Annotated in this window: 50 protein-coding genes and 7 pseudogenes (1 of these 57 only partly in view); 27 read left to right on the top strand and 30 right to left on the bottom strand. The window is 66.7% G+C overall.

Annotated elements, in window-relative coordinates:
* Window positions 1-128 carry the 3' portion of a hypothetical protein gene (locus tag C7T91_RS25605; protein ID WP_108262448.1) on the top strand. It extends 409 nt beyond the left edge of the window, so 128 of the gene's 537 nt are visible here — the last part of the coding sequence; its start codon lies off the left edge, out of view; it ends in the stop codon at window positions 126-128.
* A gap of 4 nt (window positions 129-132) precedes the next feature.
* On the opposite strand, the pseudogene C7T91_RS25600 reads toward C7T91_RS25605, so the two are convergent.
* Window positions 133-312: pseudogene (locus C7T91_RS25600) on the bottom strand (arsenate reductase family protein); the annotation flags it as partial.
* Window positions 313-380: 68 nt separating this feature from the next.
* Between C7T91_RS25600 and C7T91_RS37030 the strand changes: the two are divergent.
* Both C7T91_RS37030 and C7T91_RS37025 read left to right on the top strand, forming a co-directional pair.
* Window positions 381-716 carry a TRAP transporter large permease subunit gene (locus C7T91_RS37030; RefSeq protein ID WP_456237867.1) on the top strand — a complete coding sequence of 112 codons (336 nt, stop codon included), beginning with the start codon at window positions 381-383 and terminating at the stop codon, window positions 714-716.
* Window positions 713-1,450 (top strand): TRAP transporter large permease subunit, encoded by a 738-nt coding sequence (locus C7T91_RS37025; RefSeq protein ID WP_456237862.1) that lies wholly within the window; start codon window positions 713-715, stop codon window positions 1,448-1,450. The genes C7T91_RS37030 and C7T91_RS37025 overlap by 4 nt, the downstream gene beginning before the upstream one ends.
* A gap of 1,163 nt (window positions 1,451-2,613) precedes the next feature.
* Here the strand turns inward: C7T91_RS37025 and C7T91_RS25590 are convergent.
* Genes C7T91_RS25590 through C7T91_RS25580 form a run of 3 tightly spaced genes read right to left on the bottom strand, consistent with a single transcriptional unit; the run spans window position 2,614 to window position 5,456 of the window.
* Entirely contained in the window at window positions 2,614-3,891 is a 1,278-nt protein-coding gene (locus C7T91_RS25590; RefSeq protein ID WP_108262444.1) for a TRAP transporter large permease subunit, read from the bottom strand.
* A gap of 7 nt (window positions 3,892-3,898) precedes the next feature.
* Entirely contained in the window at window positions 3,899-4,408 is a 510-nt protein-coding gene (locus C7T91_RS25585; protein WP_108262442.1) for a TRAP transporter small permease, read from the bottom strand.
* A 52-nt stretch (window positions 4,409-4,460) separates the two neighbouring features.
* Complete coding sequence (locus C7T91_RS25580) at window positions 4,461-5,456, bottom strand: DctP family TRAP transporter solute-binding subunit (protein WP_108262440.1); 996 nt, start codon at window positions 5,454-5,456, stop codon at window positions 4,461-4,463.
* A gap of 394 nt (window positions 5,457-5,850) precedes the next feature.
* Between C7T91_RS25580 and C7T91_RS25575 the strand changes: the two are divergent.
* A pseudogene (locus C7T91_RS25575) lies at window positions 5,851-6,108 on the top strand (hypothetical protein); the annotation flags it as partial.
* A 120-nt stretch (window positions 6,109-6,228) separates the two neighbouring features.
* Here the strand turns inward: C7T91_RS25575 and C7T91_RS25570 are convergent.
* The 4 genes and pseudogenes from C7T91_RS25570 to C7T91_RS25555 all read right to left on the bottom strand — a co-directional run.
* A pseudogene (locus C7T91_RS25570) lies at window positions 6,229-6,804 on the bottom strand (LacI family DNA-binding transcriptional regulator); the annotation flags it as partial.
* Window positions 6,805-6,943: 139 nt separating this feature from the next.
* Entirely contained in the window at window positions 6,944-8,428 is a 1,485-nt protein-coding gene (locus C7T91_RS25565) for a tripartite tricarboxylate transporter permease (protein ID WP_108262438.1), read from the bottom strand.
* A 15-nt stretch (window positions 8,429-8,443) separates the two neighbouring features.
* Entirely contained in the window at window positions 8,444-8,863 is a 420-nt protein-coding gene (locus C7T91_RS25560) for a tripartite tricarboxylate transporter TctB family protein (protein ID WP_108262436.1), read from the bottom strand.
* A 108-nt stretch (window positions 8,864-8,971) separates the two neighbouring features.
* Window positions 8,972-10,015, bottom strand: coding sequence for a type 2 periplasmic-binding domain-containing protein (locus C7T91_RS25555; RefSeq protein WP_108262434.1), 1,044 nt, complete (start codon window positions 10,013-10,015; stop codon window positions 8,972-8,974).
* Window positions 10,016-10,258: 243 nt separating this feature from the next.
* On the opposite strand from C7T91_RS25555, the gene araD reads away from it, so the two are divergent.
* From araD to C7T91_RS25540, 3 genes are read left to right on the top strand one after another with little or no spacing between them, the layout of a single operon-like run.
* Window positions 10,259-12,001 carry an L-arabinonate dehydratase gene (araD, locus tag C7T91_RS25550; RefSeq protein ID WP_108262432.1) on the top strand — a complete coding sequence of 581 codons (1,743 nt, stop codon included), beginning with the start codon at window positions 10,259-10,261 and terminating at the stop codon, window positions 11,999-12,001.
* Between the two features lie 10 nt (window positions 12,002-12,011).
* Window positions 12,012-12,911, top strand: coding sequence for a dihydrodipicolinate synthase family protein (locus C7T91_RS25545; RefSeq protein WP_108262430.1), 900 nt, complete (start codon window positions 12,012-12,014; stop codon window positions 12,909-12,911).
* A 23-nt stretch (window positions 12,912-12,934) separates the two neighbouring features.
* The gene (locus C7T91_RS25540) at window positions 12,935-13,810 is read left to right on the top strand and encodes a sulfotransferase domain-containing protein (protein WP_108262428.1); all 876 of its coding nucleotides are present in this window, start codon (window positions 12,935-12,937) and stop codon (window positions 13,808-13,810) included.
* A gap of 8 nt (window positions 13,811-13,818) precedes the next feature.
* Here C7T91_RS25540 and C7T91_RS25535 read toward each other — a convergent pair whose 3' ends face one another.
* Complete coding sequence (locus tag C7T91_RS25535) at window positions 13,819-14,115, bottom strand: NAD(P)-binding domain-containing protein (RefSeq protein ID WP_108262426.1); 297 nt, start codon at window positions 14,113-14,115, stop codon at window positions 13,819-13,821.
* Between the two features lie 173 nt (window positions 14,116-14,288).
* Here C7T91_RS25535 and C7T91_RS25530 point away from each other — a divergent pair, with 173 nt between their 5' ends.
* The 12 genes from C7T91_RS25530 to C7T91_RS25475 all read left to right on the top strand — a co-directional run bounded on the left by C7T91_RS25530 (window position 14,289) and on the right by C7T91_RS25475 (window position 27,334).
* A complete protein-coding gene (locus tag C7T91_RS25530; RefSeq protein ID WP_108262424.1) occupies window positions 14,289-15,317 on the top strand; it encodes a TRAP transporter substrate-binding protein in 1,029 nt (342 codons plus the stop codon).
* A gap of 71 nt (window positions 15,318-15,388) precedes the next feature.
* A complete protein-coding gene (locus tag C7T91_RS25525; protein WP_108262422.1) occupies window positions 15,389-15,991 on the top strand; it encodes a TRAP transporter small permease in 603 nt (200 codons plus the stop codon).
* Window positions 15,991-17,274, top strand: coding sequence for a TRAP transporter large permease (locus C7T91_RS25520; protein WP_108262420.1), 1,284 nt, complete (start codon window positions 15,991-15,993; stop codon window positions 17,272-17,274). The genes C7T91_RS25525 and C7T91_RS25520 overlap by 1 nt, the downstream gene beginning before the upstream one ends.
* A gap of 169 nt (window positions 17,275-17,443) precedes the next feature.
* The gene (locus tag C7T91_RS25515) at window positions 17,444-18,223 is read left to right on the top strand and encodes an enoyl-CoA hydratase-related protein (protein WP_108262418.1); all 780 of its coding nucleotides are present in this window, start codon (window positions 17,444-17,446) and stop codon (window positions 18,221-18,223) included.
* A gap of 22 nt (window positions 18,224-18,245) precedes the next feature.
* Window positions 18,246-19,862 (top strand): class I adenylate-forming enzyme family protein, encoded by a 1,617-nt coding sequence (locus tag C7T91_RS25510; protein WP_108262416.1) that lies wholly within the window; start codon window positions 18,246-18,248, stop codon window positions 19,860-19,862.
* A 3-nt stretch (window positions 19,863-19,865) separates the two neighbouring features.
* A complete protein-coding gene (locus tag C7T91_RS25505) occupies window positions 19,866-20,636 on the top strand; it encodes an enoyl-CoA hydratase/isomerase family protein (RefSeq protein ID WP_108262414.1) in 771 nt (256 codons plus the stop codon).
* Window positions 20,629-21,333, top strand: coding sequence for an SDR family NAD(P)-dependent oxidoreductase (locus tag C7T91_RS25500; RefSeq protein WP_108262412.1), 705 nt, complete (start codon window positions 20,629-20,631; stop codon window positions 21,331-21,333). The genes C7T91_RS25505 and C7T91_RS25500 overlap by 8 nt, the downstream gene beginning before the upstream one ends.
* Complete coding sequence (locus C7T91_RS25495; protein ID WP_108262410.1) at window positions 21,333-22,499, top strand: acyl-CoA dehydrogenase family protein; 1,167 nt, start codon at window positions 21,333-21,335, stop codon at window positions 22,497-22,499. The genes C7T91_RS25500 and C7T91_RS25495 overlap by 1 nt, the downstream gene beginning before the upstream one ends.
* A complete protein-coding gene (locus tag C7T91_RS25490; protein ID WP_108262408.1) occupies window positions 22,496-23,998 on the top strand; it encodes a 3-hydroxyacyl-CoA dehydrogenase NAD-binding domain-containing protein in 1,503 nt (500 codons plus the stop codon). The genes C7T91_RS25495 and C7T91_RS25490 overlap by 4 nt, the downstream gene beginning before the upstream one ends.
* 3 nt (window positions 23,999-24,001) lie before the next feature.
* The gene (locus C7T91_RS25485; RefSeq protein WP_108262406.1) at window positions 24,002-25,147 is read left to right on the top strand and encodes a CaiB/BaiF CoA transferase family protein; all 1,146 of its coding nucleotides are present in this window, start codon (window positions 24,002-24,004) and stop codon (window positions 25,145-25,147) included.
* 1 nt (window position 25,148) lies between these two features.
* The gene (locus tag C7T91_RS25480; protein WP_161556107.1) at window positions 25,149-25,781 is read left to right on the top strand and encodes an alcohol dehydrogenase catalytic domain-containing protein; all 633 of its coding nucleotides are present in this window, start codon (window positions 25,149-25,151) and stop codon (window positions 25,779-25,781) included.
* 341 nt (window positions 25,782-26,122) lie between these two features.
* Window positions 26,123-27,334 carry a flagellin gene (locus C7T91_RS25475; RefSeq protein WP_108262402.1) on the top strand — a complete coding sequence of 404 codons (1,212 nt, stop codon included), beginning with the start codon at window positions 26,123-26,125 and terminating at the stop codon, window positions 27,332-27,334.
* Window positions 27,335-27,625: 291 nt separating this feature from the next.
* Here the strand turns inward: C7T91_RS25475 and C7T91_RS25470 are convergent, their stop codons facing one another.
* The 5 genes from C7T91_RS25470 to C7T91_RS25450 are packed head-to-tail and all read right to left on the bottom strand — an operon-like array spanning window position 27,626 to window position 31,777.
* A complete protein-coding gene (locus tag C7T91_RS25470; RefSeq protein ID WP_108262400.1) occupies window positions 27,626-27,985 on the bottom strand; it encodes a DUF1028 domain-containing protein in 360 nt (119 codons plus the stop codon).
* A gap of 16 nt (window positions 27,986-28,001) precedes the next feature.
* On the bottom strand, window positions 28,002-28,799 hold the full coding sequence (locus C7T91_RS25465; RefSeq protein WP_108262398.1) for an ABC transporter permease: 798 nt from the start codon (window positions 28,797-28,799) through the stop codon (window positions 28,002-28,004).
* On the bottom strand, window positions 28,796-29,653 hold the full coding sequence (locus C7T91_RS25460; protein WP_108262396.1) for an ABC transporter permease: 858 nt from the start codon (window positions 29,651-29,653) through the stop codon (window positions 28,796-28,798). Before C7T91_RS25460 ends, C7T91_RS25465 begins: the two co-directional genes overlap by 4 nt.
* On the bottom strand, window positions 29,650-30,741 hold the full coding sequence (locus C7T91_RS25455) for an ABC transporter ATP-binding protein (RefSeq protein WP_108262394.1): 1,092 nt from the start codon (window positions 30,739-30,741) through the stop codon (window positions 29,650-29,652). The genes C7T91_RS25460 and C7T91_RS25455 overlap by 4 nt, the downstream gene beginning before the upstream one ends.
* Before the next feature lie 19 nt (window positions 30,742-30,760).
* Window positions 30,761-31,777 carry an extracellular solute-binding protein gene (locus C7T91_RS25450; RefSeq protein ID WP_108262392.1) on the bottom strand — a complete coding sequence of 339 codons (1,017 nt, stop codon included), beginning with the start codon at window positions 31,775-31,777 and terminating at the stop codon, window positions 30,761-30,763.
* 374 nt (window positions 31,778-32,151) lie between these two features.
* Between C7T91_RS25450 and C7T91_RS25445 the strand changes: the two are divergent.
* Both C7T91_RS25445 and C7T91_RS25440 read left to right on the top strand, forming a co-directional pair.
* Window positions 32,152-32,994, top strand: a pseudogene (locus C7T91_RS25445) (transposase); the annotation flags it as partial.
* Window positions 32,995-33,061: 67 nt separating this feature from the next.
* A pseudogene (locus C7T91_RS25440) lies at window positions 33,062-33,190 on the top strand (IS5/IS1182 family transposase); the annotation flags it as partial.
* A gap of 93 nt (window positions 33,191-33,283) precedes the next feature.
* Here C7T91_RS25440 and C7T91_RS25435 read toward each other — a convergent pair.
* The 7 genes and pseudogenes from C7T91_RS25435 to C7T91_RS37010 all read right to left on the bottom strand — a co-directional run.
* Entirely contained in the window at window positions 33,284-33,520 is a 237-nt protein-coding gene (locus tag C7T91_RS25435) for an MOFRL family protein (protein ID WP_330848895.1), read from the bottom strand.
* A gap of 37 nt (window positions 33,521-33,557) precedes the next feature.
* Window positions 33,558-33,719, bottom strand: a complete 162-nt coding sequence (locus tag C7T91_RS38730) for an SURF1 family cytochrome oxidase biogenesis protein (protein ID WP_330848892.1) — start codon at window positions 33,717-33,719, stop codon at window positions 33,558-33,560.
* A gap of 478 nt (window positions 33,720-34,197) precedes the next feature.
* Window positions 34,198-34,260 (bottom strand): annotated as a pseudogene (locus tag C7T91_RS37020) (cytochrome o ubiquinol oxidase subunit IV); the annotation flags it as partial.
* A gap of 154 nt (window positions 34,261-34,414) precedes the next feature.
* Window positions 34,415-34,954, bottom strand: a complete 540-nt coding sequence (gene cyoC / locus C7T91_RS25420) for a cytochrome o ubiquinol oxidase subunit III (protein WP_108262388.1) — start codon at window positions 34,952-34,954, stop codon at window positions 34,415-34,417.
* Window positions 34,955-35,117: 163 nt separating this feature from the next.
* Window positions 35,118-36,806 (bottom strand): cbb3-type cytochrome c oxidase subunit I, encoded by a 1,689-nt coding sequence (locus C7T91_RS25415; RefSeq protein ID WP_456237865.1) that lies wholly within the window; start codon window positions 36,804-36,806, stop codon window positions 35,118-35,120.
* Between the two features lie 255 nt (window positions 36,807-37,061).
* Complete coding sequence (locus tag C7T91_RS37015) at window positions 37,062-37,277, bottom strand: hypothetical protein (RefSeq protein ID WP_236638513.1); 216 nt, start codon at window positions 37,275-37,277, stop codon at window positions 37,062-37,064.
* A gap of 85 nt (window positions 37,278-37,362) precedes the next feature.
* Window positions 37,363-37,638 (bottom strand): annotated as a pseudogene (locus C7T91_RS37010) (COX aromatic rich motif-containing protein); the annotation flags it as partial.
* Here C7T91_RS37010 and C7T91_RS37005 point away from each other — a divergent pair.
* The gene (locus C7T91_RS37005) at window positions 37,522-38,031 is read left to right on the top strand and encodes an SURF1 family cytochrome oxidase biogenesis protein (protein ID WP_236638507.1); all 510 of its coding nucleotides are present in this window, start codon (window positions 37,522-37,524) and stop codon (window positions 38,029-38,031) included. The pseudogene C7T91_RS37010 and the gene C7T91_RS37005 overlap by 117 nt on opposite strands.
* A gap of 83 nt (window positions 38,032-38,114) precedes the next feature.
* Here C7T91_RS37005 and C7T91_RS25405 read toward each other — a convergent pair whose 3' ends face one another.
* Window positions 38,115-38,891, bottom strand: coding sequence for a Rossmann-fold NAD(P)-binding domain-containing protein (locus C7T91_RS25405; RefSeq protein ID WP_145963022.1), 777 nt, complete (start codon window positions 38,889-38,891; stop codon window positions 38,115-38,117).
* Here C7T91_RS25405 and C7T91_RS31880 point away from each other — a divergent pair.
* Together C7T91_RS31880 and C7T91_RS25400 are read left to right on the top strand one after the other, a co-directional pair.
* Entirely contained in the window at window positions 38,854-39,174 is a 321-nt protein-coding gene (locus C7T91_RS31880; RefSeq protein WP_145963021.1) for a helix-turn-helix transcriptional regulator, read from the top strand. The genes C7T91_RS25405 and C7T91_RS31880 overlap by 38 nt on opposite strands.
* A gap of 189 nt (window positions 39,175-39,363) precedes the next feature.
* Window positions 39,364-42,420 carry a PKD domain-containing protein gene (locus tag C7T91_RS25400; RefSeq protein WP_108262384.1) on the top strand — a complete coding sequence of 1,019 codons (3,057 nt, stop codon included), beginning with the start codon at window positions 39,364-39,366 and terminating at the stop codon, window positions 42,418-42,420.
* A gap of 82 nt (window positions 42,421-42,502) precedes the next feature.
* Here the strand turns inward: C7T91_RS25400 and C7T91_RS25395 are convergent, their stop codons facing one another.
* Window positions 42,503-44,368 carry a NosD domain-containing protein gene (locus C7T91_RS25395; protein WP_161556105.1) on the bottom strand — a complete coding sequence of 622 codons (1,866 nt, stop codon included), beginning with the start codon at window positions 44,366-44,368 and terminating at the stop codon, window positions 42,503-42,505.
* Window positions 44,369-44,969: 601 nt separating this feature from the next.
* Between C7T91_RS25395 and C7T91_RS25390 the strand changes: the two genes are divergently transcribed.
* Window positions 44,970-45,680 (top strand): SGNH/GDSL hydrolase family protein, encoded by a 711-nt coding sequence (locus tag C7T91_RS25390; protein ID WP_108262380.1) that lies wholly within the window; start codon window positions 44,970-44,972, stop codon window positions 45,678-45,680.
* Between the two features lie 6 nt (window positions 45,681-45,686).
* Here the strand turns inward: C7T91_RS25390 and C7T91_RS25385 are convergent, their stop codons facing one another.
* The 4 genes from C7T91_RS25385 to C7T91_RS37000 form a co-directional block, all read right to left on the bottom strand.
* Window positions 45,687-47,771, bottom strand: coding sequence for a hypothetical protein (locus C7T91_RS25385; protein ID WP_108262378.1), 2,085 nt, complete (start codon window positions 47,769-47,771; stop codon window positions 45,687-45,689).
* Entirely contained in the window at window positions 47,702-49,000 is a 1,299-nt protein-coding gene (locus tag C7T91_RS25380; RefSeq protein ID WP_108262376.1) for a putative DNA modification/repair radical SAM protein, read from the bottom strand. The genes C7T91_RS25385 and C7T91_RS25380 overlap by 70 nt, the downstream gene beginning before the upstream one ends.
* A 64-nt stretch (window positions 49,001-49,064) precedes the next feature.
* A complete protein-coding gene (locus C7T91_RS25375) occupies window positions 49,065-50,297 on the bottom strand; it encodes an acetamidase/formamidase family protein (protein ID WP_236638512.1) in 1,233 nt (410 codons plus the stop codon).
* Window positions 50,228-51,148, bottom strand: coding sequence for an amino acid--tRNA ligase-related protein (locus C7T91_RS37000; protein ID WP_236638506.1), 921 nt, complete (start codon window positions 51,146-51,148; stop codon window positions 50,228-50,230). Before C7T91_RS37000 ends, C7T91_RS25375 begins: the two co-directional genes overlap by 70 nt.
* Window positions 51,149-51,246: 98 nt before the next feature.
* Here C7T91_RS37000 and efp point away from each other — a divergent pair, with 98 nt between their 5' ends.
* A complete protein-coding gene (gene efp / locus C7T91_RS25365; protein ID WP_108262372.1) occupies window positions 51,247-51,813 on the top strand; it encodes an elongation factor P in 567 nt (188 codons plus the stop codon).
* A gap of 1,043 nt (window positions 51,814-52,856) precedes the next feature.
* On the opposite strand, the gene C7T91_RS25360 is transcribed toward efp, so the two are convergent.
* Both C7T91_RS25360 and C7T91_RS25355 read right to left on the bottom strand, forming a co-directional pair.
* On the bottom strand, window positions 52,857-53,636 hold the full coding sequence (locus C7T91_RS25360) for an SDR family oxidoreductase (RefSeq protein ID WP_108262370.1): 780 nt from the start codon (window positions 53,634-53,636) through the stop codon (window positions 52,857-52,859).
* Window positions 53,633-53,962 carry a nuclear transport factor 2 family protein gene (locus C7T91_RS25355; RefSeq protein ID WP_108262368.1) on the bottom strand — a complete coding sequence of 110 codons (330 nt, stop codon included), beginning with the start codon at window positions 53,960-53,962 and terminating at the stop codon, window positions 53,633-53,635. The genes C7T91_RS25360 and C7T91_RS25355 overlap by 4 nt, the downstream gene beginning before the upstream one ends.
* Window positions 53,963-54,080: 118 nt before the next feature.
* Between C7T91_RS25355 and C7T91_RS25350 the strand changes: the two genes are divergently transcribed.
* Entirely contained in the window at window positions 54,081-55,061 is a 981-nt protein-coding gene (locus C7T91_RS25350) for a LysR family transcriptional regulator (RefSeq protein WP_201742259.1), read from the top strand.
* On the opposite strand, the gene C7T91_RS25345 is transcribed toward C7T91_RS25350, so the two are convergent.
* Window positions 55,021-55,446 (bottom strand): organic hydroperoxide resistance protein, encoded by a 426-nt coding sequence (locus tag C7T91_RS25345; protein WP_108262363.1) that lies wholly within the window; start codon window positions 55,444-55,446, stop codon window positions 55,021-55,023. The two genes, C7T91_RS25350 and C7T91_RS25345, sit on opposite strands and share 41 nt — an antisense overlap.
* Between the last annotated feature and the right edge of the window lie 252 nt (window positions 55,447-55,698).

The following is a 55,698-nucleotide window of genomic DNA, read 5'->3' as shown; positions in this document are numbered from 1 at the left end:
ATTTCGCGGTCTGCACGCTCGATGCCACGCTGGACGTCGCCTGCCTGGCGGCGCCCGAGGTCACGGCCGAGATGATCGCGCCGGACGATCCCGGGCCGAAGCCCGGGCTGGGCAAGCCCGGACGCTGAGCGCTCAGAGCAGCGCGGCCTGGACGGCCTTGTCCCAGCCCAGATGGAGCGCCTCGCCATCCTCGATGACCGGGCGCTTGATCAGGGCGGGATGCGCGAGCATCAGCTCGACCGGCTCGCCCGCGCGCTCTGCCTCGGAGAGGCCGCGCCAGGTGGTCGAGCGGGTGTTCATCAGCGCCGGGCCGAGCCGCCGTGCCGCCGAAGCCGCCGAGGATCACCGACACCGGATCGTCGCTGGCCACGGCCGCGACCATGTCGAAGGTCGCGATGCCGTCGCTGCGCCGCTTCGGCTATGCCGACAGCCTCAGCTCGGGCGCGATCGCCGCGGGCGGCACGCTCGGCATCCTGATCCCGCCTTCGGTGATCCTGATCCTCTACGGCATCCTGACCGAGAGCGACATCGGCATGCTCTTCCTCGCGGGCATCATTCCCGGGCTGATCGGGCTCTTGTTCTACGTGCTGGCGGTCGGCGCGGCGGTGAAGATCAACCCCGCCCTCGCCCCGGAGATGCCCGAGGCCGACGATGCCCCGATCGACGGGCTCTACGGCGTGATCNCTGTCGGCGGCGCTCNTTCGCCTTCATCATGATCGGCATCTATGGCGGCTTCTTCACCCCGATCGAGGCGGCAGGCATGGGCGCGGGCGCGGCGCTGGTGATGGTCACCGCCACCGGCCATGCCGGCTGGTCCNGAGATCTGGCAGTCGCTGCTGGAGACCGCCGAGGCGACCGCGATGATCTTCATCATCGTCATCGGCGCCGAGGTGTTCTCGAACTACATCAACCTCGCCGGGCTGNCCCGATGCGCTNGTCCGAGCTGATCTACGACATGGAGCTGAACGCCTGGGCGGTGCTGGCGGTGATCATCGTGATCTACCTGATCCTCGGCTGCGTGCTGGAAAGCCTGTCGATGATCCTGCTGACGGTGCCGATCTTCTACCCGCTGGTCCGGGGGGCTGGCGTGCCGCCGAACGGATCGCTTCGATGTCCCGGGTTCGGCGCAGATCCTGCCAGCTGGTGGGGTCGAGGCGGTCCGGATCAAGAGCGGCGGCACCCCTCTGAGCAGGGCGTTGCGGACGGCCCGGGACAGGCTGGTCCGCAGGCGCGCCAGATCGGAAGCAAGCAGCCGCGCCTTGCCGGAGTTTTCCGGCATCACGTCCGGTCCGCGTGTCGGCGGCGTCAAGCGCCGCTCGGAAGACAGTCTCTCGGAGGAACCGGCATCTCGCCGGACCCTGTTCCCGCCTTCGACGCCCTCACGCATCCGCGGCGGGATTGTCGGCCTTGGCCGCCGGGTCCGGGCCGCAGGAGACGGTCCGGTTGCTGACGGCTGCCCCTGGCGTTGTCTGGATCTCGGCCATGGCAGCGGTCCCGGCGCGCGGAGACTCCCTCACCGGCAAGGGCTTGTCCGCAGCGGCGACTGCGATCCACGGTTGGTGCCCGTGCGGGCCTGTTCGCACGGAGCGGGGCAAGGCGATTGCGCATGGACCCGGGCCGCGCAAGGCAAAGGTTGTCCAGGCTTTGAAGCTGGCAGCCGCGCTTAGCGCAATTTGGCGGCCCGGCTCGCCCTTCCGGTAAGTGCCTCTGCGGCAGGAGCATCGCTCCGGAAAGCGCCGCCTCCCTGCGCCCCCGGATTGGCTCCGTCGGCATGCGCGGCGCGGGCCGGATCGCTCTCCGGACTGCGGCACGATCCGCGCACAGTGCGATGATCTGAGCGGTCCCGAAGGCAAACATGCGGCGACCGCGGAGAGACCTCGGCGGCCCGGCACGCAGTATGACGGCAGTGGCAGCGGTCGTTGGCGGGGGTGTTGGGAGACCTCCCGGAGCGCGGGTCCCCGGATGGACAGACAGCCCCGCCATCCGTTCGCTGTCGAGGCCAAGAACCGGCCGTCGCCCGCCTGCCGGGGCGCGGGAAGCCATCCAGACCGGCGTTGCGAGAGACCTTGGCGTGATGCCGTTGCAGCTGAAGGGCTGGCGGCTTGCGCTCGCGACGCGGGTTCGGCCGAAGCGATCCGGCGCCGCCGAACTGGCGGAACTGCGCCCGGAGACACGGCGCTTCGCGGGAAACGGCGAGGCCATGCGGAAAGCGTCCCTGCCGACCGGGTCAGCCGGGTGGCCCATTTCGGTGCCATCGGTCCGGGACCGGTGGGCGACGGAACAAGGAGCGCGAGGCCGGAGGGCATCTCCGCCCACGCGTCCGCAGAGGCCATCCGCATGCGGTCCGCTGGCCTGGCGGGATCGGGCGCGAAGCTGCCCCGTGCCCCGTGCCCCGTGCTTCCGGGCTGCGCCGGTTGGTTCCGTTCCTGGCGCGCCGGGCGGTCAGCCTGGCCGCGGGCCGTGATCACGCCGCGGGATTGCGGCCGGACGGGCCGGATGGCGCGGTTTGCCGAGGCGGTGGAGCGGGCGCGCGGCTGGCGCAAGTAACCAGCCGGAAAAGGAAAAGGCCGCCGCCTGGACAAGCGGCGGCCTTCTTGCTGCGCAGCGGGGCGCTCAGCGCAGCAGGCCGAGCGGCACGGTCACGATGCCGGGGACGAGCACCAGCAGCACCAGCACGGCAATCTCGGCGAAGAGGAAGGGCAGCACGCCGGTCATGATCCGGTCGAGCCGCACCTGTCCGACGCCCGCCACCACGTTCAGCACGTTGCCCACCGGCGGGGTCAGCATTCCGAGCGCCCCCGCGATGGTGAAGACCACGCCGAAATAGGTCAGGTCGATCCCCGCCGCCTTGGCCAGCGGAATGACGATCGGCATCAGGATCAGGCTGAGCGGGGTGAAGTCGAGAACCATGCCCAGAAGCAGCGTCAGCAGCACCACCATGCCGACGAGCAGCCGCGGGTTGTCGAGGAAGGGCGACAGGAAGGCGATCACCTGGTCGGGCAGGTTGGCGATGGTGATCAGCCAGGCCGAGACCATCGAAGTGCCGATCAGGAACATCACCACGGCCGACGTCTTGCCGGCTTCGACCAGCGCCTCGTAGAAGGCTTTCGCCGTCAGCTCGCGATAGACGAAGGCGCCGACCGCGGCGGCATAGACGGCGGCGATCACCGCGGCCTCGGTCGGGGTGAAGACCCCGGCCCGCAGCCCGCCGATCACCACGACCGGCAGGACCAGCGCCGGGATCGCCAGCCAAAGCGCGCGCAGGGTCTCGGCGCGGCTCTTCTTCTCCAGCGTGGCGAAGCCGCCGCCGCGCGAGACGAAGCGCCAGGCGACGACCAGCGACAGCGCCATCAGCGCGCCGGGGACGATCGCGGCCATGAAGAGTCCGCTGATCGAGATATTGGCAATGGCGCCGAAGACCACGAGCGCGATCGAGGGCGGGATCACCGGGGCGATCACGCCGCCTGCGGCCAGCAGCCCGCCCGAGGGGCCCTCGGGATAGTTGCCGAGCTTCATCATCGGGATCAGGATCGCAGCCAGCGCGGCGCTGTCGGCGATGGCCGAGCCGGAAAGCGAGGCCATGACCAGCGAGGCGGCGATGGCGACATAGCCGAGACCGCCATTGACATGGCCGAAGGCCGACATCGCGACCTCGATGATCCGGCGGGACAGCCCGCCGCGGTTCATCAGCTCGCCTGCCAGTATGAAGAAGGGGATCGCCAGAAGGATGAAGTTGTCGGTCCCCAGGATCATGTTCTGGGCGACGATCTGGGCGTTGAAATAGTCGAGATGCAGCATCAGCGCGATGCCGCAGCCGATCAGCGCCCAGGCGATCGGCAGGCCCGCGACGATGCCGAGGATCAGGACGGAAAGGAAGATGACGAAGGTCACGGGGCGGTCACTCCGCGATGTCGGCGGAAGCCGCCTGGAAGAAACGGGCCGACGGCATGCGGCCGGTGAGGATCAGCGCCATGCGCACCGCCACCACGGCGGCCAGCGCGGCGCCGGCCAACGTCGCGACGACATAGATCGTCGCCGAGGGCAGGCCCGAGATCGGATAGGAGGCGGAGAAATTCAGCTTGGCCTGCATCCAGGCGCCCTTGGCCAGGAGCCAGTTGCCGTAGAGCATGACCGCGCCGGTCAGGAGCACCAGCGCCTTGCGCAGGGTCTCGGGCAGGCGGTCGACGACCAGCGTCATGGCGATGTGGCGCTGCTGGATCAGCGCGAGGACGGCGCCGGAAAAGATCAGGATGCTCAGCGCGATGCGCGACAGCTCCTCGGTCACGACGATGCCGGAATTGAGGAAGAAGCGCAGGCAGACATTGGTGAAGACCATCGCCACCAGCACGAAGAGCAGGAGGGCGACGAGCGCTTCGAGGCATTTCTCGGCGAGGCGCAGCATGGACATGGGGGTCTCCCGGAAAGCCGGGACCGGCGTGCGGCCGGTCCCGTTGGTCGGATCACTCGGCGAGGACGGCCTGTATCTTTTCGTAGAGCGGGCGGGTCTTGTCGGTCAGCAGTTCCTCGGTGACCGGGGCGACGGCGGCGCGGATTTCCTCGAGCGCCTCGGGCGAGAATTCCGAGACGGTCAGCCCGGCCTCGTCGGCGAGGAAGGCCTTGGCTTCGGCCACGGCGGCGCGCATCACCTTGCGGTTTTCCACGGCGGTGCGGCCGGCAGCCTCCTGCAGGATGCCCTTGTCCTCGTCGGAGAGGCTGTTCCACCAGGGCTGGCTGACCAGCATGACCAGCGTCGAATAGGCGTGCTTCGAGGTGGTCAGGTAGTCCTGCACCTCGTAGAAGTTCATGTCGCGGACGGTCAGCAGCGGGTTGTCCTGGCCGTCGACGGTGCCGGTTTCCAGCGCGGTATAGACCTCGGGGAAGGGCATCGGCACCGGGTTCGCGCCGAGCGCGGAGAAGGTGTCGATGAAGACCGGCGCGCCGATGACGCGGAAGGTCAGGCCGTCGAAATCCGCGAGGCTCTCGACCGCGTGCTTCGAATTCGACAGGTCGCGGAAGCCGTTGTCCATGTACATCAGCCCCAGCATGCCCGAGCCCTCGAGACCGGCCAGCATCTCCTTGCCGAGGTCGCCGAGCAGCACCTTGTCGGTGGCGGCGTCATCGGCGAAGGCAAAGGGCAGGTCGATGACCTGGAACAGCTCGTTGTACTTGATCAGGTTGGTCGAGGAGGTGATCAGCATCTCCTGCAGCCCGCCCTGCAGCGCGCCGATCTGCTGCGCCTCGTTGCCGAGCTGGCCCGAGGGAAAGTTCTTGACGGTCATGCGGCCGCCGGAGAGCTCGTCCACCTGCGAGATGAAATACTCGACACCTTGATCGAAGGGCGTGCCGGGGGTGCCGAAATGGCCGATCTTGATGTCGCGCGCGGCGGCGGGCAGGGCCAGCATGGCGCCGAGGGCGGCGCCGGCGGCGAGCTTGGCAAGTTTGGCTGCAAGGGCCATCTGATGTCTCCTCTTGGGCCCGGACAGGTCCGGGACGTCTGGTGGCTGCCGTGCCGGGCCTGCAATCCTGTGCAGTTTTGACCGAACGTGCAATTGAAATGACTGATCGGTCATTTTGACCCTGCCTGTCCATTGCAAAGCGGAAACGGTCCGAAGATTCGCTTGGTCGGGCTGATGGGGTGACGAAAAATTGTGCAAACGGTCATCTGTGTTGCCCGAAAATGCATATCCGGAAGGCGTGTTCGCAAGGCTTCCGGGATATCGGGGGCAGTTTCGGCGGGAATTGCGGCGCAGTGCCGGTTGAAAGCCGGGAGCAACGGGTTTCCGGCAGATTTCGCCGTGACCTCCGCGGGACATGCCGCTAGCTTGACCGAAACCACATTTTCATGTGGCAATGCATGGCCGGAGTTCCGCTCCTGTCCGAGAGGGGCGGGAGGCGGGCCGGTCCCGCCGGAAGAAGAAGACGATCCAGATGAGCTCCGCCCCCCTCCCGCTGCCCTTCACCTGCCGCAAGCTGCCTGCCTCCGCGTCGCGCGGCGTCGTCGTGACCAACCATCCGCTCGGCTCCGCAGCCGGGCAGGAGATGCTGGCGCTCGGCGGCAACGCGGTCGATGCCGCCGTCGCCTCTCTCCTGGCGCTGACCGTGGTGGAGCCGATGATGGTCGGCATCGCGGGCGGCGGCGTGGCGCATCTGCGCCTGCCCGACGGGGGCCTCGCCGGTGACGCCGGGAATGTTGCTGCCGCCCGTCAGTTCGGCAAAGCGGTTGCGGAACCCGTCGCGGCGGCGCAGCGCGCGCTCGTCCCCGGCCGAGACAGTGGCAGCCCGGCGGTAGCCCCAGCCATGCGCCAGCTCGGCGGTGCGCCGCCCGGTTCCGGTATGCGAGAAGCCGACGCAGCAATCGACCGGGCTCTGGGTGATGTCCCAGAACTCGACCACCGGGATGCCGGCGCCCAGGAGCATCTTGCGGGCCGCGGCGCTGTGATGGATTCCGGTCAGCAGGATCCCGTCCGGGCGCCGCGACAGATGGGTGAAGATCAGCGCTTCCTCGGTTTCGGTCAGGAAACCGGTTTCGGAGACCATCAGCTGGTAGCCCTCGGCGCGCATGATCTCGGAGAACCCGTGCAGCAGGCTCGAATAGACCACATTGGTGATCGAAGGCACCAGCGCGGTGATCAGGCTGCTCTTGCGCGAGGCCAGCGCGCCCGCCAGCGCATTCGGCACGAAACCGGTGACGCGGATTGCCTCCTGGATGCGCTTCATCGTTTCTGCCGAGACCTTCTCAGGGTTCGACAGCGCGCGGGAGACGGTGACCTGGCTGACCCCGGCCATGCGGCCGACGGTTGCCATGGTGACGGCGCCGCCCTCGGGCGGGACCCGGCCGCGCCGGGCCTTCTTGCTGGATGCAGGCTCTTTCATGGCGCCATATTCCAGTTGCGGTGCAGGGGCCGCAAGGGCAGCCGCGCCGGCTTCCCCCGCGACGTTCGTGTCATTTCGCCTTCTTGGTCTGCAGATAGGCCGATCCGCCGACCGAGAGCGCGATGAGCACCCACAGGAAGACCGCGATCCAGCTTTTCGTGAAGAAGATCGTCAGGTCGCCGAAGCTTTCCAGCGTCTTGACGAAATAGACCTCTGCCGACGGCCCCAGGATGAAGCCGATGATGAAGGGCGCGACCTCCAGCCGGATCTTGGCCATCAGCCAGCCGAACACGCCGAAGATCAGGAGCGTCCAGACATCGAACATGATGCCGTAATTGATGGTGTAGGCGCCGATCACGCACATCATCAGGATGACCGGGAAGAGGATGCATTTCGGAACGGTCACCACCATCGCGAAATAGCGGATCGCGTAGTACATCAGCACGAACATGGCGATGTTGGCGATCAGCATGGCCAGGATCATCGCGTCCCAGGTGACCGGGTTGTTGCCGATGAAGAGCGGTCCGACCTGAACCCCCTGCAGCGTGAAGGCGCCGATCAGCAGCGCCGTGGTCGAGTCGCCCGGGATGCCGAGGCTCAGCAGCGGCACCAGCGCGCCCCCGGTCAGCCCGTTGTTCCCGGCTTCCGACGCCATGATGCCTGCGGGCTCGCCCTTGCCGAATTTCTCCGGATTCTTGGAGAAGGTCTTGGCGTTCGAATAGCTCAGGATCGAGGCGGCCGAGCCGCCGACGCCGGGAAGGATGCCGACGAAGGTGCCGATGCAGCTCGAGCGGATCAGGTTGACCCACTGGCCCTTGAAGATCGTCAGCGAGAATTTTTCGTGCTGGCCGATCCGGACATCCTTGCGGCTCATCCCGGCCTTCATGCCGGTCTCCGCCTCGTCGAGGATGGCGGCCAGCCCGAAGAGCCCGATCAGCACCGGCAGCAGCGAGAAGCCGGACTCCAGCCAGTATTCGGTGCCCGGCGGGATCAGCCGCCATTCGCCGTTGCCGCCCTTGGTCACGTCATAGGTGCCGATCAGCGAGATGAAGATGCCCAGGAAGCCGGAGAAGATGCCGAGCAGCAAGTCGGAGCTGAGCGCCGCCATCACCGACAGCGCGAAGAGGATGATCAGGAATTTCTCGACATAGGAGAACTTGATCGCGAAATCCGCCAGCGTCGGCGCGAAGAGGTCGAGGATCAGCAGCGAGACCAGCCCGCCGACCAGCGAGGCGCAGATGCCGATCCGCAGCGCCTTCTCGCCATGCCCGGATTTCGCCATCGGATGGCCGTCGAGCGTCGTGGTGATCGAGGAGGGCGTGCCGGGAATGCCCAGCAGGATCGCCGGAACCAGCCCGCCCGAGATGCCGCCGACATAGAGCCCCAGCAGCAGCGCCAGGCCGTTCTCGAGGCCCAGCGAATAGGTGACGGGCAGGCAGACGGCGACGGCCATGGTGGCGGTCATGCCGGGGATGGCGCCGAAGATGATGCCGACCAGCGTGCCGCCGATCGCGAGCAGCACGAAGAGCGGCGAGATGAAGGCGAGGATGTCCATGGGCTGCGGTCCGGATCAGGGCAGGGTCAGGAAGAACAGGTCGGTGAAGAGCCACCAGACCAGAAGCGGCGCGGCCACGGCCACGATCATCAGGGGCACGGTCTTGCGGAGCGTGCGGTCGCGCATGAAGAGCAGCCCCGACAGCGCGACCAGCGGGATCGAGCAGAGCAGGAAGCCCATGCCGGTATTCGGCCAGATGTCGCCGACAGGCACCATGGCCGAGAAGTAGAGCACGGTCAGCGCGAGCGTGCCGAAGAAGCGCATCTTGTCCGTTTCTCCGAGGATCCTCCGCCAATGCGCGCCGGAGGCGAGGATCGCCCGGCGGTCGCGGATCAGGATGGCAAGCCCGAGAAGCCCGAGGATGCAGCCGGTCAGTGCCGGGAAGATCAGGTGCGAGCTGTCGAAATCGATGGTCACATGGGTCAGGTTGCCCATCGCGGTCTCCCTTGAGCGCGGAACATGGCGGGGCGGGGCGCGAGGCGGCGCCCCGCCCGGGCTGCCGGGCAGGGTCCCGCCTCGTGGGCGGGACCGGTCAGCTCCGGATCAGCCCGAGATCTCGGCGATGACCTTCTTGTAGGTCTCGCGCTTCTCCATCAGGTGCTCTCGCGCTTCCGCGGAGGGGCGGAAATTCGGCGTGAAGAACGCGGCGGTTTCCTTCTTCTGGATCTCGCCCTCGTCGTAGATCTCGGCCAGCGCCCCGTCGATCGTGTCGATCAGCGCCGGATCCATGTCCTTGTTGAAGATCAGGAAGAATTCCTTGTCGAAGGTGAAGTCCTGCGTGCCGTCGAGCGTCACCGAGGTCGCCGGGCTGGCATAGTCCAGCATGCCGTCGCGGGTGAGCTTGCCCATGCCGGCCTCGGGCGCCTCGGCCAGGGTCTCCGGCGAGGCGGTGATCCAGACGAAGCGCATCGCCTTCTGGTCGTCGCCGTCGAGCTGGGTGAACTGCTCGTTGGCCTGGATCGAGCCGTTGATCACGTCGGCAAGCCCGTCCCACATCGCCTGGTTCTTGTCGGATTGCGAGCCGGTGTTCACCGGAACGATGTTCTCCTCGGAGCCGGGCGCGCGCACCTTGGCGGCGTTCTTCATGGCGGAGAAGCCGATCTCCGACACGCCGCCGGGCTGGATCGCGACGCGCACGCGCTCGCCGTTCTCGGCGGCGGTCAGGATGTCCTCCATCGTCTGGTAGGGCGAGTTCGCGCCGACCAGGTAGGCGTTGCCGGGGTTGTTGGCGATGGTCGCGCCGACGGTGAATGCCTCGAAGGGATTGACGAAGCCCTTGCCGCCGTAGAGTTCGGCCAGATAGGCGAAATCGTGGAACAGCATGATCGTGGTGCCGCGGCTGTCGCGTTCCAGCGCCTTGAAGCCGTTGACTGCACCGACCGCGTCCACCTTGATGTTCGCGCCGAGCTTCTCCGACAGCGCATCGGCGACGATCGAAGCCGCCTGGTAGGTGTCGCCGCCGGTCGAGGTCGAGCCGATCACCATGCGGATGTTCTTCGGCAGATCGGCCGCCGAAGCGGCAAATGGCTGTGCCAGAATCGCGGCTGCCGATGCTGCGGCAAGCAGGGTCCTGCGGGTGAATGTCATCTGTTTTCCTCCCTTTGGCCGCTTTGCGCAGCCGGATTTTCCCGAGGTGGGGAGCGGTCCCCCGCCGCTCCGATCCGCGCTGTGAAAGCGCATACATAGTTCAACATCATATTCGGCGCAGCCCTGTCAAGTTTTGAATCTTGATCAGTCCAATATTGCGCGCAATGCAGAAATCCCGTTGACGGAATGAAATGTAAGCGCATACATAAGGGCCGGAACGATTGCGCCAAGGGAGGGGCATCCATGAAAGATGTGGACCGCAAGGATGCGGAGAGCTTGCGCTCGGCGCGCTGGTTCGCGCCGGACGACCTGCGCAGCTTCGGCCACCGGTCGCGGCTGATGCAGCTCGGCTATTCGGAGGCGGATTTCAAAGGCAAGCCGCTGATCGGCATCCTCAATACCTGGTCGGAGATCAACTCCTGCCACAGCCATTTCCGCGAGCGCGCCCAGGACGTGAAGCGCGGCGTCTTCCAGGCGGGCGGCTTCGCCGTCGAGATGCCCTCGCTCTCCGTCGACGAGAGCTTCACCAAGCCGACCTCGATGATCTACCGCAACATGCTGGCCATGGAATGCGAGGAAATGATCCGCAGCCATCCGTTCGACGGCGTGGTGCTGATGGGCGGCTGCGACAAGACCACCCCGGGCCTCGTCATGGGCGCGATCTCGGCCGGGATCCCGTTCATCTACCTGCCCGCCGGGCCGATGCTTGCCGGGAATTACGCGGGCAACCGGCTGGGCTCCGGCTCGGATGCCTGGAAGTTCTGGGACGAGCGCCGCGCGGGCAACATCACCGACGGGGAATGGGAAGGCATCCAGGGCGGCATCGCCCGCTCGGCCGGGGTCTGCATGACCATGGGCACCGCCTCGACCATGACCGCGATCGCCGACGCGATGGGGCTCACGCTGCCCGGCGCTTCCTCGATCCCGGCGGTCGACTCGGGCCACCAGCGGATGGGCGCCGATTGCGGCCGCCGCATCGTCGACATGGTCTGGGAGGACCTGACGCCGGACCGGATCATCACCCCGGCTGCGGTCCGCAACGCCGCCATCGTCGCCATGGCGACCGGCTGCTCGACCAATGCCGTCGTCCACCTGATCGCCATGGCGCGGCGCGCGGGCGTCGAGCTGACGCTCGACGATCTCGACGCGCTGGGGCGCGAGACGCCGCTGATCGCCAATGTCCGGCCCTCGGGCAAGGGCTACCTGATGGAGGACTTCTTCTTCGCGGGCGGGCTGCGCGCGCTGATGAAGCAGATCGAGGACCGTCTCGACACCGCCTGCCTGACCGTCACCGGCAAGACCATGGGCGAGAACCTCGAAGGCGCGAAAGTCTGGAACGACGACGTGATCCGGCCGCTGTCGAACCCGGTCTACCATGAAGGCTCGCTGGCCGTGCTGCGCGGCAATCTCTGCCCCGACGGCGCGGTGATCAAGCCCGCCGCCTGCGATCCGAAATACTACGTGCACGAGGGCCCGGCGCTGGTCTTCGACAGCTATCCCGAGATGAAGGCGGCGGTCGATGACGAGACGCTGGAGGTCACGCCCGGCCACGTGATGATCCTGCGCAACGCGGGTCCGCTGGGCGGTCCGGGGATGCCGGAATGGGGCATGCTGCCGATCCCGAAGGCGCTGATCAAGCAGGGCCACCGCGACATGCTGCGGATCTCCGATGCGCGGATGTCGGGCACCTCCTACGGCGCCTGCGTGCTGCATGTCGCCCCGGAAAGCTTCGCCGGCGGTCCGCTGGCGCTGGTGAAGACGGGGGACATCGTGCGGCTCGACCTGCCGGCCCGCCGCCTCGACATGCTGGTCAGCGAGGAGGAGATCGCCGCGCGCCGCGCCGCCTGGGTTGCCCCGGCGCCGAAATACGAGCGCGGCTGGGGCTGGATGTTCTCGCAACACGTCACCCAGGCCGACAAGGGCTGCGACTTCGACTACCTGCAATCCGATTTCGGCCGCACGGCCGGCGAGCCAGACATCTTCTGAGGAGGCCTGAATGGCATTCGATCTCGACACCGCGCTGCGGGGCATCTCCGGCATCCTCGTCACCCCCTATGACGCGGCGGGCGACATCGCGCCCGCGAAACTCGCGCCGGTCATCGACCGCGCGCTGGCGGCGGGGGTGCATATCCCGGTCGTGAACGGCAACACGGGCGAGTTCTACGCGCTGACCACCGGCGAGGCCTGCACCATGGTGACCGAGGTCTGCCGCATGGTGGACGGCCGCGCGCCGGTGCTGGCAGGCGTCGGCCGCGGCATCCGCGATGCCTGCCGCCTGGCCGAAGCTTCCGCCGCGGCGGGCGCGTCGGCGCTGATGATCCACCAGCCGCCGGATCCGTTCGTCAGCCCGCGCGGCACGGTTGACTATGTCAGGGCGGTGCACGAGGCCTCGGGCGGCCTCCCGATGATGCTCTACCTGCGCAACGACGCGATCGGCACCCAGGCGATCAAGGCGCTCTGCGACCTGCCCGGCGTGAAGGGCGTGAAATGGGCGACGCCCAACCCGCTGAAGCTGGCCGACGCCATCGCGGCCTGCGATTCCTCGATCGTCTGGGTCGGCGGCCTGGCCGAGGTCTGGGCGCCGCCGCTTTACGCGGTGGGCGCGCGCGGCTTCACCTCGGGTCTGATCAATGTCTGGCCCGAACGGTCGGTGGCGATCCACAAGGCGCTCGATGCGGGCGACTATCTGACCGCGAACAAGCTGATCGACGAGATGAAGCCCTTCGAGGAGATCCGTGCCGAAGAGCTGAACGGCGCCAATGTGACCGGCGTGAAGGCCGCGCTGGCCGCGACCGGACATGATTGCGGCCCGACCCGTCCGCCTTCCGCCTGGCCGCTGACCCCGGCACAGGAGGCCAAGCTCGGCGCTTTCCTCTCCAAGGTCGGCCTCGTCTGACCGGTTCCCGAAAGGACATCCCCATGCCCGACACCCCGCTTTTCACGCCGCATGGCCGCCATCCACTGACCCCGGTCGAGATGGAGGCGCTCTGGCGCGCCGAGGATGCCCGCGACCCGGAGCTTGCCGCCGCGCTCTTCGCGCTGCGCAACGCCCGCCCCGCCCCGGCTCCGGCGCAATGCCGCCCGGATTTCCTGATCATCGGAACGATGAAGGGCGGCACCACATCGCTCTACGACCATATCTGCCGCCACCCGCAGGTGGTGGAACGCCGCCCGAAGGAAATCCACTATTTCTCGATGCGCCGCGACCGCAGCGAGGACTGGTACCGCAGCTTCTTCGCCGGGCGCCGTCCCGGAGAGCTGATGGGCGAGGCCAGCCCCTCCTATTTCGACATGCCCTTCCCGGACACCCCGGCCCGGATCGCGGCGCTGGCGCCGACGGCGCATCTCTTCCTGATCCTCGCCGATCCGGCGCGGCGGGCAGTCTCGGAATACTACCATGACCTGCGCTGGTCGAAGCAGGCGGTCGATGCCGGGGGCTTCGTCGCGCCCGGAGAGGAGCTGAACGTGGCGCGGCTGCGCGCCGATCTGGAGGCCGGCGCCCCCTATCTGCGCACGGGGTTCTACGAAAAGCGGATGCCGCTCTGGGAGGCCCCTCTGGCGGCCGGCAAGCTCAGCCTGCTGACCCAGCAGGCGCTCCGGGACGACCCCGCGGCGGTCACCGCGCAGGCCTGGGCCGCGCTCGGCCTGCCCGAGGCGCCGCTGGACCGGGAAACGCTGCGCAGGCTGAACCGCAACCGCTATCCTGCGCCCGCGCAGGAGGTCCGCGACTTCCTCGCCGAGCTTTATGCCGACACGGTTGAGGCGATGCGCCGGAACTACGGCGTGGCGCTCTGAGCCAAGGGTCAGGTCAGCAGGTTCAGCCCGTCCCCGGTCCGGAACTTCGCCCGCGGGACGACTGCGCCGTCCGGTCCTTGCCGCGCCACAATCCAGAAGGAGGCAATGGTTTCATGCCGCCGCCGCTCCGCAAGACCGCATGTCTTTTCCGACCGGGGCGTCGCCGCCCAGACGGCGCCCGCCTCGACCAGCGGTGCGGCGGCGTCCTCGCGCAGGTCATGCACGGCCAGGTCGAACCCGGCCTTGCGGATGTTCGCGGCCATGCCGCGGCCCATGAGCCCGAGTCCGATGAATCCGATCTTCATCTGCCTTCCTTGCCTCCTATGCGGGAAGATGTTGCCGGAGCACGGGACTCCGGCCCGCAGCGGGTGCCGCAAACCAGGTGCCATGGCGCGCCGCAGGATCGCCGCCTCCGCGGCCCGGCACAGTGGCACGCGGATTGCAGGTCTGCCCCGGGAACACCAAGGGAGGAACTTTGATGACTGCCAAGACCACCGGCCTGCTCGCCGCAGGACTTCTCGCCGCCACCGCAACCGGAGCCATGTCCCAGGAGGTGAAGCTGCGCCTCGGGACCTTCCTGCCGGCCAGCGTCAACGGCACCATCCATGGCACGCAGGTCTTCATCGACGAGCTGTCGAAGCTGACCGAGGGCCGCGCCGAGATCGAATTCTACCCGGCCGAGCAGGCGGGCAAGTCGCGCGAGGCGCTGGAGCTGGTCCGCGTCGGCGCGATCGACATCTACGAGCTCGGCACCGGCTATTACAGCAGCTCGGACGTGCCGCTCTGGGGGCTCCTCGAGGCGCCGAACCTGGTGCAGAAGGTCTGCGACGGCACCCGCGCGATGCGCGCGGTCGGCGATCCCGGCGGCATCGTCTGGCAGACCCAGTACGAACCGCTCGGCATCCGCATCCTGTCCTATTACGTCTACCCGGCCTACGGACCGTCGGCGTCCAACAAGCAGATCACCGAAGTGTCGGATCTGGAGGGGCTGAAGCTGCGCAATGCCGGGGGCATGATGGAACGCACGGTCTCGGCGCTCGGCGGCGTGCCGGTCGGCATCACCGGCCCCGAGGTCGTCCAGGCGCTGCAGCGCGGCACGATCGACAGCTGGATGGGGGCCTATTCCTCGGTCCGCGACTACGACTACTGGCGCGACGCGGATTACGGCGTGACCGGCTTCAGCCTCGGCACGCCCGGCATCTTCGCGGCCATCTCCGAGCGCAAGTTCCAGTCCCTGCCCGAGGACATCCAGACCGCGCTGGTCGAAGCGGGCAAGGCGGCCGAGGAATCCTTCTGTGCCTTCATGGAAGAGGACGAAGCGAAGGCCATCGAGGAGCTGCAGACCGACGATTACGGCATGGAGATCTACACCTGGACGCCGGAACAGGTCGAGGAGCTGAGCTCCGTCACCTCCGGCGTCGTCGATGCCTGGGTCGCGGATCTCGAGAAGCGCCGCATCCCGGCCGGGGACGCGCTCGAGGCCTACAAGGCGGCCTTGCCGCAGTGACCTGACGGAGGCAGGCCCCTGCCGTGCCGGGTGCACGGCAGGGCCCCTCCTTCTGACCCATTGGAGTTGACATGCAGAATTCCGGCATAGACGCGACGCCGAGCCCCGTGCGGCGGGCGGTGGACGCCGTGGACGCCTTCCTCGGCTGGATCGAGAAAGGGGTCTGGACCCTCGCCGCGCTGATGGCGCTGGTGGTGATGTGCGTGGTCTCGGCGGATGCGCTCGGCCGCTACCTGTTCAATGCGCCGCTGATCGTGACCATGGACCTCGTGTCCCGCTACCTGCTGCCGATCATCATGCTGGCGGTGGCGAGCCTGGCGCTGCGCCATGCGCGGCACATCTCGGTCGATCTCTTCGCGATGCTGATCCCGCGGCGCATCCACCTCTTCCTGCTGGGGATCGGCCTTGCCATGGCGGTGCCGATGTTCTGGATCATGACCTGGCGCGTCGCCCACAGCGCGATCGAGAGCTTCGAGGCGGGCCGGGTCACCTATGGCCTGATCCCCTGGCCGATCTGGGCGGAGCAGGCGATCTATGCGGTCTGCATGGGGCTGATCCTGCTGCGCCTCGTGCATATCGCGGCGGCCAACCTGCTGGCCGCGGCGCTGGACGATCCCGAGATGGGCTTCCAGCTGATCAACTCCCACGAGCATCCCGAAGAGGAGAGCATCTGATGGCGCTGGCAACCGGTTTCCTCCTTCTCGTCGGGCTGATGGTGATCGGCCTTCCGGTGGCGATCGCGCTGTCGGTCGCGGGCGGCGTCGGGCTGTTCCTGGTGGGCGGCTTCGACCTGGCCGCGGGCATGGTGGCGGCGACGCCCCTGGGCTCGGTCAACGGCTATGAATGGGTCATGCTGCCGATGTTCATCCTGATGGCGAATTTCGTCATGGTCAGCGGCATCGGCGACGACATGTTCGAGATCGCCAAGACCTGGGTCGGCCGCATTCCCGGCGGGCTTGCCCATGCCACCGCCATCACCGGCGCGGGCTTCGGCGCGATCTCGGGCTCCAGCACGGCCGCGGCCGCGACGCTGGCCTCGACCACCATTCCGGGGATGATCAAGCAGGGCTACAACCCGCAGCTCGCCGCCGGCGTGGTGGCGATCTCGGGGACGCTGTCGATGCTGATCCCGCCGAGCGGCGCGATGGTCATCTATGCGCTCTTGGCGGACATGAGCGTGGCGAAGCTGCTGATCGCGGGCGTGGTGCCGGGTCTCCTGGTGACGCTGACCATCATCCTGACGGTGCTGTTCCTGATCTGGCGCCATCCCGAGCACGCCCCGGCCGCGCGCGGCTATTCCTGGGGCGAGAAGATCCGCTCGCTGCGCAAGGCCTGGACCTTCATCCTGCTCTTCACCATGGTCACCGTGGTCATCTATACCGGCGTCGCCACGCCGACCGAGGCCTCGGCGCTCGGCGCGCTGACCGCGCTCCTCCTGGCAATCTCCCGCGGCGTGTCGCGCAAGCAGATCATGCATGCCGCCCGTGCCGCGGTGGAAACCAGCTGCATGCTCGCGATGATCATCGTCGGCGCGCATCTCTTCGTCTACTTCCTGACCATGACCCAGGCGGCGCAGGGGCTGATCGGCTTCCTCGCCGAGACCGGCATCGACCGGCTGTGGATCCTGCTGATCGTGCTCTTCATCTATCTGGTGCTCGGCTGCTTCATGGACCTGATCGCCATGCTGATCCTGACCATCCCGATCGTCGTGCCGCTGATGGACAGCCTTGGCTACGACCTGATCTGGGTCGCCATCCTGACCATCGTGATGGGCGAGATCGGGGTGCTGACGCCGCCTCTGGGGATGAACGTCTATGTCATCGCCAGCACCACGGGGATGCGGCTGAACGAGGTGTTCCGCGGGGCGTTCCCGCATGTCATCGGCCACCTGATCCTGGTCGGCGTCCTGATCGCCTTCCCGGCGCTGGTGACCTGGCTGCCCTCGACCATGGAATAGCGGCGGTTTCCCCGCTCGATCCCGACAGGCCCGGTGCACCCGCCCGGGCCTGTTTCCTGTCCGCCCGGCGGAAACTTCGCCTCCATGTCCGCGCACCGGCCACGCTGGCACATGGATTGCATCTTTCGGGGACAGAACGCGGCTCCAGCCGTCGGAAGGGAGACAGACCATGAGCTACAGCGAAATCCTGTACCAGGAGGACGGCCCCGTCGGGACCATCACGCTGAACCGGCCGGAAAACGGCAACATGTTCACCGAGACCATGTGCCACGAGATCCGCGACTGCATCGAGGCAATCCGCCGCGAGACCCGCACCCGGGTCGTGGTGCTGACCGGCGCGGGCGACCGGTTCTTCTGCATCGGCGGACAGAAGGACGGGATGGAGGACACGCGCCTCTATGCCGGGACGCTGCCGGTGCTGGAAATGTACGAGGCAATCGACAAGCTGCAGAAGCCGGTGATCGCCAGCGTCAACGGCTTCGCGGTCGGCGGCGGCAACGTGCTGCAGGTCGTCTGCGACGTGACCATCGCCAAGGAAAGCGCGGTCTTCCGCCAGGTCGGCCCGATGATGGGCTCCTTCGATGCGGGCTACGGCACCTGGTACCTGGAGGACCTGGTGGGCAAGAAGCGCGCCAAGGAAATCTGGTACTGCAACAAGAAGATGACCGCGGCCGAGGCGCTTGAGATCGGCATGATCAACCGCGTCGTCCCGGATGCCGAGCTGGCCGAGAAGACCCGCGAATTCGCGCTGGAAATCGCCGAGCGCGGCTCCTTCGCGCTGGCTTCGATCAAGGGCGCCTTCAACGCCCGCCATGGCGGCGTCGGCGGGCTGTCGCGGGTCACCCATGACCTGCTGCTGACCCAGTACCTGAAGACCGCCGAGCACAAGGAGCTGAACGAAAGCTTCAACGGGCGCCGCAAGCCCGATCCGTCGAAGTTCGGCCAGTAACGCGAGGCAGGGGGAGACAGCCATGAAACCGTTCCTGACGCTGCATGATCCGTCGGCGGCCCGCAGCTATTACGATGCAGGCCTCTGGCAGGACGAAACCTTCTACCAGATGGCCGCCCGCCATGCCGCGGAGAACCCGAGGGGCCTGGCGCTCAGGGACGGCCGGTCCCGGCTCGACTGGGAGACGCTGAAGGCGCGCACCGACGCGATGGCCGACAGCTTCGTCGACCGCGGCATCGGCGCGGGCGACCGGGTGGCGATCTGGATGTCGAACCGGGTCGAGGTGGTCATCACCTTCCTCGCCTGTTCGCGCGAGGGCATCGCCTGCAACCCGTCGCTCCACCGCAGCTATACCTGTGCCGAGATCATCGAGCTCCTGACCGAGCTTTCGGCCAGCGCGCTGCTGACCGAAGACGGCTGGGGCGCCGACCGCGCGGCGAAGGATTTCGACGCGATGCTGGCGGAACTGCCCTTCCTCAAGAAGGTCTACACGCTCCAGAACTTTCCCAACCACATCACCCAGCTCGACCGGCAGCCGCATGCCAACCCGGACAGCGTCGCCTATCTGGCCTTCACCTCGGGCACCACGGGCAAGCCGAAATGCGTCATGCATTCGTGCAACACGCTTCTGGCCAATGCCCGCGACCTGGTGCGCGACTGGGCGCTCGATTCCAGCTCGGTGATCCTGACGCTCAGCCCGTTCTCGCACCACATCGCCTGGGTGGCGCTGGGGCAGTGGCTGGTCTGCGGCGGCACGCTGGTGATGGACGATCCGCCGAAGGGCATGAGCCGTCTCGACTGGATCCTCGAAACCGGCGCGACCTATGTAATGGGCGTGCCGACCCATGCGATGGACATCCTCGCCGAGCAGAAATCCCGCGGCCTGCCGCGCATCGGCCAGGTCCAGACCTTCTACATGGCTGGCGCGCCGATCCCGGAAGTCGTGGCCAAGGCCTTCGTAGACCAGGGGATCACGCCGCAGAACATCTACGGCATGACCGAGTGTTCCTCGCATCAATACACCCATCCGGGCGACGAGCGGCGGGTCTGGATCTCCACCTGCGGGCGCGGCGGACCGGCCTATGACGTGAAGATCTGGGACCCCGAGAACCCCGACATCGAGCTGCCGCAGGGCCAGTCCGGCGAGATCGGCGGGCGCGGCGCGGCGATGATGCTGGGCTATTTCGCCAACCAGGCGGCGACCGAGAAGACCTTCAACCGCCACGGCTACCTGCTGTCGGGCGATCTGGGCTCGTTCGACGGCGAGGGCAACCTGCGCATCGAGGGCCGGATCAAGGACCTGATCATCCGCGGCGGCCACAACATCTATCCCTCGCGGATCGAGGCGCTGACGCTGACGCATCCGCGCATCGACAAGGCCGCCGCCTTCGGCGTGGCCGATGACCGCCTGGGCGAGAAGGTCTGCCTTGCCGTGATCGGCGAGGTCGACGCGGCCGAGATGTTGAACCACCTGGCGCGCGAAGGCCTGTCGAAATTCGACATGCCCGAATGGTTCCTGGCGGTCGACACGCTGCCGCTGACGCCGAGCGGCAAGATCCTGAAGCGGGAGCTGACCGAGATGGTCAAGCGCGGCGAGATCGCGCCGCAGCCCGTCCGCTACATCGAGGAAAAGGTCTGATCCATGTCCGTTGAACTCACGCGGAACGGCGACATTGCCGTTCTGACGCTCAACCGCCCCGAGGCGCTGAACGCGCTGAGCTTCGCCATCCTGCGCGAGATCGGCAGCGCCTTCGACGAGGTCGCGGCGATGGAGGGCATCCGCGCGCTCCTGGTCACCGGCGCGGGCGACAAGGCGTTCTGTGCGGGCGCCGACATCAAGGAGCTGCGCCACCGGCCGCTGATGAACCAGCTCACCGGGGCGGAGCTGGGCCAGGCGGTCTTCGCCAAGCTCGACACGCTGCCGGTTCCTTCCGTGGCGCTGGTCAACGGCTATGCTTTCGGCGGCGGCTCGGAACTGGCGCTGGCCTGCACCTTCCGCATCGCGTCGCCCAATGCCGTTTTCGGCCTGCCCGAGATCAAGCTGGGGCTGATCCCCGGCTATGGCGGCACGCAGCGCCTGCCGCGGCTGGTGGGCGAGGGCCGCGCGCTCGAGATCATCATGACCGGGCGCAACGTCAAGGCCGAGGAGGCCGAGCGCATCGGCCTTGTCAATGCGGTGGCCGAGGGCGACCTGATGGAGGCCGGGCTCGACTTCGCCGGGTGGTTCACCCGCTACAGCCTGCCCGCGCTGCAATTTGCCCGCCGCGCCGTGCAGCGCGCCGGCGACCTGCCGCTGACCGAGGGGCTGCGCGTCGAGGCGGAGCTGTCGACGATGGCCTACCGCATGAACGACGCCGAGGAAGGCATGGCCGCCTTCGACGAGAAACGCAAACCGGAGTTCAAGGATGCCTGAAGGACAGATCATCGTCACCGGCGCCTCCAAGGGGATCGGCGCGGCCATCGCGGCGGAGCTCGACAGCCGCGGCTGGCAGGTCGTCTGCCTGTCGCGCTCGGGCGCGGCTGAGGTCGGCCACGGCATCGCCTGCGACATGACCGACGAGGCGGCGGTGAAATCCGCCATGGCGGAGGCCGCCGCCCGCGGCCCGGTCGCCGGGCTCGTCAACAATGCGGGCGTCCATATCGGCGGGCCGATCGCCTCGCTGACCACCGAGGATTTCGACCGCACCTTCGCGCTCAACACCACCGCCGTCATGGTGGCCGCGCGCGAGGCCTATCCGCACCTGCGGGAGAACGGCGGCACGATCGTCAATATCGGCTCGTTCTTCGACAAGCTCGGCGTGCCCGACAACCTGGCCTATTGCGGTTCGAAGGCCGCGGTCGCGGCGATGACCCGCTGCATGGCGGTCGAATGGGCCAAGGACGGCATCCGCGTGATGAATGTCGCGCCCGGCTACATCGAGACCGACCTCAACCGCGACTTCCTCGCCCGCGAGAAGGTCAAGGCCTGGATGGCCAGCCGCATTCCGACCGGCGCGCCGGGCCAGCCCGGGGATGTTGCCCGGCTGGTTGCCGCGCTCTTCGGCGAGGCGATCGGATTCCTCACCGGCGAGACGATCTACATCGACGGCGCACAAGGGATGAACCACTGATGAACATGTACGAGAAAGTGCTCCGCTCGCGGAACTGGGACGAGGACGAACAGGCGATCCTCGACCAGGTGCAGCGCATGACCGACGAGGTGATCGCGCCGAATGCCGAACACATCGACGCCACCGGCGAATTCCCCTGGAAGAATGTCGAGGCGATCAACGCGCTCGGCCTGAACGCGGTCTTCGTGCCCGAGGCCTATGGCGGCATGCCTATGTCGTTCCGGCTCTATCTGGAGATCGTGTCGATCATCTCCGAGGCCTGCGCCTCGACGGGCATCATCTACGCCACGAACTACCACGGCATGAAGCCGCTGATCGAATACGGCAGCGAGGAGCAGAAGGCGCGCCTCCTGCCCTGCATCGCCGAGGGCGGCCTCGGCGCGCTGGCGATCACCGAGCCCACCGCCGGCTCGGACGCGACCGGCATGAAGACAACCTTCACCGAGGATGGCGACGACATCATCGTCAAGGGCGGCAAGTGCTTCATCTCGAACGGCGACGTGGCCGACCGCTACCTCGTCTTCGGCAAATGGGCCGGGATCGAGGACCCCAAGAAGGCGATCTCCGCGCTGATCCTGGAGAAGGGCGCCGAGGGCTTCAGCGTCATCTCGAAAGAGAAGAAGATGGGCCATAACGGCTCCTCGACCTGTTCGCTGGCCTTCGACGGGGTGCGCGTGCCGCGCGCCAACCTGCTGCAGGAGCCGGGCGACGGGCTGAAGATCCTGCTCGGATCGCTCAACCGCTCGCGCCCCTCGGTGGCAGCCCATGCGCTCGGCATCGCGCGGGCGGCCTTCAAGGACATGGTGGCCTACGGTTCCGAGCGGGTGCAGAGCCGCAAGAAGGTGCTGGAGTTCCAGGGCAACCAGTTCACTCTGGCCGACCTCGCGGGCGAATTGCTGATGACCGAGAAATGGCTCGATTACGTCGCCTCCATGGTCGATGGCGGCGAGACCGATTTCGGCATGGAGGCCTCGCTGGCCAAACTGCGCGCCTCGGACCTGGCCATGAAGATGGCCACCGAATGCGTCCAGTTCCACGGCGGCTATGGCTATTGCCGCGACTACCGGGCGGAGCGGCTGATGCGCGACGCCAAGATCACCCAGATCTGGGAAGGCACCAACCAGGTCCACCGCCAGCTCATCGGACGGAGTTTCATCGTAAAATGACCGGTATCAAGACAGTCGCCGTCTGCGGGGCAGGCGGCACCATGGGGGCGGGCATCGCCATCGTCGCGGCGCGCGCAGGGTTTGACACGATCTGCTTCGACATGTCCGCCGATGCGCTTGCCCGCCAGCGCGGCGCGGCCGAGAAGTTCTTCGGCAAGTCGGTCGAGAAGGGCCGCATGACCGCAGAGGACCGCGACGCCACGCTGGCGCGCATGTCCGACGCCACAGACCTCGAGGCGCTCGCCGATTGCGACCTGGTGATCGAGGCGATCTTCGAGAACCTGGACGTGAAGAAGGAGCTGTTCGGCAAGCTGAACGGCATCTGCAAGGAGAGCACGATCTTCGCCTCCAACACCTCGACGCTCTCGATCACCGAGATCGCCGGCGGTTCGGGCCGCGACGACCGCGTGGTGGGGATGCATTTCTGCCTGCCCGCGCAGGTGATGAAGCTGATCGAGATGTCCCGCGGCATCAACACCTCGGACGAAACCTTCGACGCGGCATGGGCCTGGACCGAGGCCTGCAAGCAGATCCCCGTCGAGACGCAGGACAAGCCGGGCTTCATCCTCAACGCGCTCTTGGTGCCCTTCAACAACGACGTGATCCGCGCGATCGAGGCGGGGCTGTGCTCGGCCGAGGATATCGACATCGCGATCAAGTCGGGGCTCGGCTACAAGATGGGGCCCTGCACGCTCCTCGACCTGATTGGCCTGGATACGCAGGTCCGCCTCGGCGAGGCCTTCTATCCGATCACGCTCGACAAGCGCGCCGCCGTGCCGCCGCTCTGCCGCCGCATGGTCGCCGCCGGACGGCTGGGCAACAAGTCGGGCTCCGGCCTGCTGACCGGGCAGACGCCGCCGAAGGCGACCGAAGCGCCGGGCTACGCAATTGTCTCGGCGGGCGGGAGCCGGTCCTTCCCCGAGGGCGGGGCGTTCCTTGACGCGGCCAGCGAGGATGCGCCTGTGACCATCCATCTCGGCGGCGGCTTCGCGCCGGATACCGGCAAGACGGCCGTCGTGGTGGAACTCGATACCGAATGCCTCGGCGTCCATACCGGCGAGTCGCTCAATGGCGGGCCGTCGAACGTGGTCGGTTTCGCGCGCTACCGCAACGGCGACGACGCGCCCTCGAACCTCATCGAGCTGGTGCGCCGTCCGCAGACCGATCCGGCCGCCCTGGCCGCCGCGCGCGCGATCTTCGAGGTCGCGGGCTTCGACGTGGTGGTCTGCGCCGACCAGCCCGGCCGCATCGTCGACCGCCTTGTCCGTCCGAAATACAACGACGCGCTGCGCTTCCTCGACGAGGGGCTGGCGACGGCGGCGGACATGGACAAGACCTGCTGCATGGGTCTCGGCTATCCCGACGGCCCGCTGGAGCGCGTCACCCGCGGCGGGCTCGCGCGCCATTACGACGTCAGCTCCGCGATCCTCGCCATGACCGGCCAGCCGGGCTATGCGCCCGCGCGCGCCGCCGTGGTCGCCAAGACGCGGGAGGGCTGAGCCATGAAAGGGGCGCTCGACGGCATCCGCGTTCTGGATTTCTCCACCCTGCTGCCCGGGCCGATGGCGACGCTGGTGCTGGCCGAGGCCGGGGCCGAGGTGATCAAGGTCGAGCGTCCCGGACGCGGCGAGGAGATGCGCAGCTATGTCCCGAAATGGGACGGCGGCGACAGCTCCAACTTCCAGCTCCTCAACAGGGGCAAGAAAAGCATCGCGCTCGACCTCAAGGACCCGGAGGCGCGCGCGCGGCTGGTGCCGCTGATCGAGAGCGCCGACATCGTGGTGGAGCAGTTCCGCCCCGGCGTCATGGCGCGGCTCGGCCTCGCCTACGAGGACATGCGCAAGATCAATCCGGACATCATCTACTGCGCAATCACCGGCTATGGCCAGACCGGGCCGAAGGCGCTGGCCGCCGGTCACGACATGAACTTCCAGGGAGATGCCGGGATGCTGGCGCTGAGCTGCGGCACGGCGGATGTGCCTGTGCTGCCGCCCGCGCTGACCGCCGACATCGCCGGCGGGACCTATCCGGCGCTCGTCAACATCCTGATGGCGCTCTGGCGGCGGGAACGCACCGGCGAGGGCGCGATGCTCGACATCGCCATGGCGGAGAACCTCTTCCCGTTCATGTACTGGGCGCAGGGCGAGGGGCAGGTGACCGGCGACTGGCCCGGCAACGGCGACGCGCTGGTGACCGGGGGCAGCCCGCGCTACCGGCTCTACCCGCTGGCCTGCGGCCGCTTCGCCGCCTGCGCGCCGATCGAGCAGAAATTCTGGGACAGCTTCTGCGCCGCCATCGGGCTCGACCCGGCACTGGCAGATGACGCCCGTGATCCGGCGGCGACCACGGCCGCCGTCGGCGCGATCCTGAAATCCCGCGATGCCGCGCATTGGCAGGCGGTCTTCGAGACGGCCGATTGCTGCTGCTCCATCGTCCGCACGCTGGAAGAGGCGCAGGCCGATCCGCATTTCCGCGAACGCGGCATCTTCGAGGCCCGCATTGCCGGGCAGGGCGGGGACGAGATGGCCGCGCTGCCGGTGCCGGTGGTGCCGGGCTTCCGCGCGGCCGCGGACAGCGCACGCGCTGCCCCGGCGCTCGGCGCGGATACCGATGCCTGCCTCGGGGCCGAACTGGCCGGGAGGAGCTGAGATGAAAGCCGTCATCGTCCGGGAATTCACGCCCTTCGACCAGGCCGAATACGGCGAGCTGCCCGATCCGGTACCCGGGCCGGGCGAGGCCGTGGTCGACATCGCCGCGGCGGAGGCGAATTTTCCCGACATCCTCTATATCGAGGGCAAGTACCAGAAAAAGCCGCCCTTTCCCTTCTCGCCGGGACTGGCGGGGGCGGGCACCGTCTCGGCGCTCGGGGCGGATGTCACGGGACTGGAAATCGGCCAGCGGGTCATGGTGCTGCCGGAATACGGCACCTATGCCGGCAAGATCCGCCTGCCCGCGGGCTACTGCTTCCCGATGCCCGACGCGCTGCCCTTCGACGTGGCGGCGGCGTTCGGGCTGGTCTACCAGACCGCGTGGTTCGCGCTCACGGAGCGTGGCCAGCTCAAGCCCGGCGAGACCGTGCTTGTTCTCGGCGCGACCGGCGGCGTCGGCATGGCGGCGGTGCAGCTGGCCAAGGCGCTCGGCGCGGGCAAGCTTGTGCGCGCCCGCCGACGCTGCAACGGCCAGAACCGCGAGGACGGCGCGCTCGCCAGCCGCCAAGCCCTGGCCCGTGGCCGCCAGCCAGAGGCACATCGCGGCGGCGGCTGCCAGAACCGCGACCGTTAAAATTATGCGTGTCTTTGACGGATAAAGCCGAAACAGGGGATCCGTGCTCATGTCCCTGCCCCGCCTCGCCCGGCAAGCGTCTGATATCCCGGCATTCCACGTTCCTTTCCCGTCTTTCCGGCGCGGCCGGAGCCGCGCCTCGTCCTGCAGGCCGCGCGGAGGCGTCGGCCGCACATTATCCGTTCCTTAGTCATTGGCCGCTTATCTGCCAATGCGTTCCGAAAGGACGGCACGGCCGCGGAAAGCGGATCGTAAGATCAGAATGACTGCGCACAGGGTTCGTTCCGGACCTCGAATTTACAGTGGCGCCGAACTGCGCCGAAGAAGGGAACCGTGGGCAGATGTCCAGTATTTTGACCAACACCAGCGCCATGGTCGCGCTGCAGACCCTCAAGACCATCAACATGGGCCTCGAGAAGGTCCAGAGCGAAATCTCCACCGGCAAGGATATTTCGAACGCCAAGGAGAACTCGGCCATCTGGGCGATCTCCAAGGTGATGGAATCCGACGTCAACGGCTTCAAGGCGATCTCGGACAGCCTGTCGCTGGGCGAATCCACCGTCGCCGTCGCGCAGACCGCCTCCGAAACGATCCAGGAGCTGCTGGGCGAGATCAAGGCGAAGATCGTTGCCGCCCAGGGCGAAAACGTCGACCGCACCAAGCTCAACAACGATGTCGACGCACTCAAGAACCAGATCACCTCGGTGGTCAGCGCGGCCCAGTTCAACGGCCTGAACCTGGTCGACGGCAGCACCACGACGACCAACGTGCTCTCCTCGATCGACCGCGACTCGACCGGCACGGTCACCGCGAACTACATCACCGTGAACGGACAGAATCTCGGCTCCGGCGGCTATACCGCGAAATCTGTCTTCTCCGGCGGCACCGCGACCGTCGTTTCCGCAGCCGCCGATACCTTCGTGATGTCGCTCGACAACACCGTGGGCACGGATTCCGTGGTCATCGGCAACCCGACCTATGACGCCGGCGAGAGCATCACGATCAGCGTCGCCGGCTACACGGCCAGCTACACCGTTTCGGCGAACGACATCGCCGTCGGCAACACGCCCGAGGACATCATCGCCACCAACCTGAAGGCGCAGATCGAGTCCTTCAACATCGCCGGTCTCAGCGTCGCCTATGACAGCGCCAGCCCCGGCGAGCTGACCTTCACCAACACAGGCACCCTCGACCTCACGGTCACCGGGCAGTTCGGCGATGACGGCTCCGGCGGCCTTGCTGCGCTCTCGACGATCGACGCCACCAATGCCGGCACGCTCGCCGCCCAGCTGATCACCATGGAATCGCTGATCTCCACGGCCATCGACGCAGCCGCGGTCTTCGGCTCGGTCGGCAACCAGATCGACACGCAATCCACCTTCGTGTCGAAACTGACCGACTCGATGCGCGCGGGCATCGGCTCGCTGGTCGATGCGGACATGGAAGAAGCCTCCGCCAAGCTGCAGGCGCTGCAGGTGCAGCAGCAGCTGGGCATCCAGGCGCTCTCCATCGCGAACCAGGCACCGCAGAACGTGCTGTCGCTGTTCCGCTGATTTCCGCCGAACCAAGGGGCGCGCCGGTTTCCGGCGCGCCTTTCTCGCGTGCGGTGCTGGCTCCGCCCCGCATCTTCGGTTAGGCAGATCCCGTCCCGCCGGAGATCCGCCCCTTGCCAATCCCAGCCCGTCTCCTGTTCCTTCCGCTTGTCGCAGCCCTCTCCGGCTGCGTTCCCGCCGAGTACCGCTCCGGCGAGGAGCGCAGCAGCGTGACCGGCCAAACGCCGGAAATCCTGCCGCTGCGCGGCCTGCCGGGCTTGGACCCTGCCCCCGGGACCGATCTTGACGCGACTACGGCCGAGCTCGATGCGCGAAATGCCGCCCTGGCGCTGCGCCGGACCAGGCTGGACAGCGCCCCCCGGCAATCCTCCGACGAGACAATGATGTCGCGCGCCAGCGAACTGCGCGGCCGCGCCGAAGAGCTGCGCGCCCGCGACTGAGCCCTCCTGACCGGCCCTTCCGCCCGAGCCCCCCGGCCATCAGCGCCAGCGCATCGCGGCCGAGCCGCGGGTCGGTCCAGTACTGGCTGAGCGCCGCGCCGGTGCCCGACTCGACGAAGAGGCAGCGCGCGCCGACGGCCGGGCTCGAGGTGGTGATCGCCCCGCCGATCATGCCGGTATCGGGGCAGAGGCCGATGATGGAATAGGTCATGTCCGTTGCTCCGGGATCATTTTCCGCCGATCACCTTCTCGAACCCGGCGAAGCGCTGCAGCAGGAAGACGAGCACCACGCTCTGCAGGATCAGGATCGCGGCCATGGCTGAGACCGTCGGGTCGTTGAAGTCGCGGATGTAGGAATAGGCCTGCACCGACAGGACATTGGTCCGCATGTCGGTGAGAAACACCACGGTGGAGAAGTTGTCGATCGCCTCGACGAAGACGAAGATGCCGCCCGCCAGCATGCCCGAGCGCAGCTGCGGCAGGGTCACGGTCAGGAAGGTCTGGAAGCGCGAGGCGCCCAGGTTCCGCGCGGCCTCTTCCAGCGCGAGGTCGAGCCCCTCCAGCGTCGCGACCAGCGCGCGGATCGCGAAAGGCAGGGTGATGACGACAAGCGCGAAGGCGATCTTCCAGAAGCCGGAATCGATCCCGGTCCAGGCGAAGAAGTTGAGGAAGGCCACGCCGATCACCACGCCAGGCACGGCCAGCGGCGACAGCGCCAGCGCGCTGAGCAGCCCGCGCCCGGGAAACCGCCGCCGCACGATGGCCAGCGAGCAGGGCACCGCGATGGCCAGGGTCAGCGGCGTGACCAGCGCGGTTACCAGCAGGCTGTTGACCAGCGCATCGCGGAACTGGCTGTTCTCGAAGAAGTTTCCGAACCATTTCAGCGTCACCGCCTCGGGCGGGAACTGCACCCGCGCCGAGGGGCTGACCGACGAATAGAGGATCACCAGCGTCGGCACGACGAGGAACATCAGGACCAGCGCTGCCGCGAAGGTCAGGAGCGGCGAATAGGGACGGGAACTCATCGGCGCGTCCCCCCGAAGCGGCGCGACAGCGACCCGCGGATAAGGTTCAGCGCCAGGATCGGCAGGAGCGCGAAGACCAGGAAGATCATCGCCATGGCGGAGGCTGCGGGCATGTCGAAGCTGCTCTGGATCTTGTCGTAGATGAGGTTGGCGAACATCTGCACCCGGCCGCCGCCCAGAAGAAGCGGGAAGAGGAAGGAGCTGATCGCCAGCGTGAAGGCCAGGAGCGAGGCGCTGACCAGCCCGGGCACGCTGAGCGGCAGAGTCACGTCCCGGAAGGCGGCCCAGCGGCTGGCGCCATGGCTGCGCGCGGCTTCTTCGAGCGACGCGGGAATATTGCGGATCGCGCCGAGCAGGGTGAGGACGAAGAAGGGCAGCACGAAATGCACGATCGACAGAACCACGCCGGTTCGGTTGTTGACCATGCGGACCGTCGGCAGGCCGAACTCGCGCAGCAGCCCGTTGACCGGGCCGTTATTGCCCAGCACCAGCATCCAGGCATAGGCGCGGGTGATGCCGCCGGACAGGAAGGTGACGATCAGCACGAAGAAGATGGCGTTGCGCAGGAATTTCGACGGCGAGCGCGCCATCAGGTAGGCCAGCGGATAGCCGAGGACAATTGCCGCGCCGGTGATCTGCAGCGACATGACCAGCGTGTCCCACAGCGCCTTGCGGGCCAGCGGCGACGCAAAGGTATCGGCATAGTTCCCGAGCGAGCGGGGTCCCTCGAACATTGCCGTGCCGGGGATCTGCTGCAGGAGGCTCGTGTCGGCGAAGCGCAGGAGCGCCGCGAAGAACAGCCCCAGCACGGCCAGCAGCGGCCAGATCAGCCAGAGGACCGGGACCGGTTTCATGCCGCGGGCTCCAGCACGGTGATGCCGCCCGGGACGACCGAGACCTTCTGTCCGACGGGCCGGGTCGGCAGGTCCGGCGCCCGCGCCTCGGAGACCTTGACCATCTGTCCGTCGGAGAGGCTCACCTCGTAGAGGACGCGTCCGCCCAGGTTGGTGCGGTAGCCGATCGTGCCGCCGATGCCGCCGATGCCGGGATCGCCCAGCGTGACCGCCTCGGCGCGCAGCGCGATCTGGCAGGGGCCGTCCCGGCCGGGGCGGGCGCCAGCCGGCGGCCGGTCCAGTGCGATGGTGCTGCCGGCGACGGTCAGGCTGCCCGGCGCGAGGACGGCATCGAGGATGTTCTCCACTCCCATGAACTCCGCGACGAAGCGGGTTCTGGGGTGGTCGTAGAGCTCGGCAGGCGGCGATAGCTGCTCGATCCGCCCGTCATTGACGACGGCGATCCGGTCGGCAAGGATCATCGCCTCCTGCTGGTCATGGGTCACGATGACGGTCGCCAGCCCGAGGCTTTCCTGAAGCTTCCTCAGCTCGATCTGCATCGCCTCGCGCAGGTTCTGGTCGAGCGCGCCGAAGGGCTCGTCGAGGAGCAGCAGGTCGGGCCGGGTGGCGATGGCGCGGGCCAGCGCGGTGCGCTGCTGCTGGCCGCCTGACAGCTCCGACGGATAGCGGCGGGCGAACTGGTCGAGCCGCACCAGTTTCAGCGCGTCCCAGATGCGCGTCTCGCGCTCGCTGCGGGACACCCGGCGGATCTTGAGCCCGTAGCCGACATTTTCGGCGACGGTCATGTGCGGGAACAGCGCATAGGACTGGAATACCATGGCGGCATTGCGTTTTTCCGGGGCAAGCCGGGTGATGTCGCGGCCGTTCAGCGCTATGGTGCCGCTGTCGGGTTCGGCGAAGCCGGCGATCATCCGCAGGATCGTGGTCTTGCCGCAGCCCGAGGGACCGAGCAGCGCGAGAATGCCGCCTTCGGCGAGGTCCAGCGAGACTCCCTTGACCGCGAGCGTGCTGCCGAAGGATTTCTTCAGGCCGGAAATGCGCAGGGCGGTTGCCCGCTCCTGCGCTGCGATGTCGGGGACGTGCTGCATGGCCAACTGGGCGCCGGCCTTACTGCGAGACCGTCATCTGGAATTTCTCGTTCCAGCTGTCGTATTCGGCATTCACCTTGTCCTCGTCATAGGTCCGGGTGTCCTCGGGTTTCGCATATTGCGACGCCAGTTCCGGCAGGACGGAGGCCTTGGTGTTGACCGGCATGTTCTGGTTGCCGGTGGCGATGATCTGCTGGGACTCGGGGCTGGTCGCGAAATCGACGAACTGCGCGGCGAGATCTTCCTTGCCGTTCCGGACAATGGTCATGACGTCATAGGTCATCGGAGCCGGGGCCGGAGAGACCATTTTCACTTCGATGCCCTCGTTGCGCACGGTTTTGGCGCCGGACGGCGGCGACACGAGCACGCTGATCTCGCCATTCGCGAGCGCCTGGCGGGCTTGGGCGTCGGAACTGTACCAGAAGGCGACATTGGGCTCGAGCTGCTTGAGCTTTTCGATGCCCGGATCGACATCGTCGATCGAGCCCCCGGCCAGTTCGGCCGCGACCAGGACGATGCGGCCCTGATAGGTGGCCGGGGTCGGTGCCGCGATGGCGTTCTCGAATTCCGGTTTCCACAGGTCCTCCCAGGAGGTGATGTCGCCGTCGACCATGTCAGGGCGCCATACGATCCCCAGCGGATAGGCATAGGCGCCGACCCAGCCCGCATTGTAGGAGCCGTCGACCATGTCGTCCTTGTAGGTCAGCGCGTCGACCGGGATCGGCGCGAAGAGCTCCGTGTCCTTGACCGCGCGGTTGGCGACCGAGGAAGTGGTGAACCAGACATCGACACCGGGCGCTGCGCGGTTCGCTTGGAGCTTGGCAAGCGACTCGCCGCTGTTGGATTGCGGCATGAGCTGGACCTCGATGCCGGTCTCCTCGGTGAAGTTTGCGGCGATCTGCTCGAAGGCGGTCTGCCAGGTGGTGCCCCAGATCATGATGGTGATGCTCTGGTCCTGGGCAAGGGTGGGCAGGCCGGACAGGCCGAAAGCGGCCGTTGCAGCGAGCAGGGCGCGGCGGGGGAAGGTGACGGGCATGCGCAACTCCGGAGATGGCTGGAATACTGCATACAGAGCACAGACGGCATGCGCACTTGTCAACGAATGCTCTGCCCGAGGCTGCCCAGAGGTAGAAAAATTCAGCAGACATGCAAGTTTTGGTCACTCTTTGACCGGTCCTGCGACGCCGTTACATGATCAGGGACCTGGCACAGCCGGTTCTCCGGACCGGCGGCGGATGCTGCGCGAGCCCCGCAGCGTCCTGTCGCTGTTCTTCCGCCGCAAGAGCAACCTGACGGATAGTGTCCGAGTACGTGGTGTAATTTCGCCGCCGCCAGCGGTGTTACCCCGGGTGGTCACCGAGGTGCAGGATTGAGGTGGATCAGCAGACGGTCCGTGGGAACGTCTGCCCGACGAGCGCCATCCAATTCTGCCTGATGGCCAAGGTGCTCTTCGGTCTGCCGCTCAGGCAAACGACCGGGATGCTGTCCAGCATCCTGAAAATGCCAGGGCTGGATTGGGCAGTTCCCGATGTCTCCACGCTCAGCCGTCGTCAGGGCGAGACGGGACCGTGGCTTTCGCGGCGCCGCGAAAGCCCGATGAATGAGTGGCTGGCAAGGAAGCATGGCACCCACCGCCGCCAGCAACGCAAGGTCCATCTGGCAATGGACACGGCCACTGGCGACATCCGGGCGGTGGAAGTCGCCTCCTGCCGCAACGGCCACAACCCCCTCCTTCCCGAGTTCTCCGGCCAAATCCCGGAGGACGAGGAGATCGGCACCGCAACGGGCGAGTTGCCAGCGGATGCGCCGTCGCCCATCGGGCGCGGACCGCTGGCGACGCCTTCGGCACAATGCGGTGCCATGCGGCGATCCTGGCGCACCGAGGCACGGGGGCTCGGGCATTCCTTCGGACCGGTGGCAGTCATGTGCCCTCCCATCCGGAAAACCGGCCGCCTCTGGAAAGAAGATTGCCCCGCCGCCTTGGCCCGCAACGACATCCTGAGGGCAACCCGGCGCCTCGGCCGGACGATCTGGAAAAGGTGGTCCGGCTATCATGTCCACAGCAGGATCGAGGCCAGCATGCGGAACCTCAAGTCTTTCGGCGAGCGGATCGCCTCAAGAGACCCGAACCGCCGGACAGCCGAAATCCACATCCGGGTCATTTGCGGCTACGCTCGGACCGACGGCGCTTGCCGCTCATTCATGAACCGTTTCAACGCCCCCGGCACCGCCGAGATCGAGCGCGTGGCCTGACCTCAGCTGGGCAAAGGGGGATCACGTCTTGAAGACAACTTCTGCAGCAATGCCCGTGACAACTCCCGTGAGGCTTCTCGGCCAACGGCTGATGTCCCGCGATTTCGTCCGCCAAGTCGCCAAGGTCCAGATCGGTGCAGCCGTTCTTAACCGCTTCGCGGCCTTCGGGATTCGGGCAACCGTGGCAACGGGATAAGTGTCTCCGGGCAAAGGGGACTGCGGTCCTGAGCGGATTTCCGCATCAGCGCCCCCCGGCCCGACCGCGCGGTCGGCCGGTCCGACGGACGGATCAGCGGATCAGGATCGCGCGCAAGTCATTCACGTTCGTCAGCGTCGGCCCGGTGACGATCTGGTCGCCGAGCGCCGCGAAGAAGCCGTGGCCGTCGCAGCGGCGGAGCGCCTCCGCCAGAGGATAGCCCGCCTTTGCCGCGCGGGCGCGCGTGGTTCCGTCCACCATCGCCCCGGCCACCTCGGCGGCTCCGTCGATCCCGTCCGTGTCGCAGCGTTCTCGCGGGAGAAGAGCCAGCCCTTGTCCTCGCTGATCCTGAGCAGCCCCTCTACCGTCACCTCGCCCGCGGGCGCNCGACGGCAGCGTCTCCAGCTCGGTCTCCNGGCGCCATGCCGCGGTTGACCATGACGATGCTGCCATCCGCCTGCTGCAGCGGCGTCAGGATCCAGTAGGCCGGCCCCCAGTCCGAGGGGACGTAGATCNGCGATGTCGGCATCGGGCAGGTATTCGCCCGTCACCGTGATATGGCGGTATTCGTCGCCCTCGCGGGTGATGCCGGGCCAGGCCTCGGGGCCGGGCGCCGGAACCGGAGCGGCATGGACGCGGGCATCCACGCGCTCGATCAGGTCGAGCTTCCAGGAGAGGCGCTTGACCTGCCAGGTGGCCAGGGCGGAAAATCCGCCCAGGCCGATTGCCGCGCAGAGCGACNACCGCCAGGATCCGCCCCCAGCGGCGGGACGGGNCGCGCGGTCNTTGGCTCCTGCGCTCATGGCTGCCTCACTCGTGCGCTGCGCCATGGCCGCCATNGGCCGGCTGCCCCTTCGGGCAGGGCCGGCAGGGCGCCCATGTTGNCCGTCGCTCATCGGCATCATGTTGACGTTCATGTTGTGCATGACCCAGAGCGAGCCTGCCAGCACGATGGCCAGGATGACGATCGCGAAGATGGTGGCCGCGAAGGTCCAGCCCTCTTCGGTCGAGCGCTTGAGGTGCAGGAAGTACACCAGGTGCACGATGATCTGCACCGCGCCCAGCCCCATGATGATCCCGATGNGTGATCTTCGGGTCCCAGCCCGGCTTGATCCAGNACCAGCGCGAAGGGGATGAGCGTCAGGATGCCTGCCAGCGCGAAGCCGGTCATCAGGCTGTTGAAGGTGCCGTGGCCTCCGTGGCCGGCGTCGTGGTGATCGGACATCAGACGAGCCTCACGAGATAGACGAAGGAGAACACCCCGATCCAGATCAGGTCGAGGAAGTGCCAGAACATGCTGAGCGTGCCCAGGCGGCGGGTGTTGGCCTCGCTGAGGCCGCCCTTCCACTTGATCTGCGCGGCGAGGGTGCCGAGCCAGACCAGGCCGAAGGTCACGTGCAGGCCGTGGGTGCCCACCAGCAGGAAGAACGACGACAGGAAGGCCGACCGGTCCGGACCCGCGCCGATATGCACGAGGTGGTTGAACTCGTAGATCTCCATGGCGATGAACAGCACGCCGAAGACGGCGGTGATGCCCAGCCATTTCAGCAGGCCGTCGACATCGCCCTTGTCGGCGCGCAGCATGCCCATGCCGAAGGTGATCGACGAGAACAGCAGGAACGCGGTCTCGACGAAGACGAAGCCCGGCGAGAACAGGTCGGCCGGCGACGGACCGCCGCCATAGCCGTAGCCCAGCACCGCATAGGTCGCGAACAGCGTCCCGAAGATGATGCAGTCGCTCATCAGGTAGATCCAGAACCCGATGGGGGTCGGGCTGGCATGATGGTGCGGGTGGTGGTCCGGGTGGTGTTCGGGGCCTTNCCGGCCCCTTGATTGCCCCGGTGACGGGGCTGTCGATCATGGTCATGCGAGCGCGTCCTTGGCTTCGTTTGCCTCGACATCCTTCGCGGGGATGTAGAAGTCGCGGTCATAGTTGAAGGTGTGGGCGATGCCGATCGCGACACAGGCGACGAAGCTGACGATGGCGAGCCACCAGATGTACCAGATCATCGCGAAGCCGAAGATCGTGGCGAAGGCTGCCAGGATGACGCCGGACGCCGTGCCCTTGGGCATGTGGATNGTCATGGTAGTGACCGGACCACTTGAAGCCGTCCTGCTTCATCTTCCAGAACATGTCGCGGCCGGTGACCTGGACATCCTCGGGGAAGTTGTAGGGCGCAACCGGGGACTGGGTCGCCCAGTCGAGGGTGCGGCCGCCCCACGGATCGGGGCCGCAGGCCAGTTCCTTGCGCTTCAGCACCGACACGAAGCCGCCGATGAAGCCGCAGGCGATGCCGCCCAGGATCAGCACGGCGCCGAAGGCGGCGATGATGAAGTAGAACTGCCAGGCGGTGTCCATGTAGGCGTTCATCCGGCGGGTCACGCCCATCAGGCCGAGCGCGTAGAGCGGCATGAAGGCGAAGTAGAAGCCGACGAACCAGAGCCAGAAGCTGCGGCGCATCCAGGTGTCGTCGAGCTTGAAGCCGAAGGCCTTCGGCCACCAGAAGCAGACCGCGGCATAGACGCCGAAGACCACGCCGCCGATGATCACGTTATGGAAGTGCGCGATCAGGAACAGGGTGTTGTGCAGCTGGAAGTCGACCGGGGGAACGGCCAGCAGGACGCCGGTCATGCCGCCGATGGTGAAGGTGACGATGAAGCCGATGGTCCAGAGCATCGGGGTCTCGAGACGGACCGAGCCCTTGTACATGGTGAAGATCCAGTTGAAGACCTTCACGCCCGTGGGCACCGCGATGATCATCGTGGCGATCCCGAAGAAGGCGTTCACGTTCGCGCCCGAGCCCATCGTGAAGAAGTGGTGCAGCCACACGACGAAGCTGAGCACCATGATGCAGGCGGTCGCCCAGACCATGGTCTTGTAGCCGAAGATCGGCTTGCCGGAGAACACGGCGACGATTTCCGAGAAGACCCCGAAGATCGGCAGGATCAGGATGTAGACTTCCGGGTGGCCCCAGATCCAGATCAGGTTGATGTAGAGCATCGAGTTGCCGCCCAGGTCATTCGTGAAGAAATGGGTGCCCAGGTAGCGGTCGAGGGTCAGCATGGTGAGCGTCGCGGTCAGCACCGGGAAGGCGGCGACGATCAGGAAGTTGGTGCAGAGCGTGGTCCAGGCGAAGATCGGCATGTCGAACAGGCGCATGCCCGGGGCGCGCATCTTCAGGATCGTGGCGACCATGTTGATGCCCGACAATGTCGTGCCGATGCCCGCGATCTGCAGCGACCACAGATAGTAGTCCATCCCCGGCCCTGTCGAGAAGCTCGCCCCCGAGAGCGGCGGGAAGGCCAGCCAGCCCACGCGCGCGAATTCGCCGACGAACAGCGAGATGTTGACCAGCAGCGCGCCTGCAACCGTCATCCAGAAGGAGAAGTTGTTGAGGAACGGGAAGGCCACGTCGCGCGCGCCGATCTGCAGCGGCATGACGTAGTTCATGATGCCGGTGATGAACGCCATCGCGACGAAGAAGATCATGATCACGCCGTGGGCGGTGAAGACCTGGTCGAAATGGTGCGGCGGCAGGTAGCCTTCGGCACCGCCTGCGGCCATGGCCTGCTGGGCGCGCATCATGATCGCGTCGGCAAAGCCGCGGATGAACATGATGAAGCCGAGCGCCATGTACATGATGCCGATCTTCTTGTGGTCGATCGTGGTGACCCAGTCGCGCCAGAACGGGCCCCAGAGGCGGAAGTAGGTCATCAGCACCAGGACGGCGAGGCCGCCGAGCGCGATGGCCGCGAAGGTGCCGATGAGGATCGGCTCGTGCAGGGGGATCCAGTCCCAGTTCAGCCGCCCGAAGAGCGGCGTCCAGGTATCCGGTGGGGAGGTATGGAGGTCAGTTGCCATTGGTTTGTCTTACTCCGCGGTCGTGCGGCACAGCGCGTCCGGATAGGACGTCAGCATGGCCAGGAGGTAGGCGTCGTCGCCGCCGGTCAGGTTCCGCGCGCTCAGGTCCTCGCCGGAGGAGATGAGGTTGCCGAAGCCGTCGATTGCGCGCTGCTCGTCGTATTCGAAGAGCGGTTCCAGCGCGATGCCGTCGAGCCCGCCGCCGCCGGCCTGGTCGATCATCATCATNCTGGTCCATGCAGGCCTTGCCGTCTTCGACGCACATGCCGCGGATCCGGTCGAACAGGCCCTCGTCGACGGATGCATAGTAGTGCACCGGCTCGGCGATGGTCGGCTTTTCCAGCTCCAGGTAGCTTGCGCGGCTCAGCTCCGAGCCTTCGGCCCGCAGCGTCTCGATCCAGGCGTCGAACTCGCCCTGATCGGTGGCGATGGTGTCGAAGGTCATCCAGGAGAAGCCCGGGCCCGAGTAATGCGCGGACCGCCCGGCGAAGGTGCCGGTTTCATCCGCGATCAGGTGGAGCTTGGTCTCCATCCCGGCCATCGAGTAGATCATGCCGCCGAGCGCCGGCACCGAGAAGGTGTTCATCACGGTGGAGGAGGTCAGGCTGAAATTGATCGGACGGCCTTCCGGAATGACGAGCTCGTTGACCGAGGCGACGCCGTATTCCGGGTAGATGAACAGCCATTTCCAGTCGAGCGACACGGCCTGGACCTCGACCGGCATCCGGAGAACGAGACCTGGTACCGCCGCGACATCGGTTCGATCACGGACACGCTGGGCTATGCGCCCGCCGCGCCCTATTTCATCGATGCCGATCTGGTCGATCCCGAGGCCTGGCCGCGCGCCGGGATGACGGTGGTCACGTTCCGCAACTCGCATCTCAGCTACGCGCTGACCTGGGGCGCGCTCGCGCTCATGGTCGTGGGCGGCTACGGCCTGTTCCTGCGCCATGAATTCCGCGGCCGCGACGAGGACTGACGCTCCGGTCCCGATGGATCGGAAAAGCCCCGCCTTCCTGTCCGGAAGGCGGGGCTTTTTTCTTGCCGGCGATGCGCGGGGCCTCAGCGGCCGGGCAGCGAAGGCGCGGGGGCATATTCGCTGCCGTCGAGTTCCGCGGTGTCGAAGGCCTCGAGCCGGGCGAACTGGTCCTCCACGTCCTCGGCGAAGAACTGCGCGACGATGGCGCGCGCGAGCCGCTTGGCGCCGGTGCTGACCGCGGGAATGTCGCCCGAGACCTTTCCCTGGCTCAGCATCGCCGCGTCGTTGAAGCAGTGGATGCGCGCCAGTGCCGGGCAGGCACCGGGGGTTTTCTCGCGGAAGCTGAAATCCGGGTTCAGATAGGGCGAGGCGCCGAGCGATCCGTCCTTCGGCAGGTCCTCCGGGAAATCCGGCCGGTCGGCCCAGCTCAGCACATGCGGCGCAATATCCGCGAGCTCTGCACGGTCGGCGAAATCGTTGCGGAAGCCGGTGGCGGCAATCACGAAATCGGTGGCGAAGCTGCCGCGCGAGGTGTCGAGCCGCAGCCTATCCCCGTCTTCGGCCGCCCCGGCCAGCGCGCAGCCCATGTGGAACTTCGCATTCGGGTGCGACGAGACCCGCCGCACCGAATGGCTCGGCGGCGGCACCTGTTCGCGGGCGCAGTAATCGTGGATCTTCAGCTTCCAGGCATCGGGCACCACGGCCAGGCCCTCGACCGTTCCGGGGCTGCCGATGCCGGTCAGCTTGTTGACCGCCGGGATCGTCTCGCGGCGGATCAGCAGGTCGACCCGCGCTGCGCCTGCCTCGAGCGCGGTGGCGGCATTGTCCATCGCCGAGGCGCCCGCGCCGATCACCGCCACGTCGCGGCCCGCGCCGGCGCTGCTCGGACGGCTGCGCCACGGGCTCTCGGCCCGCGCGCTGCCGCCGGAGCAGCTGTCCAAGGCCTTCGGGATCAGCCGCAGCGAGGCCCGGCTGGCCGCGCAGCTCTGCGACGGGCTGAGCCTGCAGGAGGCGGCAGAGGATCTGGGATGGACCATCGGCACCGCCAGGAGCGCCTCGAAGCAGCTATTCGCCCGGATGGGAGAAAAGAGCCAGACAGGCGTCGTGCGCCGCATCCTTCAAAGCGCCGTCTGGCTCGGCTGAGCAGCCCCGCTCCCGAAGCGGCCCCGCTCCGTTCCCGCGCGATCATGGTAAAGACAGATTCACCATCCCTTTGGGAAACATGGAGAATTCACCGCCGCTTAAGACCTGGGCCCTAGAAGCCGCAGCTGTGGGGGCGCTTGCCGGGCTGATCCGAGGATCAGCTCCGGCCTTGCGCTAAGGAACTTGCGGATGTCCGCACTCGTCATCGAAGCCACGGATCTGGTCGCAGATCCGATCGAAGCCGTCGTATCTTTCTCCAGCACCGAAGAGACTGCCGAACCTGTCGAAGCCGCCGCCGCCGACCTGTCGTCGGGCGATGCCGGAACCGGCATCCTGCCTGCCGCAGACACTGCCGATGCCACCGCAGAGGCGGAGACGGATGCGGACGGCGTGCCGTCCGGAACCGATTTCCAGACGGTCGAAACTACCGCTCCGGCGGAAGGCGGCCCGCAAGCGGAGTCCGGCACGGACGCCGCCCCGCTCGACGCGGCTGCGGAGAGCAGCGATCCCGCATCTGCGGCGGAGGCCGCCGGCGCGCCCGCGACTTTCGAGGTCTCCGATGCCGCCGGGCTGGCCGCCGCTCTGGCCGCCGCGCAGGATGGCGACGTGATCCGCCTGGCCGGCGGCAGCTACGGCGATTTCAGCCTGAAGAACTATGCCGTCTCGGTGACGCTGATGTCCGATCCGGCCGATCCAGCAGTGTTCAGCACTGTGCAGTGTGACAATGTCCGCGGCCTTGCCTTCGACGGCGTCACCTTTGACTACACCTTCGCCGAAGGCGATGCCGAATGGCACCGCCCGTTCCGCTTCGCCAACAGCCAGGACATCACCATCCGCAACTCTCTGGTCGACGGCGACAATGCCCATGGCCGCGGCGACGAGAAGGACGGCTACGGCAATGCCACCGGCCTGCGTTTCCAGTACTGCGAGGACATTCGCATCCTCGACAGCGAGATCCGCGGCTTCCGCGACAATATCCAGCTGAACGCCATCAAGAACATCGTTGTCTCCGGCAACGACATCCATCACATGCGCGAAGATGCCATCGAGTTCGGCACCCTCACCAACGCGCTGTTCGAGAACAACTACCTGCACGACACGGCCGGCTATCCGCTGCCCGAGGGCGCCGCGGCCGGCAGCGGCGACCATCCCGACTTCTTCCAGATCAACGGCGGCGGTGCGCGCAGCCCGTGCACCAACCTGACCTTCCGCGGCAACCTGATGGATCAGGGCAGCGGCACCGACGCACAGGGCATCTTCCTCACCAACAAGGACGATGTCCCCTGGCAGAACATCACCATCGAAGACAACATGTACATCAACGGCCGCGCCAACGGCATCGTGGTGGGGCTGACTGACGGGCTCATCGTGAAGAACAACACGATCGTGCATGCCTTCTGGGACACGGAAAATTCCTTCGTGCCGACGATCCGGCTCGACAGCGGCAGCACCAATGCCGTGGTCACCGGCAACATCGCCGGCTCCTCCGCGATCCTGAACCTTCCGGAAAGCTGGGAAACCGGAAGCAATTTCGTCGTGCAGAGCACCGATCCGCAGAAGCCGGACTATTACACCGAGCATTTCGCCGGGGCCGAAGGCGAGCTGGGCGGGCATCCCGAGAAGTTCCTGCTGAAGGCGGACAGCCCGATCCGCGCCGCCGGAGCAGGCTCCGAGCATGTCACCGGCGAGGTCGAGGCAGAGCAGGCGGAGACCACGGAGACGGCAGATCTCTCCGGGCTGGTCGCGCGCATCCTGATCGAGGCCGCCGACAGCCCTGACCAGTTCGTGTTCGACGCCTCCCTGTCCTCCCTGCCTGAAATCCAGACCGCCAGCTCCGCTTACGCGGGTCCTTTCGCCCGTTTCGACGATGCGACCGGAGACCTGGTCCTGGCCACCGATCACGGCGATGTCGTGGTCGCGGATCTGGAGGCCGGCGCGCTCGACCTGCGCGGCCTAGCGGCACCGCTCGGCATCCTGCGGACCGATCTCCAGCCCCTCCTCGAAGCCGAATCGTTCTGCATCGACATGGTGCTTGGCCTTGCCCCCGGGGCCGCAGGCCCGGTGGCGGGCGAAGTGATGCGTCTCGACCGCGCCTTCCTCGTCAAAGTCACCGAGAAGGGCGATATCGACTTCCGCCTGAAGACCGTCGACGGGATCTGGCACCAGATCAAGACGGCCGGTGCCGGGCTGACCGACGGCAACATGCATGACGTCTCGCTCCGCTACGCTGCCGCCGGCGAGATCCAGGTCGTCGTCGACGGCACGGTCCTCGCCACCGCGGAGATCGGCGCGGCCATGGCACCGGGCGTGTCCGACCGCATGTCCATCGGCGGGCAGTACGGCTCCACGCCCTTCGCCGGCCTGGTGCAGGACATCGCCATGACGCTCGACGCAGACGCGACCCATGCCGGCGGGCTGTTCGGCGCCGCCGACGTTCAGTTGGCAAGCACCGGCGGCAGCTACAGCTTCCTGTGGAGCTTCGGCGATGGCAGCCAGGCCGAAGGCATTGCCGTCGAGCACAGCTTCGATGTGCCGGGCTACCACACGGTCACGCTGACCGTCACCGGCAGCGACGGCAGCATCTCGAGCACCGACTACACGGTCGGCATCCCCGGCACCGGGCTGGTCGGTTTCGACAGCCAGAGCGGGGACTTCTGCCGCCTGCCCTACGGCGAAATGTCGGTGATCGTCGATCTTTCTCCCGGCGCGATCGACCTGCGCGACCTCGATAGCCCTATCCTCATCGACCGCGCCGAGATCCAGCCGATGGTCGGCGCCGAAGAGTTCAGCATCAACATGGTGCTGCGCCTCGACCCCTCCGAGACCGGCGGCATCGGCGGCGAGGTTATGCGGCTCGACCGGGCCTTCCAGGTCAATGTCACCAATGCAGGCGAGCTCGATCTCCGCCTGAAGACGACCGACGGGATCTGGCACCGGCTGATCACCAAGGGAGCAGGTATCGGAGACGGCGACAGCCATGGCGTGTCCGTGCGCTTCGACGCGGACGACGTTCTTCAAATTGTGGTCGACGATGCTGTGCTCGGCGAGACGGCAGTCGCGGGCATGATGGATCCGGGCATCGGCTCGGTCATGGTGATCGGCGGGCAGTACGGCGCCACGGCCTTCGGCGGCCTGCTCGAAGAACTGCGGCTCGATCTGGATGCAGGCAGCACGCTCGATGCCGGGACCTTCGATGCCGTGTCCGGCCTCTTGGCCGCGGAAGGCGGCTGGACCGAGATCGCCTGATCCCCGCCATCTGCGGAAAAGCTGCGGCCGGATCCCGTTCGGTTCCGGCCGCAGCCCCTGCCGGCCCTGCGGGCCCGCAGCCTCAAACGAACCCGCCCCCCCAGATGTAGAGCGTGTAGCCGCTGCCATCTGCCAGGGACAGCGCGCCGCCGCCCATGCCGTCGCTGACGAAGTCCATGGCGCCGGAGGCCACGACCTCCTGCAAGTCCGCCTCGCTGCGGATCTTCGCCGAACTGCCGTTGCCGCCGATCCAGAGGTTGTTGTCGGGATCGGCATCGTTGGTGAACAGCCCGTCAATGTTGGTGACGACGAAGATCTCGTCTCCTTCGCTGAAGTCCAGGTCGAGGATCATGTCATCTTCCGCATTCGAGAGCCGCAGGTCGAAGATGAACCGGTCTGCTCCCTCTCCGCCGAAGAAGGTATCGGCACCGGCCCGCCCGGCCAGGGTGTCGTTGCCGCCGCCCGCATCGATGAGGCTGCCGCCCGACGAAGCCCAGAGCGTCTCTCCCGCGTCAGTGCCGGTCACCATGTCCCCGCCGGCATAGATCGGCGGCGGCGAGACCGGAGCGGGAGCCGGCTCCTCTTCGGCCGAACCGCCGTCTTCGATGGCGGGGCTGTCCTCGACGGGAATGGGCACCTCCAGATCCGCGGGGTCGATCCCGCCGAGCTGCAAGGTGTATCCGCTGCCGCCCGCCAGGGCCAGGACGCCGCCGCCCTGATGGGTCATCGCACCGGATGCCACGATGTCCTGAAGGTCCTCGAGACTGTCTATGATCACCGCACTGCCGTCGAGAAGCACCTCGGGACCGCTTCCGTCCCCGGCTGCCGCCGCGAACAGCCCGGACGTGCCGGTCGTCAGGTGGATCTCGTCGCCTTCGCCGACATCGAGGTCCAGGATCAGGTCGTTGCCCTGCTCCTCCGTGCCGCGCAGGTCGAAATGGAACTGGTCCGCCCCGTCCCCTCCAATCATGATGTCGTCCCCGGCGCCGCCATGCAGGATGTCGTCGCCCGCGCCGCCTTCGAGCAGGCTGCCCTGGGGAGCGGCCGAAATCACGTCGTCTCCGGCGGTTCCGGTGACGACGGCCATCCCGTTTGCCTCAGCCCAGAGCGACAGCGGAAGCACGTCTTCGGCGCCAAGGAGCTTCCAGTAGCTTTCGTCGGTCGGAACGCTCGACAGGATGGTGTTGCCGTTCAGGACAATATTGCCCTCCACCAGAACGGCATCGGAGGAATTGTAGACGCCGTAGCCGTCGACTACCGTATTGTTCTCCACGACAAGGTTCGTGCTGTCCGGCGCCCGGATCGCGGGCTGGCGTATCGAAAGATCGGAATAGGTATTCGGCAAAAGCACGTTGTTCGCGATCACGGCCCCGTCGACATCGCCCAGGCTGATGCCATGGGTTTGCCCGTTGATGATCAGGTTGTCGGTAACGGTGAAATTCGAGGCCGTCACGCCATCGGGACCGGATTTGAGATGGCCGAAGATGGTCTGGGTCGTGCTGCCGGGAGCAGCAATGAAGGTATTCCCGGAGATGGTGATGTCATGCACCCCCAGCACGGAATTCGCCCCCCAGTACTGGATCATGTCCGAATGATCGTGGATCCTGGTATCGTAGGTCTCGTCATCCATGCTGAGCCAGGGGTTGAAATCCCGGAACAAGCTGTCGGAAATGGCCAGGCGCTGGGTTTCGTAGAAATTGATCCCTTCACGGACTTCCTCGATGGTCAGCCCGGTCAGATCGACATCCGTGCTTTCGCCGACATAGACGGCAAGGCGCAGGTCCCGGAACGTGGCATCCTCGAGCGAAACATTCTCCGAATTGTGGACCCTCAGGCCCTGCTGATGGCCGTATCCGGCAATGGCATCGCTGCGCGTCGTGTCCGCGGCATCGGGGTCGGCCCCCTCCTCCTCGGTCGGAATGTGGCCCACGAAAGAAAGGTCCGACATCGTGACGTTCTTGTTGCTGTGCAGGAACAGAAGCGGAGATGAGCCGGAGGTGCCTTCAATGCTGTCGGATTGGAAAGCGATATTCTCCAGGACAAGATTTTCTGCCCGGACGAATGTCACCGGCTCGGTGAAGACCGCAGGATCCTCGGAGTCCAGAGACCTCACGACAACATCATATTCGTATGATATGTCCTTTATGAAAACGGAACCGTATTCGCCCGGAGCCAGAAGAATGGTGTCTCCACCGGTTGCGTCCCGAAGGGCCTGCGTGAATTCGGACGCCGTATTTACAACAATATCACTCATTACCGGAGCACCTTTCGAACAAGACAACACGCTTGGAAACTCCTGCAGCAGGCAGAAACTTCCCGAGACCGATCACGTCTCCCCCCCCCCTGAAGGACAGGGGCAAAAGTGGCATTTTCCATGCCTTACTTGCTGACCATAGCCACTTCTTTTTGCTTGGAAACGCGACAACGTGTTCTCAGCTGCAAGAACTGTTTCCAAAAGAAATGGGCGCGATCCATTTTCTTCATGAAAAATAATAGTTTAAGTAAACAAACAAACGCAATGACGGCCGAAAATTTCGGATAGAAGCACAATGAAGCATTTCGCAATGTCATTTATGGCCTTGACCATGGCCTGTGTTCTTGGCTTTCTGGTTTGGATCGGCATGGCGAATCCGAATACCCCAAGAGACAGAGAAATTGCCTATATTCCCCTGTCAGGTCCATCTTTTCGCATAGTGGCATTCGGCTCCAGCCTGACTCATTCGAATCCCTGGCCGAAGGCCCTGTCCAGATCTCTTTCCGAGTGTTTCGGGCAGCCAGTCGAGGTTTTGCGCATCGCCCAGAGCGGAGCAGACAGCAGCTGGGGACTGGACTCCGTGGATCAGGTCATAGCGGCCGGTCCCGATCTGGTCCTGATGGAATTCGCCATCAATGATGCGGATTTTCTCGACGGAGCATCCCTGCGCCGCAGCCGCAGCCAGCACGCGATGCTGATCGACCGGCTGGGCGCGGCCGTGGCTCCGGGACATGTGGTGCTGATGACGATGAATCCGGTCGGCGGGCTGCATCGGGCCCTGCGGGCATTGCTGCCGCGCTATTATGCGCTGCAGGTGGAGCTGGCAGACCGGCACGGCACCGCCCTGGCCGATCTCTACGCCGACTGGCTGGCGCTTCCGCCCGCACAGCGGCGCTTTCCCGACGGCCTGCATCCGACGGCGGAGGACACCGCCCGCGTGGTGGTCCCGGGACTGGTCCGCCGGATCGCGCAGGCTGCGGACCGCACGTGTCCGCCGCCTGCCTGAGGCACGCTACTGGGCTGCGCCGCCCTCGTACCATGTGAACGCGTTGGGGCCCGATTTCGCTGCGGCAAGCGCCGTCGCAGCGTCGCCTGCAATGGTCTTGTAGGGCGCGGCAGCCGGGTCGGAACCGTCAGCCGTGTAGGCATCCCAGATGGTGATGCTCTCCACCGTCGCATTGAGCATGTTCGCGCCGTTGTTCAAGCCTAGCAGGCGCGGCGCGTAGTTCCCCGAGAAAGATCCGGGCGTACCGGAAGCCTGCGCCAGCACCTCGGTCCCATCGACATAGAGCCCGAACGCTCCCGTGGCTGGATCGGCCGTGATGACGAATTCCCGCATCACGCCCTCATAGGGCAGCGGCGAGGTGACATCGCCGGAAAGCCCTGCAGGGCCGAAGGAATAACGCAGCCGGGTGCCGCTCAGGAGCGACAGCTTCAGTTCGCCCGATCCGACGGGCAACCGCAGCAGGGCTTCCTCTGCCGCGCTGGCAGGGTTGGCCGTCAAGCGGAACTTCGCCGTGATCGGCGTGACGACTCCCCAATTTGCGCTGCCGTAGATCGCCGTATTTCCCGCAACGTCGAATTGCGGAGCGGCTGCAAGGGTCGATGCAATGTCGTTCTGCTCCGGCATCGGCCGCAGCGGAATACCCTCGACGCCTTCCGCCATTCCCGTGACAATCGGGAGGTTCATCCAGATACGGTCGAACAGGTCGGCCTCGATCACGTCGGCATCGGCCAGCCCCGGCACGGTATGGATGCCCGACGCGGCGCCGCGGCCGAAATCGATCCGGGTGTTTCCGCCGAAACTTCCGGAATTCGGATAGACCCGGACCCGCCCTCCGGCAATGGAAACGTTTTGTGCCCCGGCACCGTCGATCTCGAAGCCTGCCACTTCCGCGCGGTGCGGCAGGAGGGCGCCGCCGATGGCGGTTTCGCTGGCAGATGCCGTTCCGGCCAAGGTCTCCGGAATCGCGGGCAGCGCGCGCGCCAGACGCGTCGTGGTGATTGCAGGCGTGTTGCCCTCCGCATCCTCGAACCAGAACTCGGCATAGGCTCCCGAGGGCTCCCAGAAGGCGCGGTTGAACCGCGGCACGTCGCGCTCCTGCGCGGCGGCAGGACCGATACCGAAACCATAGAGCGCCGCAAGGGCGGTATACTGGGCGCGGCGCGGAGAGCCATCGGCCGAATAGCGCGAGGGATGCGCGACATCGACCCAGGAATCCGCTGCGCCGCGGTCAACGGTGCGGGAAGAGCCGATGGCCTGGAAACCGCTCTCATATGAGATGATCTCCGGCCCGACGAAACCGAGCATGTTCGGCAGGCCGTCATCCACGAAATTGCGGATCGACAGCCGCGTGTCCTGCTTGGTTGCAGTCGTTTCCATAAGTTCAAAACGATGGGGGCCATAGAAATACGCCATGGTCCTGGCCGGATCGAGCGTGCCGCGGCCCTGCCCCGTCAGATCGTAGAACAGATGGTCGTAGGGTCTGCCGTTCAGCGGATCGGTACCCAGGACATAATCAGCGCCGCCCTGTTCCGGGGCATAGCGCCCGGTGAAGAGCGGATAGAGCCTCTGGCGGTATCCGTCATTAGTGGTCGCCGGCGCTGCCGTCCATGTGGACATCAGCAGGCCCGGCTCAGCCCCGTAGCTGCGCAGCACGTCGATGCCGCCCTCGAAGGAGCCATCCCAGGTCCGGTCGGACAGCTCGGTCGCGCTAGCCGCCGGATCGTCGCTGGCGAGGTTCCAGTAGCTGGTGCCGGAGACGGTGGCATCGATCAGCAGGAACCGTTCGCCCGGCGCATTTTCCGAAAGGAAATTCGACATGTAGCCCAGAGCGGTATGATACATCGTGCTGTCCGTTACCGCGAGCATGCTGTTTGAGGCATAGTCCGATCCCGGATAGTCTCCGCCGGAGCGATAGGTGATCACATGCAGCGCATCAGGGTCGGCAATCGCGGGACGCATTCCCTGCAGTTCGGACGTATCCGTGGAGGGCGACAGCATGTAAGATTCTTCGGACTGGCCGATCAGCACCATGATGTTCCCGACGATGATATCGTCCGCGCCCTGCGCCGCGCCCGCCGGAGAGCCCGCCACCCGGACCTCGGCCCTGAGCCGGTGCGGGCTGCGCCGGGCCCCGGAATAGGTGCCGCTCCAGGTCCCGCCCGAAGCGCTGCCGACGGCAGCGAGATGAAGGGCCGTGCGTTCTTCAGGTTGCAGCCGATCCGCACGAGGTCCTCGTAGCGCACTTCCCGGTGTCGGCGCGCGGCAAGGATGCGGTCGACCGAGCGCGGCCCGAAGCCCGGCACGCGCAGGAGCATTTCGCGCGGGGCGCGGTTGACCGCCACCGGGAACTGCCCGCGATGGGCCAGCGCCCAGGCGAGCTTCGGGTCGATCTCCAGATCGAGCATGCCGGCCGGCGGGGCGATCTCCGCCGCCTCGAAACCATAGAACCGCATCATCCAGTCGGCCTGGTAGAGCCGGTGTTCGCGCATCAGCGGCGGCCGGATCAGCGGCAGCGCCTTCGAGGCGTCCGGGATCGGCGAGAAGGCCGAGTAATAGACCCGCCCCAGCCGGTAGGCGGAATAGAGCGTCGCCGACTGGCCGAGGATCTGGCTGTCCGTCGCCTCGTCCGCGCCGACGATCATCTGGGTGGACTGTCCTGCCGGAGCGAAGCGCCGGGGCCGCTTGCCGCCATGGCTGGTCTCGCGCGCGGCGTCCCGGCGCATCCGGACATCGGCCATGGCGCGGCGGATGGTCTGCGGGGACTTCTCGGGGGCGAGGCTCTCCAGCGCCCGTTCGGTCGGCAGCTCCACGTTGATCGACAGCCGGTCGGCCCAGAGGCCTGCCTCCTCGATCAGCTCGGGGGCGGCGTCCGGAATGGTCTTGAGGTGGATGTAGCCGCGGAAATTCTCGCGCTCGCGCAGGGTCTTCGCGATCCGCACCATGTCCGCCATCGTATCGTCGGGGCTGCGGATGATGCCCGAAGACAGGAACAGCCCCTCGATGTAGTTGCGGCGGTAGAACTCGATGGTCAGCTTGACCACCTCGTCGACGGTGAACCGCGCCCGCTCCACCCGGCTGGAGGCCCGGTTCACGCAATAGGCGCAGTCATAGATGCAGAAATTGGTCATCAGGACCTTCAGCAGGCTGATGCAGCGCCCGTCCGGCGCATAGGCATGGCAGATGCCCGACCCGCCCGAGGATCCCAGCCCCTTGCCGTCCTTCGAGGACCGCCGCTCGCCGCCCGAGGACGCGCAGGACGCGTCGTATTTCGCCGCATCGGCGAGGATCGCCAGTTTTTCGGAAAGGCTGCGCTGGACCATATGTTCTTCATATGTTCCACGCGTCGGCGGTGCAAGCCCCCGGACAGGCCGGGGGGCGCCGGGATCAGAGCCCGTATTGCTCGCGCGCGATGTCGCCGAGGCCCACTGCATCCAGTGCCGCCAGCGGCGCGAGGAAGGTCACCTGGATCACGCCCGGCGCGCGGCCGATCTCGATCGCGCCGTTGACCGTCGCGCGGTTCCTGACCTCCGCCACGGTCATGCCGAGCAGCGTCGCCGCCCGCTCCAGCCCGTTCTCGATCGCCGCGTTCATGTTCGCCGCGGTACCGATGACGGAAACGGGCGCGGTTTCGACGATCTCCTCCACGCCGTACTGCGCGGCCAGCCGCGCCGCCTTGGCCTTCTCTTCCGCGCTGAACGGGCGGGCCAGCGGCGGCAGGTCCTCAAGCAGCGGGAACAGCACCGGCCCGTCGATCGGGTAGCCCTTCTTCAGCTCGACCTGCAGGGTGACGCTGCCCGCCACGTCCATCGTGTGCCCGGCGATCTCGCCGTCGCCCTGGGCTGCATGCATGTCTCCCATGTAGATGCCCGCGCCCGGCACTTTGACCGGCGCGACCAGAACCGCGCCGGGGCGCACCGCGTCGATGTCGAGATGGCCGTCGGTCTTGTGCTCGGCCAGCTCCTCGGGGGTCATTGCGTAGTCATGCGGCGCCTCGACGAGGAAGGCGCCGAAATCGCCGGCATTGTGGCTGTCGGGCATGGCCTTCGACGGGCAAGTGCCGAGCTGGCCGAGGAAGGGCCGCATCCGCACGATCATGCCGGGCATGTCCGACGGCGCGTAGGTCAGGATCGAATGCTGGCGCGAGGCATCGGGCAGCGCGGCATAGGCGGGCGCGTCCTTCGCGATCTGCTCGGCGGCGGCGGCGGGCAGGGTGAGGCCCACGGCGCGGGTCTGGTCGAAGCCGACCGTGTAGCCATGCACGATCTGGAACGGGGTCACGGCATTGCCGCAGGTGTCGCATTTCACGGCCTGCTGGCCGATCCCCTCGACATGGGTCTCGGGCCAGACTTCGTCGCAGGTCGGGCAGCGGGCCGCGACATAGGGATCGCCGAGGCAGAAGCCCTCGGGAGAGCTGTCATGGCCCGAGGCCGTCGCCATCGAGGTGACGTAGACGTCGCGGATGCGGATCACCACCGCGTCGCCGGGCTCGGCGCCTTCAACCGCGACCGGGCGGGTGACCTCATGGCCGCCCCGCAAGCTGGGCGTGATCATCGGTCCCCAGCAGCCGGGCGCGGTATTGGCGATGATCGTGCCGCCGCTGGCCACCGGGCCGAGCATCGGCTGGGCGGGATCGAGCACGCTGTTGGTGAATCCGTCGACGATGACGCTGCGCTGCGCTGCCTTTGCCGGGCTGCTTCCATCGGGCATCTGGACCTCCATCTTTCTGCCGGGGACTGGCGGCATGCCGCGCGCCGGCCGCGGGCAGGGCAAGGTCCAGGTCCGCTGCGCCCGTTCAAGATCGGGTGAGGCGGTCCGCAATGCCTGCCGGACAGGCAGGATGCCGAACGGGCGGGCGGCCACCGGCTCCGCTTCCGGTGTCCGGCCCCGCAGCGGTCCCGGTCGGCGGCCCCGTCCGCCGCCAGCGTCGCCAGCAGGTCGATCCCGGCATGGCGGGCGAAGGCCTCGGCCACGGAGATCCGCTCATAGGGCAGGAAGGGATCGCATGTCGCATCGCCCGCGCGCAGAATCCGCGCCCCCGCCGCCTCGCAGGCCAGCCGCGCCATCGCCGCGGTGTCTTCCATCAGCACCGCGTAGTCCTCGCCCGTGCGGTACCATTCCAGCATGGTGAATTCCGGGCTGTGCCGGGGCCCGCGCTCGCGGTTCCTCCAGACATGGGCGAAGGCGGCGATGCGCGGCTCCCCCGCGGCCAGCAGCTTCTTCATCGCGAATTCCGGCGAGGTATGCAGGTACATCGCCCGCGGGCGGCCGTCATTGCCGATGGCCGAGGTCTCGAAAGCATGCAGATGCGCCTCGTTTCCCGGGCTCGCCGCCAGAGCGCAGGGATCGACTTCGACGAAATCTTCCGCCGCCAGATAGCCGCGGATCGCTGCCTGCGCCCGGTTGCGGGCCATCAGCACGGGTCGGCGGTCGGCATGGCGCGCGGGGGTCCACCAGGGCGTGTCGGTCATATCGGTGCAGCTCCTCTCTGGATTCCCCCGCGAGATCGGGGTATCTGCGGGCCGATCCGCGCTTAGGGCGCCTAGCGACCATCCACAAGGACCTACCGATGAAAGTCATCGCCTCCTCTCTCCGCAAGGGCAACGTCGTCGAAAAGGATGGCCAGCTCTACGTCGTTCTCAAGGCCGAGAACTTCCACCCCGGCAAGGGCACGCCGACCACCTCGGTCGACATGCGCCGCATTTCCGACGGTGTGAAGACGACCGAGCGCTGGAAGACGACCGAGCAGGTCGAGAAGGCCAATGTCGACGAGCGGGAATACGATTTCCTCTATGACGACGGCGAAGGCTACCACTTCATGAACCCGGAATCCTACGAGCAGGTCACCGCCGCTGCCGATGTGGTCGGCGATGCCGCCGCCTTCCTCGAGCCGGGCATGCGCGTCTTCCTGCAGACCTTCGAGGAGAACCCGATCTCCATCGAGCTGCCGCAGCGCGTCACGGTCGAGATCACCGAGACCGAGCCGGTCGTGAAGGGCCAGACCGCATCCTCGAGCTACAAGCCCGCGATGACCAATGTCGGCGTGCGCATCATGGTCCCGCCGCATATCGGCGTCGGCACCAAGGTGGTGATCAAGACCGAAGACAACTCCTATGTCGAGCGCTTCAAGGGCTGACAGGCTGCGGGCCGCGCCGGAGCTGCTCCGGCCGGCCTGGTCCGGGACGCAGCGTCCCGCAGCCGCCGCCGCTCCGTGAAAACGGCCCGCCTCCGCTGCAGTCATCAGCTGATTTGTCCAACAACGCCATTCAGAACTGTAGTCGCCAACTTCATTCGTAAGTTAAACTTTCCAGCTGCAGAAAAAAAGACCGGCTGCTTTGGGGCTCTCAGCTGCCCTGGGGCAGCGCGGAATCCTCGCCGCGGCACCGACAGTTCACCGGGCGCCACCATGCCGACCCGGGAGGCGAAAGCTGCCGGTTGCGCCGGTCACCTCGTGCGCCTCATTCCAGCCCTTTCCGGCCACTCGCGAGGGTGCCGGGCACGAGAGGCCCGGTGCGACCGGCAAGAGGAAGCGGACTTGCGGCGCCGCGGCGGAGACCAGTCGGCGATCGGGCGGAAGCGGCCGCTCGCCGGGTTTTTCGTGCGAACGGCGCCGACCTGGCCAGGCCACCGAAGTCCGGCCGCTCGTCCATGCCGCCCCTACTGGCGAAGAGCGCAGTTTCCGGCCGGTGGCAGAAAGGCGCTGGCAAGCCAAGCGTCGCGCCGCCGCTCCCCAGTCCGGACATTCAAAATCCAGCGCCGCCGCACTGCGGCTTCCCCTGGAGCAGCCGCTCAGCCCGGCTCGCAGCATTCTACGCCTGTTGGCCGACGGAGGAGCGCACAAAACGGCCACTCGGCACGCCATGGCCAACTGGATGGATCGGCCCGAAGCCGACTTTCGTGCCAAGCGCAGCAGATGACCGGTCTAAGCCCAAAGCCACCGGAGACACGCCGCACAGCACGGTGACATGTACGAGAACCAAGAGCGAACTTCGGTAGTTCGCTGCGTTAAACGAAACCGGCCAAGATATTTAGACAAAGGCAACTTTTAATGGTGCCCCGTCCAGCCCGAGGCGTTCACGCGGCCACCAAATTTGGCTGATGCAGTGGGGCACCAACCTCGTTGTCCGGCAGTCCTTCATCGCTATGTGAGGTCAACAAACTCTCAGGCCGCGTCAACGACTACGCTGTTGGCACGGTTCCGCCATCGATCACGTACTCTGTGCCCGTGATTGTGCCGGCACGATCTGAAGCGATGAAGGCGATCAGATTGGCGATCTCTTCCGGCTTCGACGGCCGCCCGATCGGTACACCGCCGAGCGAGTCCATGATCATCTGCTTGCCCTGCGCAACATCCACCCCATGCTCCGCGGCAAGCCGCTTTGCCAAGTCCACGGCGGATTCCGTTTCGATCCAGCCCGGAGAAACCCGCGCCACGCGCACGCCTTTGGGAGAAACCTGCTTCGACAGGCTCTTGCTGTAGGTCGAGAGCGCCGCCTTCGCCGCGGCATAGGCCGTGGTCGCCTCGGGCAAGGGCAACTGGCTCTGGATCGAGGTGACATGGATCACCACGCCCGAGCCCTGCTCTTCCATGCCGGGCAGCAGCGCTCGGTCGAGCCGCACTGCGGGCATCAGGTTCAGGTCGATCTCCTTGCGCCACTCTCCATCGTCCAGCGCCCGGTAGCCGCCGGCCGGGGCGGAGGAACCGCCCAGCATGTGAACCACCACGTCCACGCCGCCCAGCCTTTCGCGCACCGCCTCGACCACGTGAGCGCACCCCTCTGCGCGCGTCAGGTCGGCCGCCACGAACTGCGCCTCCGGCATTTCCGGCGGCCTCGTCCGGGCCGTCGTAAGCACCCGTGCGCCCAGTTCCTCGAAGAGCCGCACTGTGGCGGCTCCGGCACCGCGTGTGCCGGACGTGATGAGTGCGCGCTTGCCTTCAAAAGTCACGAAGGGAGTCATGGAACGATCTCCAGCTCGGAGATCATCCCGTCCTTCAGAACAAAGAAATAGCGCAGGTCAACGGGGCTGCCGGGGAAGTTGCCTACGAGATGGCTTGTGATGACGGTCCGCCCGTCCTCCTCCGCCAGCGCGAAGGGCTCGACGGTGTAGGTGTACTTGGTCGAGGCGTTTGCCATCCACTGCCGGATCGCGTTGCGCCCGGTATAGGTATTGCCCTCGTCGACCACGACAGCATCGGGCGTGAAAAGCTCCGATAGTGCCTGGGCGTTGCCTTTCTTGTCGGCCTTGAAATAGGCCTCGATGGCCCGGGGGAGGTTCAAGCTCATGAATTTTCTCCTGTTCTTCTGATTTCCGTTTCCGATTGCCCCAAATCTAGAGCATTGACGCCATACGGATAACCGGGACAGATTGAGACGCGGAATTGCGCTTTTCGGGATAATGGCGATGTACAAGCTGACGGATTTCGACGCGGTGCTGGCGATCAGCCGGCGGGGGTCGTTCAGGGCCGCCGCGCTCGATGTGGGCATGTCAACCAGCGCGCTCAGCAATGCGATTGCCAAGCTGGAGGAGCAGCTCGGCGTACGGCTCTTCAACCGCACCACCCGCAGCGTCTCGCTCACCGAGGCCGGGCGGCGCTTTGTCGACCAGGTCAGCCCCGCCTTGCGCGACATCCACCAGGCGCTCGACACGGTGCGCTCGCAGCAGGAAACTCCCTCGGGCGCGCTGCGGATCAACACCTTCGCCACTGCCGGGCGCGAGTTCCTCGCCCCCCTGGTGCTGGAGTTCCTGCGGCGGTTTCCGGACGTGACTGTAGATGTGGTGACCGAGGGCAACCTGGTGGACATCGTGGCCGACGGTTTCGACTTCGGGGTGCGCAGCCAGCCGCTGGTGCCGACCGACATGATCGCCATCCCGATCGGCCCGCCGCGCCGCTACGCGGTGGTGGCGGCACCCGCCTACCTTGAAAACCGCGAGCTGCCCCGGGTGCCGTCCGACCTGCTTGCGCACAATTGCGTCCGCACCCGGCTGCCGAACGGGGGCATGTTCCGCTGGCAATTCGCGGCTGACGGCGAACCGGTGCATGTGGACGTGGACGGGCCGATCACGCTGGACGAGGCAAGCCTCGCGCGGATCGCCGTGCTGGAGGCGGTGGGGATTGGCTATTTCATGGAATCGGATGTTCAGGCGGATATTGACGCGGGGCGGCTGGTGCGGATGCTGGAGAGATGGACGCCGCCGCTCGCGCCGCTCTGCCTCTACTACCCCAGCCGCCGCAACCCGCCTGCGGCCTCAAGGTCTTCGTGGACCTTGCGCGCGAACTGGCGCGATCGGCCCGGGGGCGCTGACGCACCGTCCGGACCGACCTGTTACAGGGCAACAGCCATCAGGCGAGGCTCAGCCGCACCTGCGCGCCTTCGCGGGTGAGGTGCGAATAGGGACAGGTCGCATGGGCGGCCTCCAGCAGTTTCGCGGCGCTCTCGCCGTCCAGCCCGGGCAGGCTGGCGGCGAGCGCGATGTCGAGCGCGAAGCCCGCCCCGTCCTCGCGCGGACCGATGCCCACGGTGACGGTCACGCTGGTCTCGTCGGAGAGCTTCTGCTTTTGCCGACCGGCGATGAACTTCAGGGCGCTGAGGAAGCAGGCCGCGTAGCCGCTGGCGAAGAGTTGCTCGGGGTTGGTCCCCTCCCCGCCTGTCCCGCCGAGGGCCTTGGGGGTGGAGAGCGAGAGGATCATGGCCCGGTCTTCGATGGAGGCGGTGCCGTCGCGGCCGTTGCCGCTGGCGGTGGCGTGGGTCGTGTAGAGGATGGTCATGGGGTTCTCCTGGGTGTGATCTGTGGCGCGGGCTCAGGCCCGGGCCGGGAAGGTTGAGGAGGGACGGTCCCTCCGAGGATCGGCGCCGCCGGGGTGCGTAGCGACCGGAAGCGCGGAGCCTCCGGTTGCTGGCTTGGCTCAGTTGGCGGGCACCACGGCCTCGCGGGCGGCCTCGTCGATGGTCTCGGCCACCACGGTGGGCTGGGTCATGAAGACCGCGTGGCTGGCCGACACCTCGGTGACCTTGGCCCC

Source organism: Mangrovicoccus ximenensis, assembly GCF_003056725.1.
Taxonomy (GTDB): Bacteria; Pseudomonadota; Alphaproteobacteria; order Rhodobacterales; family Rhodobacteraceae; genus Mangrovicoccus; species Mangrovicoccus ximenensis.
This window is presented reverse-complemented; position numbering and strand designations above follow the sequence as displayed.

What these genes read in the sequence shown, in the direction of transcription:
- C7T91_RS25485 (WP_108262406.1), top strand. Translation starts at nt 24,002, where the DNA reads ATGAAAGGGGCGCTCGACGGCATCCGCGTTCTGGATTTCTCCACCCTG.
- C7T91_RS25505 (WP_108262414.1), top strand. Translation starts at nt 19,866, where the DNA reads ATGTCCGTTGAACTCACGCGGAACGGCGACATTGCCGTTCTGACGCTC.
- C7T91_RS25580 (WP_108262440.1), bottom strand. Translation starts at nt 5,456, where the DNA reads ATGGCCCTTGCAGCCAAACTTGCCAAGCTCGCCGCCGGCGCCGCCCTC.
- C7T91_RS25450 (WP_108262392.1), bottom strand. Translation starts at nt 31,777, where the DNA reads ATGCCCGTCACCTTCCCCCGCCGCGCCCTGCTCGCTGCAACGGCCGCT.
- C7T91_RS25400 (WP_108262384.1), top strand. Translation starts at nt 39,364, where the DNA reads ATGTCCGCACTCGTCATCGAAGCCACGGATCTGGTCGCAGATCCGATC.
- C7T91_RS25515 (WP_108262418.1), top strand. Translation starts at nt 17,444, where the DNA reads ATGAGCTACAGCGAAATCCTGTACCAGGAGGACGGCCCCGTCGGGACC.
- C7T91_RS25545 (WP_108262430.1), top strand. Translation starts at nt 12,012, where the DNA reads ATGGCATTCGATCTCGACACCGCGCTGCGGGGCATCTCCGGCATCCTC.
- C7T91_RS25525 (WP_108262422.1), top strand. Translation starts at nt 15,389, where the DNA reads ATGCAGAATTCCGGCATAGACGCGACGCCGAGCCCCGTGCGGCGGGCG.
- C7T91_RS25495 (WP_108262410.1), top strand. Translation starts at nt 21,333, where the DNA reads ATGAACATGTACGAGAAAGTGCTCCGCTCGCGGAACTGGGACGAGGAC.
- C7T91_RS25530 (WP_108262424.1), top strand. Translation starts at nt 14,289, where the DNA reads ATGACTGCCAAGACCACCGGCCTGCTCGCCGCAGGACTTCTCGCCGCC.
- C7T91_RS25460 (WP_108262396.1), bottom strand. Translation starts at nt 29,653, where the DNA reads ATGAAACCGGTCCCGGTCCTCTGGCTGATCTGGCCGCTGCTGGCCGTG.
- C7T91_RS25585 (WP_108262442.1), bottom strand. Translation starts at nt 4,408, where the DNA reads ATGTCCATGCTGCGCCTCGCCGAGAAATGCCTCGAAGCGCTCGTCGCC.
- C7T91_RS25395 (WP_161556105.1), bottom strand. Translation starts at nt 44,368, where the DNA reads ATGTCGGACCTTTCTTTCGTGGGCCACATTCCGACCGAGGAGGAGGGG.
- araD (WP_108262432.1), top strand. Translation starts at nt 10,259, where the DNA reads ATGAAAGATGTGGACCGCAAGGATGCGGAGAGCTTGCGCTCGGCGCGC.
- C7T91_RS25555 (WP_108262434.1), bottom strand. Translation starts at nt 10,015, where the DNA reads ATGACATTCACCCGCAGGACCCTGCTTGCCGCAGCATCGGCAGCCGCG.
- C7T91_RS25535 (WP_108262426.1), bottom strand. Translation starts at nt 14,115, where the DNA reads ATGAAGATCGGATTCATCGGACTCGGGCTCATGGGCCGCGGCATGGCC.
- C7T91_RS25380 (WP_108262376.1), bottom strand. Translation starts at nt 49,000, where the DNA reads ATGGTCCAGCGCAGCCTTTCCGAAAAACTGGCGATCCTCGCCGATGCG.
- C7T91_RS25565 (WP_108262438.1), bottom strand. Translation starts at nt 8,428, where the DNA reads ATGGACATCCTCGCCTTCATCTCGCCGCTCTTCGTGCTGCTCGCGATC.
- C7T91_RS25520 (WP_108262420.1), top strand. Translation starts at nt 15,991, where the DNA reads ATGGCGCTGGCAACCGGTTTCCTCCTTCTCGTCGGGCTGATGGTGATC.
- C7T91_RS37000 (WP_236638506.1), bottom strand. Translation starts at nt 51,148, where the DNA reads ATGACCGACACGCCCTGGTGGACCCCCGCGCGCCATGCCGACCGCCGA.
- efp (WP_108262372.1), top strand. Translation starts at nt 51,247, where the DNA reads ATGAAAGTCATCGCCTCCTCTCTCCGCAAGGGCAACGTCGTCGAAAAG.
- C7T91_RS25355 (WP_108262368.1), bottom strand. Translation starts at nt 53,962, where the DNA reads ATGAGCTTGAACCTCCCCCGGGCCATCGAGGCCTATTTCAAGGCCGAC.
- C7T91_RS25465 (WP_108262398.1), bottom strand. Translation starts at nt 28,799, where the DNA reads ATGAGTTCCCGTCCCTATTCGCCGCTCCTGACCTTCGCGGCAGCGCTG.
- C7T91_RS25500 (WP_108262412.1), top strand. Translation starts at nt 20,629, where the DNA reads ATGCCTGAAGGACAGATCATCGTCACCGGCGCCTCCAAGGGGATCGGC.
- C7T91_RS37015 (WP_236638513.1), bottom strand. Translation starts at nt 37,277, where the DNA reads ATGATGATCGACCAGGCCGGCGGCGGCGGGCTCGACGGCATCGCGCTG.
- C7T91_RS25360 (WP_108262370.1), bottom strand. Translation starts at nt 53,636, where the DNA reads ATGACTCCCTTCGTGACTTTTGAAGGCAAGCGCGCACTCATCACGTCC.
- C7T91_RS25475 (WP_108262402.1), top strand. Translation starts at nt 26,123, where the DNA reads ATGTCCAGTATTTTGACCAACACCAGCGCCATGGTCGCGCTGCAGACC.
- C7T91_RS25510 (WP_108262416.1), top strand. Translation starts at nt 18,246, where the DNA reads ATGAAACCGTTCCTGACGCTGCATGATCCGTCGGCGGCCCGCAGCTAT.
- C7T91_RS25350 (WP_201742259.1), top strand. Translation starts at nt 54,081, where the DNA reads ATGTACAAGCTGACGGATTTCGACGCGGTGCTGGCGATCAGCCGGCGG.
- C7T91_RS25345 (WP_108262363.1), bottom strand. Translation starts at nt 55,446, where the DNA reads ATGACCATCCTCTACACGACCCACGCCACCGCCAGCGGCAACGGCCGC.
- C7T91_RS25480 (WP_161556107.1), top strand. Translation starts at nt 25,149, where the DNA reads ATGAAAGCCGTCATCGTCCGGGAATTCACGCCCTTCGACCAGGCCGAA.
- C7T91_RS25490 (WP_108262408.1), top strand. Translation starts at nt 22,496, where the DNA reads ATGACCGGTATCAAGACAGTCGCCGTCTGCGGGGCAGGCGGCACCATG.
- C7T91_RS25455 (WP_108262394.1), bottom strand. Translation starts at nt 30,741, where the DNA reads ATGCAGCACGTCCCCGACATCGCAGCGCAGGAGCGGGCAACCGCCCTG.
- C7T91_RS25375 (WP_236638512.1), bottom strand. Translation starts at nt 50,297, where the DNA reads ATGCTCGGCCCGGTGGCCAGCGGCGGCACGATCATCGCCAATACCGCG.
- C7T91_RS25560 (WP_108262436.1), bottom strand. Translation starts at nt 8,863, where the DNA reads ATGGGCAACCTGACCCATGTGACCATCGATTTCGACAGCTCGCACCTG.
- C7T91_RS25470 (WP_108262400.1), bottom strand. Translation starts at nt 27,985, where the DNA reads ATGACCTATTCCATCATCGGCCTCTGCCCCGATACCGGCATGATCGGC.
- C7T91_RS37005 (WP_236638507.1), top strand. Translation starts at nt 37,522, where the DNA reads ATGCGCGGACCGCCCGGCGAAGGTGCCGGTTTCATCCGCGATCAGGTG.
- C7T91_RS25390 (WP_108262380.1), top strand. Translation starts at nt 44,970, where the DNA reads ATGAAGCATTTCGCAATGTCATTTATGGCCTTGACCATGGCCTGTGTT.
- C7T91_RS25540 (WP_108262428.1), top strand. Translation starts at nt 12,935, where the DNA reads ATGCCCGACACCCCGCTTTTCACGCCGCATGGCCGCCATCCACTGACC.